Here is a 57,671-nt window from a genome sequence, read left to right as displayed (position 1 = left end):
TGGCTGGAGCAGCATGACTGGTTGCTCGACTGGTTGGCAGTCGGCGGGGAGTATCCACGCTGGGTCTTGCCCGATGCCGCTCGTCCTGAGCTGGCTGTGGTGTCAGTACCGCTGAGTCAGCTTGCCGAGGGGCGGCTGATGGCCGTTCTTGACCTGCGCCGGCTGTTGGAACAGGAAATCCATTCGCTTGCTACGCCGCTTGCACTCTCCGTTCGACGCCAGGGAAGCCTGATGGTGGCCAATCGAGTCTCGGGCGAAGTGGCGACCGAGCTTCAGCAGGGCTTTTTGATACTGCCCGGGGGAGTCACCTTGAGCGTCAAGGTTCAGGGCGATGGTCCCTTCGCGATGTCCAGTCTGGGCGAGGCAATCCCCTTGGGCGTAGGGGTGGCGGGGCTCGTGTTGAGCTACCTGCTAGCATTCAGCCTGGCCATGGCCGATCTGAGCCGCCGCCGTTCACTGGCCCTGGCGCGTACTCAGCGGCACCTGCGGGCTCAACAGCGCGTGCAAACCTTGATTGCCCGCGATCAGCCGTTGGAAGAAACGCTCGGAGCCATTTGCCGCATTGTCGAGGCGCAGGTGCCTGGTGGCATCGTATCGATCATGCTGTGCGACGAGACGCGTCTTCATCTGGATCGAATCTACAGTATCAGCTTGCCTCAAGCATACTGCGACGCGGTCACTGGTACCGCGATAGGACCGAAGAACGGTGCCTGCGGTCGGGCGGCGTATATCCGTGATTTCGTAGTATGTGCCGATATCGCTCATGATCCCAACTGGCGAGGGTTTCATGCCCTTGCCGCCGAGCACGGTCTCAAGGCGTGCTGGTCATATCCCGTGAGGGCCAGCAATTCGGAGGTGTTGGGTACCTTTGCCATCTATTATCGCGAGCCGGGCGAGCCCAGGAAAAGCGACCGGCGCCGCGTGGTCGAGGCCGCCGAGTTGGTATCCCTGGCGGTGGAGCGTGAACGCAACCGTGAGGCGCTGAGGGAGAACGAGCAGCGCTACCGCTCGCTGTTCACCTATCACCCCGATGCGGTGTTCTCGCTCGATCTGGCAGGACACTTTACGTCGGTCAATGCTGCGTGCAGCAAGATCACGGGCTACGCCATGGAGCAGCTCATCGGCTCCCATTATTCGGTGTTGGTGTTGCCCGAGGATCGTTCGCGTATCCAAGCCTTGTTCCGCAATGCGGACCCGGGCGAGGCCTTCCGCTATTCCGCCACCATTTACCATCGCGAGGCGCGGGCCGTCTATCTAGATGTGACCAATTTGCCCATCGTCGTCAATGGTAGCGTGATCGGCTTTTACGGTATTGCCAAGGACATGACCGAGCAGCATCGGCGAGAGACGGAGCTGCGTATTCTCCAGCGCAGTGTCGAGGCCAGTATCAACGGCATCGTCATTGCTGATGCCAGGGCAGAGGGAAAGCCGGTCATTTACGTCAACGAGGCGTTCGAGCGCATCACCGGCTATGGACGCGACGAGGTGCTGGGGCGAAGCTGCAGCTTCCTTCAGGGCAGTGAGACGGATCCGGAAGCGGTGGCATCGATGGGCAAGGCGCTGGCCGAGCGGCGCGAGATCAACGTCACGCTGTGCAATTACCGTAAGGATGGTACGCCTTTCTGGAACAATCTCTACTTGGCCCCGGTGCGAGACGGAGAAGGCACGGTAACGCATTTCGTCGGTATTCAGCATGACATCTCCGAGCGTAAGTCCTATGAGGCGAAGCTCTCCTTCCATACCAGCCACGATGCGCTGACGGGGTTGGCCAATCGCTCTCTGTTCGAAGACCACCTTCTGCATGACGTTCAGCTGGCCAAGCGCCATGGCCGCATCCTGGCGGTGCTGTTCGTCGACTTGGACGATTTCAAGCCGATCAATGACAGCCTCGGTCACGAAGTGGGCGATCAGGTGCTGATTCAGGTTGCCCAGCGCCTGGCGGACGAGCTGGATCCCGGCGATACGCTGGCCCGCTTCGGGGGTGACGAATTCGTCATTCTGCTGCCTGAGCTTGCTCGTGAGGAGAGTGCCATTCGTCTGGTGGAGCGATTGCTCACATGTATTCGACGCCCGTTCCGGGTTGCCGAGCATGAGCTTTACATCGGTGCCAGTGTCGGTATCGCCTTTTTGCAGGATGAGCTGGAGAATCCGGTCGAGCTCATCCAGCAGGCCGATATGGCCATGTATCGGGCCAAGCAGAAGGGGCGAAACGCCTGGGAGTGCTTCACCAGCGATATCAACGATGAGGTCAGCGCGCGGATGGCATTGCGCAACGATCTGCAGGAGGCGATCGAGGCGGAGAACTTCGAACTCCATTACCAGCCCCTGCTCGATGCCCATAGCGGCGATGTGGTCGGAGTCGAGGCGCTGGTGCGCTGGAAGCACCCCGTCAAGGGTTATCTCTCTCCCGGCCTGTTCATCCCCTTAGCCGAGGATACCGGTCAGATCGGTCCTATCAGTGAATGGGTATTGCGTCAGGCCTGTCGGGACATGTGTCGGCTGGCGGCCGAGGGTTACGGCCAGTATCGCGTTTCGGTCAACCTCTCGCCGCTGCAGTTCCGGCGGCCAAATTTTTTGTCCAACCTGCAGCAGGCGTTACTCGAGACCGGGCTTGCGCCGGAATATCTCGAGCTGGAGCTGACCGAGGGTATCCTGATGGCCGACTCGGCCGCTGCCGTCGAAACGCTGCATCGCCTACGTGATATGGGCGTCGAGGTTTCCATCGACGACTTCGGCACGGGTTTCTCCAGCCTGAGCTATCTCAAACAGTTGCCGATCGGCAAGATCAAGATCGACCGCAGTTTCGTACGCGATATCGCCACCAGCCGTCATGATGGCGCGATCGTCCAGGGCATCATCTCCATGGCGCACCATCTGGGGCTTGCCGTGGTGGCGGAAGGCATCGAAGATGCCGAGCAGCGTGACTTCCTGGCGGCGCATGGCTGCGATGTGTTCCAAGGCTTCTTCTTCGCCCGCCCCATGCCGCTGCAAAAGTTGCGTGCTTACCTGGGACAGCCGACCGTCACTAGCGAGGGCGATGCACTACCGGCCAGCAGGTTTTCGTAGACGGAAACGACAATCGTAAGACAAAAAATATCAGTGACCCAAGGGTGGAGAGGCGAGGATGGGGCAGCAAGGGGATGAATTCATTCGGGTGGGGAGTCCGAGCGAGATCGAGGTGTTGCTGGATCAAATGATTCAGCCTGGCGGTGCCTCACTGCTGCTCGACAAGCCAGGCAGTGCCCCCATGCCGGTCGTGGTCATGGAGCAGACGCCACCAGCATCGATGCTTATCGACATCACGGCGGTGCGTGAGATCGTGGGGGAACTGAAGCGGGGTATCGGGTTTCGCCTGTTGGGCCAGGTACACGGGAAGATGATTCGTACGCCTGCACTCAAGGCTCTGCAGGTAGAGGTCCTGCAAGGACGGGTGCAATGTCAGTGCGATTATCCTCACTACCTGGAAGAGCTGCAGCGGCGTGAGGCCTACCGTGCCCGGCTGCGGCTGGGTATGGAAGTGGGAGCCATCCTGCGTGCCAGTGAAGGAGTGAGCGATGCTACGGTCCAGGGGGACCTCAAGGATCTCTCGCAGCAGGGGTGTCAACTGGAGCTGCCCTCTTCGGCTGCCGCTCTGCTGGCCGAAGCGGCTCTGGTGGAGGTCGAGCTGTGCTTTCCCAATGGTAGCCGCTTCATGGTGCAGGCTGCCCCGCGCCATCAGGTGGCGGACAGTGACCGCCAGACCTTGAGAGTGGGGTTTCAGTTCCACGCTTGCAGTGCCGAACAGGAGCGCAAGCTATGGTTCTTCGTGCGTGAGATCGAGCGCGAATCATCACGCTATAGCGACGAATCCGACGTAGGGCGACTGCCCTCGATGCTGTTCCAGAGCCAATCTTCCGGTGCTTCGCCAGCGGTAGGCAGGCGTAACTTGTTGACCTATCCCACTCCCATGGCGCGACGCCTGGCGCGGGTGGCAGGCTATCTGGATGCGCAACTGCTGGAACTGCAGCAGGGCGACGACGTCGATCCGGTACAGCTCTCCCGGCATGCCGACATGCTGCTCCAACTGGCCGAGGAGGATATCGAGGCGCTGCTATTCGCGACGCGCTGCCTGAGCCAGGAGCCGGTATTGGTGCGTCACGGACTGGGAGTGGCCGTGCATATGCTGGCCCTGGCCGGTACGAGTTCGGTGCCGCGGGATGTGCGCAAGGCCGTTGCCGCGAGCGCGATGATTCATGACTTGGGTAAGGGGCTGCTGCCGTCCGGCCTGCTTGCGGCCGGTTCGTTTGGGCCGGATGAGCATACCCAGCTCAAGCAGCATGTCGATCTGCTGATGCAGCGAATGGAGCGCTGCCAATGGCTGTCGGAGAAGGTGCTGCACGCCGTGGTGGTCAGCGCCAACGAGCGACTGGATGGTAGCGGATACCCTAAGCGTCTCATGAGTGAAGGACTTTCCGAGTTGGCGCGCATGAGTGCGGTCGTCGATGTGGTGGATGCCATGCGCCGCAACCGTGCCGACCGACCGGCTTGGCGTATCGATACTGTCTATCGGCACCTGCTCAAGTCTCCTGAGCAGTTCGACCCGCGCTGGGTAAAGCGTTACGTGCAGCGCTTCGGGCTGCGTCCGATCGGCTCCTTGGTGCGTTTCTCCGGCGGTGCGCTGGGCTGGATCCAGCGCCTCGATCAGCAGGGCAAGCCCTTTCAGGTACAGCTGGCCGACGAAGCGGTTCCGCCCGCTGAGACCATGGGTGAGGTGTTGCGCGGTGATGTCGAATCGCGCCTGGGCGAGATGGTCGAGGAGGTGCCTGTTTCGACCTGACGATTCTCCCGTCAGCAGGACTAAAGTTGGCCCATTTTCTGCCGATATAGCGAAATAACCCCTAGGTCGCGGGCTTTTCACCGGAACCCTTGGCGCGAAGCCTGCCAGAATAGCTGCATGGAAAAGGAAGCGTCATGACGACGATAAGCTCACTTGGCATTGGTTCCGGGCTGGATCTCAACGGCTTGCTCGATCAGCTCAATGCGGCCGAGCGCAAGAAACTCGAGCCGATCAAGCTGCAGCAGAAGAACCATCAGGCCAAGATATCGGCCTATGGCAAGCTGCAGAGCGCGCTGACCAAGCTGCAGGAAGCAGCCGCCAAGCTTAACGATCCGAAGTTCTTCCAGAACGTCTCGAGCAATGTCGTCGGCAGCGGCGTAAAGGCGGCGGCCAAATCGGATGCGCCGCCGGGGCGCTACTCGGTCAATGTCGATAAGCTGGCTACCGCCCAGAGTATCGTCGCCAATGGTGTGGAGAGTCGGACGGCCAAGCTTGGCGCAGGGCAGATCACCTTGACGCTTGGTAACGGCACGTCGAAAGAGATCGCCATCGACCCTGCCAAGAGTTCGCTCGAGGATGTTCGTAAGGCAATCAACGACAGCAAGTCGGGTGTCACGGCGACTATCGTCAATGATGGTCAAGACAAGCCTCATCGCCTGGTGATCACGTCCAACAAGACCGGCACCGAGTCGGCGGTCACGGCGGAGTTTTCCGGCGAGTTAGCTGCCCATCTGGGGGCCGGGGCCGAGATCACGGTCCATGCTCAGAACGCGTCGCTCACCGTCAACGGCATCCAGATCACCAGCCAGACCAACCAGGTGGAAGGGGCTATCCAGGGGGTGACGCTGGATCTGGAAGAGAAGACCAAAGAGGACGGTAGTGTCACCGTGGTAGTCGAGCGCAACACTCTGGCGATACGCGAGGGCATCAGTGGTTTCGTCAAGGCTTATAACGATCTGCGCAAGACCGTCAGCGAACTTACCAGTTTCAATGCCGACACCGGTGCGGCTGGTGAGCTGCTCGGTGATGGTGCTCTGCGCACCGTAGAGTCGCGTCTGCGCGGCGTGCTGAGTGGTGGAGTTGAGCAAGGCGAACTGCGCATGCTGTCGGATCTAGGGATCACCCTGCAGCGCGATGGCACGCTTAAGCTCGATGAAGAGAAGATGAGCGGCCTGGTTGCCGGAAACCCTCAGGCGCTGGCCAGTTTCTTTGCTGGTGAGAACAAGGCGGGCGGGTTGTCGGGCAAGCTGGGAGAGACCCTGGACCAAGTGTTGCGCGATCGTGGGCTGCTTGACAATGCCAAGCGTGGGCTCGAGTCACGCATCACCGGCCTCAAGGAGCGCCATGAGCGCATGGAACGTAGCATCGAGCAGACCATACAGCGTTACCGCGTACAGTTCGGTCAGCTCGACGCCATGATCGCCAGCATGAATCAGGTCAGCGATTACCTGTTCCAGCAGTTCGATATCATGAATGCCCAGCTTGGGCGCAAGAGATAAGGGTGCCCTCGGCTGTGCCGAGGCTGACGCCACAATCATTCAAGTCATGCCACCATAGGAGAGTTTCGCCATGACTGTCATGCGAGGAGCCGCCGCTTACGGCCGTGGTGCCGGTGCCTATGCGCGGGTTGGAGTGGAAAGCGGCGTGATGTCGGCCTCGCCCCACCAACTGATCGTGATGCTGTTCGACGGTGCCCTAGGCGCCATTCGCGCGGCGCGTATCCATATGCAAGCCGGCAACACGGCGGAGAAGGGCAAGTCCATCTCCAAGGCGCTGGATATTGTCAACAACGGCCTCCTGGCCGCGCTGGACACCGAGAAGGGGGGCGAGATCGCCGAGCGGCTTGGTTCACTCTACGATTACATCGGCAGGCTGCTGTTGGCGGCCAACCTGCACAACGATCAAGAAAGTCTCGACCAAGCCGAGAAGCTTCTGGATGACATCGCATCGGCTTGGCGCGAGATCGGCAGCGCGGGAGCGCAAGGCTAAATGGCAATGTCCACCCCACGTGCTGTCCTTGACGGCTATACCCGACTCCGGAAGCAGGTTGCTATCATGCTCGAGCTGGCAAGAGCCGGTGAGTGGGACGCCCTCATCGAGCGGCAGTCGGGCTACCTGCAGCTGGCGGACCAGCTCCGGCAGCTTGACAAGGAGGCCGAGCTTAACCAGGCGGAGGTTCAGCTCAAGGCTGATCTGCTCGAGGCGATTCTGGCCGACGACCTGGCCATTCGCGAGCAACTGCTGGCACGCCGCAACGAACTCGGACAGCTGATGGGCACCAGCCGACGGCAGCGTGATCTGCATCGTAGTTATGGCAAGCAGGCAGCCTCGGTCGTCGAAGCGAGAGACAAGTTCGATCCGGAGACGCCGTGAGTGGCATCACGCCCCTGCTGGATACGCTGCTCCACCAGGTGTTGGGCAAGCGTGTCGATACGGCGCCACCACGCGACCTGAACGAGCCCGTACGCCCGGTCGATCCGGGTGAGGGCCCCCGAGCCCTGCATAGCGACTCGCGGCTGGACGGGCGACGGCCTGCCGTGGCGCCACTCCCCGGTGCGACGACTTCCACCCAGCGTGGCGAAGGTCAGACACCGCGAGCCGATGTGCTATCGCCACCCGCTTCCACCCAGACCCACTTCAGCCCCTCGGCCCGAACCATTGCCGATCTTCTGCTGCGCTTTCCCGCCCCACCTTCGGTATTGAGCGCACCTGCTCCACTGATGGGGGCGAACGAGGCGCCGGGCGCCACCACGCTGGCCGACAGGCTGCAGACAGCCATACGCGACAGCGGTCTTTTTTACGAATCGCACCTCTCGCGCTGGTATCGGGGCGATGTGAGCCGCCAACAGCTGGAGCGCGAGCCGCAGATGATGCGTACGCTGCGCTTCACGCTGGCATCGACACCGCTCGGAACCACCGGCTCTGCGCCTGCCGCACCGTTGGCCGGGCAAAAGCCATTCACAGGCATGCCGCCAGGGTCTGGCCAGGCGAGCCCGGGTCAGCCGATACCGGGGCAGGCAATGCAGGGCCAGGCGCTTCCGGGGCAGGCGGCGCAGGCAGCGCAAACCTATATCTCGACAGAATCGTTGTATCCCGCTGCAGCGCGCGGCGAGCGTCCGGGTGGTGAAGCGCAATCTGCCCACCTGGGAGCGGCAAGGGATGTTCCGATGTCCGCCGTGTCCCGTGAGGGTGGGGAGATGTCGGCGCGTGAAGTCGTAGATCCCTCGCTGCGGGCTCGCGGCGAACCTGTGCACGAAAGTCTTCAAGGGGTGGTCCGTCATCAGCTCGAGATGCTGGTAACGCCCATCCTGCGTTGGGAGGGGGATGTCTGGTCGGGCATTTTCCTGGCCTTGATGATCCACATGCCCGCCGGTGCCCGGCGCGATGGGGATGAGGCCGACAGCGGTGAAGAGGACGCCACATCCCAAGCCTGGCACTCCGAGCTCCGGTTGACGGTGCCCAAGTTGGGTGAGATTCGTGTTGCCCTGTGGTTGCAGGAGCACCGGCTCCGGCTTCAGCTGTCGAGCCGGGACCATACTGCGCTGACTGCCTTGCAGGCCGAAGTACCCGAGCTCGAGCGCCGGCTCAGGGCGGCTGGGGTCGAGACGGTATTGATCGATGCTCGTCCGTGGGAGACGGTTGTGGAGAGGGGGGGCTATGACGAAACCCAAGCCTGAGCGTCGCCGTCAGGCGGTGGCGCTGGCCTATCGTGACGGCGATGATGCGCCGCGAGTGCTGGCCAAGGGCTACGGTGACATGGCCGAGCGAATTCTGGCCGAAGCTCAGCGGCAGGGAATTTATGTCCACGATGCACCGGAACTGGTGTCGCTGCTGATGGGGCTGGATCTCGATGAGCGCATCCCGCCGATGCTCTATCAGGTCATCGCCGAACTGCTCGTTTGGGTGTACGAAGTCGCCGACACTCAGGATTTACAAAGAAACGATTAGTGTGTTCATGTAAAAAATTGTAACATGATGTATTTTCCAATCGCTTTGTCAAGTGGGTCGTGTGATTTTTTTTGTGTTGCTGCACAAGGCGTTAACAATCTAACCCTTAAGACTTAGCAGGCTCAGTAGTATGCCTGAATGAGCCTCTGGTGCACTAGTGGTTGGCAGGTTGCAAAACAGTGGTCACAATGCGGATGTAAGCTTTTATAGGATTTCAGTGCGTGTCAGGTATTGCTTTGCCTGCGCGCTCTGAGCTCCGACACAGAATGTAAAAAACTATAAGTACACGTGATTCAACCGCGTGCAGGGAACCTAAAAATGAAGAACACGAATCACCTGGATGAAATCCAGGAGCTCAATCTTGCCTATCTGCTCCTGGCTCAGCGACTGCTCAACGACGACCGTGCGGCGGCCATGTTTCGCCTGAAGATCGATGGTGAAACCGCAGATCTTCTCTCGTCGCTTGGTGTCATTCAGCTGACCCGCCTGGCGCGCACCAATCAGCTGCTCTGCCATTTTGGTTTCGAAGGTGCCGAGCAGCTGCGTCAAGTCATCGATAACCCCCGTGACAATGGATTGTCCCAGTTCCACGCCTCGCTGCTCATGGCAGGCCGTGGAGCGACTTCCATGTCACGGGGGGTGTGAGATGTCACAGAAAAGCCTCGTCGAGGAGATGCAGCAGGTCCAGTTGGCCATCGAGTTGATCGAGCTGGGGGCGCGTCTGCAGGTGCTGGAAACCGAGACCGACCTGAGCCGGGCACGCCTGATTCGGTTGTTCAAGGAGGTGCGTGGCATGTCGCCGCCCAAGGGCATGCTACCGTTCTCCACCGACTGGTTCATTACCTGGCTGCCCAACGTGCATGCCTCGCTGTTTTACAACATCTATCGCAATCTGCTCGAGGAGCAGGGGTGCGAGAGAATGCAGGCTTTCGTCACTGCCTATCGCCTCTACAGTGAGCAGGTCGGCATCGACCAGGCTGAGCCGGTGCTGGCGTTGACCCGTGCCTGGACCTTGGTGCGGTTCTTCGAAAGCGATTTGTTGCAGCTTTCGAAATGTACGCATTGCAGCGGCCACTTCGTCGCTCATGCTCATACGCCGGATCACGATTACGTCTGCGGCATCTGCATGCCGCCCTCACGTGCCGGCAAGACGCGTAAGCGTCGCGAGCGTGAAGCTGCCGAGATCGAGCAAGAGATGGTGCTGACCAAGCGTGTCGGTTGATTAGCTTGCCGTCGAACGCTCGATGAAACCTTTTGAACGCCGCCCCGGCCGGGGCGGCGTTCTGCTGTCTATCCACTCGAATTCACTCTTTTTTTTCTGTGTGGCCTCAAGTGTTGCCGAGTCAGGCCGATAGATTGGGTTAACGACGACTCGCATCCACTAAAGGGTATCGGTTGTGCTGATTCTGCTTGGTTACATCGTAGTCATACTGTGTGTCTTCGGTGGCTTCGTGCTCGCCGGCGGCTTCCTTGGCCCGCTCTACCAGCCCACGGAGCTGTTGATGATCGGTGGTGCCGGCGTGGGAGCGTTCATCGCTGCCAACAACGGCAAGGCGATCAAGGCCACGTTCAAGATATTCCCCAAGCTCAAGCGCACCAAGAAGTACAACAAAGAGATGTACCTGGAGCTGCTCGCAGTCCAGTTCAAGCTGCTGACCAAGGTGCGCCGCGAAGGCATGCTGGGCATCGAGCGCGACATCGACAGTCCGCAGGAGAGCGCACTGTTTCAGGAGCACCCCAAGGTGCTGGCCGATCCGATGATCATGAACTTCCTCACCGATTACCTGCGCTTGATGGTAGCCGGGGGCATGGATCCCATGGAGATCGACGAGCTGATGCTCCATGAGATCGAGACCTTTGAACAGGAGGCGCACATCCCGGCAGATGCCATCGCCAAGGTGGGCGACGCCATGCCGGCATTTGGGATCGTGGCCGCCGTCATGGGCGTAGTGAAGGCCTTGACCTATGCCGATGCCGGGCCGGAGCAGATGGGGGAGATGATCGCCCACGCTCTGGTCGGAACCTTCCTGGGGATTCTGATGGGCTACGGTTTCATCAATCCGGTGGCCAGCAGTATCGAGCGCCAGATCAAGGAGGCGGAGAAGATGCTGCAGTGCATTCGTATCACCCTGCTGGCCAGCCTGCATGGTTACGCACCGCAGTTGGCGGTTGAGTTCGGCCGTAAGGCCCTGCACACCGCCGATCGGCCGGGCTTCACAGAGCTCGAGACCTACGTGCGTAACGCCAAGTCGGGTGCGGCAGCGGAATGAGTGCGGCGGGAGACAAGCGCCCGATCATCATTCGGCGCAAGAAGGTCGTCCACGGCCACCATGGCGGGAGTTGGAAGATCGCCCTGGCCGACTTCATGACGGCCCTGATGGCCCTGTTCCTGGTGATGTGGATTCTGTCGGTGGCCAGTGACGAGCAGCGTCAGGGTGTGGCGGATTACTTCAGTACGCCATTGACCGGCGCGGTCATGGGGGGGGATCGCTCGGGCAGTACCCGTGCCATTCCCGGCGGCGGCCCCGATCCGGCCCATAGCGATGGGGAGCGGGCTCGTATCGATACGCGGGAGTACTCACGGCCCAGCGAGCAGCAGCGTCGCTTCTTCATGGATCTACAGCGGCGTATCGAGGCGGCGATCGATGCCGATCCCGAATTGCGCGAGCTGCGCCAGCAGATGCGCTTCGACCTGACACCCGAGGGGCTGCGTATTCAGCTGCTCGATCATGAACTCCGACCGATGTTCGCCATCGGTAGCGACCGTGTCGAGCCCTATATGCGAAGTCTGCTGCGTACCATTGCACCGTTGCTCAACGACTTGCCCAACTACCTCAGTATCAGCGGTCATACCGACAGCCGCCCCTATGCGGGGGGATATCGTGGCTACAGCAACTGGGAGCTCTCCAGCGACCGGGCCAATGCCTCGCGGCGTGAGCTGGTGGCCGGTGGGCTTGACTCGGATAAGCTGCTTCGCGTCTCGGGCTTCGCGGATCGCGTCATGTTACCGGATACCGACCCGTTCGATGCCGACAACCGTCGCATCGAGCTGTTGGTGCTGCTGCCGGAGGTGGCTGAGTACATTCGTCGGCCGGGTATTCTGGGTGGTCCAGGTGTGCCGAGCCCGATGAGTGCGCGACTGGAGAGCGAGGTTGATCTGGCGCCCGTTGAGCAATTTACCGAAAGTCTGCGCCGCACGCTCAATCCCCAATAACCCCTTTTGACACCAGGTGGTGAAGCGCATGGATATCACGGATTTCTATGACACTTTCTTCGAGGAAGCCGAAGAGCTGCTGGCCGACATGGAGCGCTACCTCTTGGAGCTCGATGTGGACGAGCCTGACAGCGAGCAGCTCAATGCCATCTTCCGCGCCGCCCATTCGATCAAGGGGGGGGCAGGCACGTTCGGCTTCGATGCTCTGCAGAAGACGACTCACCTGTTCGAGAACCTGCTCGACCATACCCGCAAGGGCGAGCTTCGGCTGCGTCGGGATATCGTCGATACCTTTCTGGAAACCAAGGATATGCTCAGCGATCAGCTAGACGCTTATCGCAATGGCGATGAGCCCGATCAGGAAGCTTTCGAGCGAATCTGCCAGACGCTGCAGCGTCTGGCGCTCGAGGAGATCGGTCAGGACCTGGAGAGTGGGGTGCCGGCGGTGGCCAGCCCCCAGCTTGCAGCGAAACCCGAGCCCGAAGCCCCCGTGGAGCAGGGCGCGGCGAGCGACTCCGATCTGCGTGTCGTGGCGCTGCTCAACGTCGGGGAGAAGGACCGCCAGCTTCTCGTCGAAGAGCTGGGGCAACTGGGCGAGGTCGTCGCACAAGGGGGCGACGAGTCGTGCTATGAGGTCACGCTCAGTTCCAGCGTGAGCAACGACGATATCGAAGCGGTGATGTGCTTCATCATCGACACCGATCAAATCAAGATTCGTGGGGCCGATGCGGGCGAGGCGCCCCAAGCCGCAGCCCCGGCAGCGGCGACAGAGGTGGCGGAAGTGCAGTCGGCCCCGGTTCAGGCCGCAGTGGAGCCGACCCCTTCGGCTTCGTCCGCCGCCAGTGTTAAGACCGATAGTGTCAAGACAGACAGTGCCAAGCCCGACAGCGAGAAGCCTGCCAAGGCGAAAGCCAAGGCCAAGGGCGGCGGCGAGTCCACCTCCATTCGGGTGTCCGTCGACAAGGTCGATCAGATCATCAACCTGGTGGGCGAACTGATCATCACCCAGTCGATGCTCGATCAGACCGTCAGCGAGATGGACAACGTCGCCAACAGCGCCCTGCAGAACGGCATGAGCCTGCTGCAGCGCAATGCGCGGGACCTGCAGGAGTCGGTCATGTCGATCCGCATGATCCCCATGGATTTCGTGTTCAGTCGTTTCCCGCGGGTGGTGCGCGAAACGGCCGCCAAGCTGGGTAAGGAGATCGAGCTGGTCACGGAAGGCGAGTCCACCGAGCTCGACAAGAGCCTCACCGAGCGCATCATCGATCCGCTGACGCACCTGGTGCGCAACAGCCTCGACCATGGCATCGAACCGCCCGACGTACGTCAGGCGGCAGGCAAGCCGCGTACCGGCAAGCTGGTGCTCTCGGCCAAACACCAGGGCGGCAACATTATCATCGAGGTGATCGACGACGGTGCCGGGCTCAACCGCGACAGGCTGTTGGCCAAGGCGCGGGAGAACGGTTTGCCGGTTAGCGACACCATGAGCGATGACGAGGTGTGGCAGCTCATCTTTGCGCCGGGGTTCTCCACCGCCAAGGAGGTCACCGACGTTTCCGGGCGCGGGGTGGGCATGGACGTGGTCAAGCGCAACATTCAGGGTATGGGTGGGCACGTGCAGATCATGTCCAAGCCCGGGGAAGGGACCACCATCCGCATCGTCCTGCCGCTGACGCTGGCGATCCTCGACGGTATGTCGATCAAGGTCGGCAACGAGATGTTCATCCTGCCGCTCTCTGCCGTGCTCGAGTCGCTGCAGCCGTCGCGTGAGGATCTCTATGCCATGGCCGGCGACGACGTGGTGCTCAAGGTGCGCGATGAGTACCTGCCCGTGGTGGCTGTACACGAAGCCCTCGACGTGCCCAAGGCCAAGACTGAACTGACCGAGACTATCGCCGTGATCGTACAGGGCGAAGGGCGCCGCTATGCCTTGCTGGTCGACGACCTGGTCGGGCAGCAGCAAGTGGTCGTCAAGAATCTGGAAACCAATTACCGCAAGGTGCCGGGCGTCTCCGCCGCTACCATCCTGGGCGATGGTAGCGTGGCGCTGATTCTCGATATCACCGGCTTGCACCGCCTGAGCCGGGAAAAGAAGGAAAAGCGCCGACCTGTGCGCAAACCGGCACTCGAAGCCCTCACCAATGAAGAGCTGGAGACCTGATCATGAACCAGACGAACGAATCAGCACTGGCCGCGGCCGAAGCCCACAATCGCGAGTTCCTGGTGTTCTCGCTGGGCGAGGAGGAGTACGCCATCGATATCCTCAAGGTGCAGGAAATTCGTGGCTACGAGAACGTAACCCGCATCGCCAACGCCCCGGATTTCATCAAGGGGGTGACCAACCTGCGCGGCGTCATCGTGCCTATCGTAGACCTGCGCATCAAGTTCCACCTCGACAAGGTGGAGTACGGCGGCCAGACCGTGGTGATCGTGGTCAACGTCGAAGATCGTGTCGTCGGCATCGTGGTGGATGGCGTTTCGGACGTCATGACGCTCTCACCGGACCAGATCAAGCCGGCGCCCGAATTCGGCGTCACCCTGTCGTCGGATTTCCTCAGCGGCCTGGGCAGCCTCGACGATCGCATGTTGGTCATCGTCGACATCGACAAACTGCTCACCAGCGATGAGATGGAGCTGGTCGAGCGTGTCGCCGAGTGAGGCTGTCAAGTTTTTGACGAACAAGCCGATATTATCATTACCGGCGACTCGTCAGCGGGGAATTGCCAGGGAGGAAGACGTGAAGCTAATCGATAACCTGACGGTCAGGGCCAGTTGGTTTCTGGTATTGCTCTTTTTCGGCGGCATGATCGTCGTGCTGAGCGGCCTGGGCCTCTATGCCTTGCAGCAGAGCGCCGCCGCCGTCGCGGCCATGGCACCGCATGCCGGAGAGTCGGGCGCCGCTTACCTGGCGGCGTTCGAGACCATGTCCGGCCTGATGCGCCTGGCCATCGTTGCCGTACTGGCCGGGTCTTTGTTGGTCATGGTCATCGTCGTGTGGGGCATCAGCGTCAACGTGCTGAAGCCACTCGCGCGCCTGGTGGGGTATTTCGAAGGGTTGGCCAAGGGCGATCTTTCTCAACCGGTGGAGAGGCGCGGCAACAACGAGATCGGTCGGCTCTTCAACTCGCTCAGGCATATGCAGGATGGGCTTTCTCAGACCGTCGGCACGGTGCGTAGCAGTAGCGAGGGCATCTACGTCGGTGCCCAGGACATTGCTGAGGGCAACGGTGAGCTGTCGTCGCGTACGGAGCAGCAGGCCGCCTCACTGGCCGAGACCGCCTCGAGCATGGAGGAGCTGGCTTCCACCGTGGAGCAGAACGCCGACAATGCGCGGCAGGCAAGCCAGCTGGCAGTCGAAGCCTCGCGTACCGCGGCTCAGGGTGGCGAGGTGGTCGGTGAGGTCGTTGCGACCATGCACGACATCAGCGAGAGCTCGCATCAGATGTCCGACATCATCGGTGTGATCGATAGCATCGCTTTCCAGACCAATATCCTCGCGCTGAATGCCTCGGTGGAGGCTGCCCGCGCCGGAGAGCACGGCCGCGGCTTTGCCGTAGTGGCTCAGGAAGTGCGCAGTCTGGCAGGGCGCAGTGCCTCTGCTGCGGGGGAAATCCGCACGCTGATCGCGGCGTCGCTGGAAAAGGTCGACGTCGGCACAGCCCGTGCAGACAAGGCGGGTCAGACCATGAGCGAGATCGTCGCCGCCGTGCAGCGAGTGAGCGACATCATGGACGAGATCGCCTCGGCCTCGCTGGAGCAGAGCAATGGCATTGGGCAGGTCAATCAGGCCGTGACCCAGATGGATCAGGTCACCCAGCAGAATGCCGCGCTGGTACAGCAGGCGGCGACGGCGGCGACTCAGCTCGAAGCCGAGGCGGCTCGCCTGCGTGAGGCCGTGCTGCGCTTCCGTCTGGCAGGGCAGGCCGGCAAAGCGGAGCAGGAGCGTGCCGTGCGGCCTGTTTCCGGTGGCAGCCAAGTCGCCAGGCTGGAGCACGATCCGCTGCCGGCCAAGCGCCACAATGCCCAGGCAACATCGTCGAATGCTACGCGAAATGAAAAAGAAGAGGAGCAGTGGGCCTCGTTTTGAGGTTTCGATGCTCTCGAGCAGGTGGAGACACGCACGCTGGTACTCCGCTTCCTGATGAAATGCGGTAGTTGGGGGAATAACAAATGCGCAATAACCAACCGGTGACACAGCGGGAGTACAAGCTGAACGATCAGCACCTGCTGATCACGCGGACCGATCTCGATGGCCGCATCACTTACGCCAACGCTGCGTTCGTCGAGGTCAGCGGCTTTGAGCATGTCGAGCTCATCGGGGCCAACCACAACATCATTCGTCATCCCGACATGCCACCCGAAGCCTTTGCCGACCTATGGCAGGCGATCAAGCGCGGCGACTCCTGGCAGGGTGTGGTCAAGAACCGGCGTAAGGATGGCGATCACTACTGGGTCAACGCCACGGTCACGCCGATCGTCGAGAATGGAGAGTGCCTCGGCTACACCTCGGTGCGTACGGCAGTGGAGCCTCATGTTGCCGAGGCGGTAGGGCGTGCCTACGAGCAGCTAAGAGCGGGTCGCTCCGGCCTTGCCATCCGCCAAGGGCAGGTGATTCGTCGCGGGCCCCTGGGGTGGCTGGCACGTACCAACCTGCACAGCATCCGTGCGCGGCTCTCCATGCTGACGTTTTCGGCGCTGCTGCTGCTTACCATCAGCGGAGGTGTCGGGTTGTACGGCCTGCAAGTTTCGGGCGAGCGTCTGGCCGAGCTCAACCGCGACGGTTTGCAGGACGTGATTCGACTGCAGCAGCTCGATCAGGCTATCGCCGATGCGCCGCAGCGGCTCTCCGGCCAGGAACGTATGGCGCTGCTCAACGTACGTCACGATGTCGCCGAGTCCCTGGTGGTCGGCAGTGAGCGTTTGACACAGCTGTGGCAGGAGTATCTTGCGCGGGACGTGAACCGTACGCCGGTTGCCATGGAGTTCGATGCGGCACTGACCCGTTACATGCAAGAAGGTCTGGTTCCCATGGCGGAAGCGCTGGGTGGCCCCGAGGCGTTCGATGCCATGATGGCGTTGAACAACGAAACGGCGGGGCTGCGAGAAAGTGCCGATGCGCTGTCGGACCTGGTCAATCAGCTCGTGGAGCAGCAACGGCTCGCGGCGTTGAGCATGGCGGAAGAGGCCGAGCGTGGCCAACAGCAGATGTTGTTCGGGCAGTTGGCATTCCTGGCGCTGGGCTTCGTGCTGCTGTTGGTCATCAGCGTATGGATCATGCGTGCCATCACGCGACCGGTGCGACGTGCCATCGATTTCAGTCTGCAGATCGCTTCGGGCAACCTGGCGGTACGTTCGCCGAAACAGAGTCGTGATGAAATCGGCGAGCTGCTGGGTTCGCTGGATACCATGCGCAAGAGTCTCTACAGCACGACCGAGAGGGTACAGCAGGGCATCGACGTGGTAACGCCGGCGTCGCGCTCCATCGCTCAGGGCAACGAGGATCTCTCCGCGCGCACCGAGCAGCAGGCCGCCTCGCTGCAGCAGACCGCCTCCAGCATGGAGGAGATGACCACCACGGTGCAGCAGAACACCGACAACGCTCGTCAGGCCAGTGGGCTGGCGCTGGACAATGCCAGCCGCGTGCGCGACACCGGCGAGCTGATGCACGGCGTGGTGCAGACCATGGGGCGCATCACCGCCGGGGCGGAGAAGATGAAGGACATCATCAACGTGATCGACTCCATCGCCTTCCAGACCAACATCCTGGCGTTGAACGCCTCGGTGGAGGCGGCGCGGGCGGGAGAGCAGGGGCGTGGCTTCGCGGTGGTGGCCGGCGAGGTGCGCAATTTGGCCGGTCGCAGCGCGGATGCCGCCAAGGAAATTCGCCAACTGATCGACGGCTCGGCCAGCGAGATCCATGAAGGCGCCAGTCAGGTGCAGCGAGCCGAGCAGGCGATGGCCGAAGTGGTGGCGGCCTCTCAGCGGGTCAACGACATCATGGGTGAGATCACCGCCGCCTCGGAAGAGCAGAGCAGCGGTATCGGCCAGATCAATCAGGCGATCACCGAGATGGACCAGGTCACGCAGCAGAACGCCGAGCGCGTGCAGCAGAGCGCGCGGGCAGCCAGCGACCTGCAGCATCAGGCCGAACAATTGGCACAGACCATCCGTGTCTTCCGCTTGCGGGGGGCCGGGCTCGAAAAGGTGGAGAGCCTCTCGGGTAACAAGGATGCCAACACGCATCATCAAGCCGGCACGCAAAGAAAGCCGGTCCAGACGCCAGCCTTGCAGCATGACCCTCTCCCCAGCAGGCGAGCATCGACCGGAAACCGGCCGGCCGCCGAGGAAGAGTGGGAAACGTTCTAATGGGGATTCTCATGAGGCGGTGAAGGATAATAACTATGCGTGACAATCAACCGGTGACACAGCGGGAACTCAAGCTTGACGATCAGCACCTGCTCATCACGCGCACGGATCTGGAGGGGCGGATCACCTATGCCAACTCCGCATTCGTGGAAGTGAGTGGGTACGCCCACGAGGAGTTGATCGGGTCGCCTCACAATCTGATCCGCCACCCCGACATGCCCAAGGCAGCCTTCGCCGACCTGTGGAAGACCGTGAAGGGCGGTAACACATGGCAGGGAGTGATCCGGAACCGATGCAAGAACGGTGATCACTACTGGGTGCAGGCTGCGGTCACGCCGATCTTCGAAGAAGGCAAGTGCCTGGGCTACACCTCGGTGTGTACACGCGCTGCGGAAAAGGATATCGACAAGGCATCGAAAGCCTATGCCCTGCTGCGGGAAGGGAGGGGCAAGCTGGCATTCAAGCAAGGGCAGCTGGTGCGTCGTGGACCCTTGGCGGTCCTGGCCCGGCTCAACGTGCACACCATTCGTGCCAAGCTGGTAATGCTGACCGTAGTCCCCGTCTTGCTATTGTTGCTCAGCGGTGCCGTGGGGCTCTACGGGCTCAAGGTATCGGGCGACAGGGTTGCTGAACTGAACGGCAATGTGGTGCAGGATATTGCCGATCTGCAGCGCATCGATCAGCTGCTGAGCCAGCTGATGATCGATCTGGAGCGACCGGTGCGCAATCCCAGAGCACTACGGATGGAGCAGATTCAAGAGTTGGCGGGTGAGGCGGAAGGCGTCGTCGAGCGAATCCAGGCCGCCTGGGCGAGCTTCCTCGAAGGAGAGGATACGACCCTCGGCGAAGTGGCTGAGTTGAGCACCCGGCTCGATACTGCCATCGATGGCGGTATCCGTCCGACCCTGAAGGCACTGATCGACGGCAGCGGCTTTGCCGCCTATGAAGCCTACAATGACGTGCTGCGCCCGGAAGTCGACGCCATGGGCAGCAGCATCAACACCCTGGTAGCAGGCAAGCTCGACTATGCTGATCGATTGGCTGCCGAAGCCGAGCGCGGTCAGCAGATGATGCTGACCGGCCAGATCGCAGCGCTGTCGGTGGGGATTCTGTTCCTGGTTCTGCTGGGCATCTGGACCCTGCGTGCGATTACGCGACCGGTTAACCGGGCCGTCGATTTCACTCTGCAGGTGGCCTCGGGCAATCTGGCGGTGCGCTCACCGGACCGGACCCGCGATGAGATCGGCGTGCTGCTCGGGGCACTCAATACCATGCGCAAGAGTCTCTACAGCACGACCGAGAGGGTGCAGCAGGGCATCGACGTGGTAACGCCGGCGTCGCGCTCCATTGCTCAGGGCAACGAGGATCTCTCCGCGCGCACCGAGCAGCAGGCCGCCTCGCTGCAGCAGACCGCCTCCAGCATGGAGGAGATGACCACCACGGTGCAGCAGAACACCGACAACGCTCGTCAGGCCAGTGGGCTGGCACTGGACAATGCCAGCCGCGTGCGTGATACCGGCGAGCTGATGCACGGCGTGGTGCAGACCATGGGGCGCATCACCGCCGGGGCGGAGAAGATGAAGGACATCATCAACGTGATCGACTCCATCGCCTTCCAGACCAACATCCTGGCGTTGAACGCCTCGGTGGAGGCGGCGCGGGCGGGCGAGCAGGGGCGTGGCTTCGCGGTGGTGGCCGGCGAGGTGCGCAATTTGGCCGGTCGCAGCGCGGATGCCGCCAAGGAAATTCGCCAACTGATCGACGGCTCGGCCAGCGAGATCCATGAAGGCGCCAGTCAGGTGCAGCGAGCCGAGCAGGCGATGGCCGAAGTGGTGGCGGCCTCGCAGCGGGTCAACGACATCATGGGTGAGATCACCGCCGCCTCGGAAGAGCAGAGCAGCGGTATCGGCCAGATCAATCAGGCGATCACCGAGATGGACCAGGTCACGCAGCAGAACGCCGAACGCGTGCAGCAGAGCGCGCGGGCAGCCAGCGACCTGCAGCATCAGGCCGAACTGCTGGCTCGTGCCATCCGCGTGTTCCGCCTGCGCGGCGCCGGCCCTGAGCAGGTGCCGAGCCCACAGCAGAAACATTCTTTCGATGCACGGACCGAACGAACGAGTGCCGCCCCCGCGTTGTCGCACGACCCGCTTCCCGTGAAGCGGGCCGCCGTCAAGCCGAGCAAAGTGGCCACCGATGAGGAGTGGGAAACGTTTTGACACAGTTTCGGGCGCCCGGTAGCGAACCGGGGCAATGGTCAGGGCTGGGTCACCTGGAGCGTGACCTGGTGCTGACCGATGAGGACTTTGCCAAGATCCGCCAGCTGATCTATCAGCGGGCCGGAATCGTACTGGCGGAGCACAAGCGTGAGATGGTCTACAGTCGTCTGGCCAAGCGCTTGCGGCATCATGGCCTGACCCGCTTCAGCGACTATCTGGAAAGGCTGGCACGCCAACCCGATGCGCGGGAGTGGGAGGCATTCACCAATGCTTTGACCACCAATCTCACCGCTTTTTTCCGCGAGATGCACCATTTCCCGCTGCTGGCAGAACACGTCAGAAAGGCCACGGGGCCTGTGCGTATCTGGAGCGCGGCGGCCTCCACCGGCGAGGAGCCCTACTCCATCGCCATGACGCTGCACGAGAGCCTGGGTGCACGAGCTACCGAAGCTCGTGTGGTGGCGACCGATATCGATACCGAGGCCTTGGCCCGTGCTCGGGCCGGGGTCTATCCCATCGAGCAGGTGCGCAAGCTCGATGATGAGCGGGTGAGGCGCTTTTTCCAGAAAGGGCGGGGGCAGCAAGAAGGTTTGGCCAGGGTGCGTCCGGAAGTGACGTCCATGGTGGAGTTCCTGCACATGAACCTGCTGGCTCCTCAATGGCCGATCAAGGGGCCTTTCGACGCCATCTTTTGTCGTAACGTGATGATCTATTTCGACAAGCAGACCCAGGCACGCATCCTCGAACGCTTCGCTCCCTTGCTCAAGCCCGATGGCCTGCTATTTGCCGGCCACTCCGAAAATTTCTCGTACATCAGCAAGGTATTTCGCCTGCGTGGGCAAACCGTTTACACCCTGGCCTAGCAAGTGCCCGTGCTCGGCCAGTTTTCGCCTAATGCCTAAAGTTTTTGCCGACCGTGCCGATCAATGAGGCATACCCTTTGCTGCGGGTCGCAAAGACTCCCCTACGTGACAGGAGATTTGCCTTGGGATCGAACAGGATCAAGGTGTTGTGCGTTGACGATTCGGCGCTGATTCGTGATCTGCTCAGCGAGATCATCAACTCGCAGCCGGACATGGAAGTGGTGGCCGTGGCACCGGATCCACTGGTCGCGCGCGATCTCATCAAACAGCACAACCCCGATGTCCTGACGCTCGACGTCGAGATGCCGCGCATGGACGGTCTCGACTTTCTCGAGCGTCTCATGCGTCTGCGTCCGATGCCGGTGCTGATGGTCTCTTCGCTGACCCAGGCCGGTTCGGAAATCACACTGCGTGCCCTGGAGCTGGGAGCGCTCGATTTCGTCGCCAAGCCGTCGCTGGGCATTCGCAGCGGTATGCTGGAGTACGCCAACGACATCGCCGAGAAGATCCGCGCCGCCGCCAAGTCGCGACCGCGACAGGCGCGTCAGGCTCAGGCAGCACCGCGTGAGGCGCTCAAGGCGCCCCTGGTATCGAGTGAGAAACTGATCATCATCGGTGCCTCCACCGGCGGCACGGAAGCGATCCGTGCCGTGCTCGAGCCGCTGCCGGCCAACAGCCCGGCCATTCTGATCACGCAACACATGCCCGGTGGTTTCACCCGCTCTTTCGCCGAACGGCTCAACCGCCTGTGCAACATTACCGTGAAGGAAGCCAGCGACGGCGAGCGTGTGCTACCGGGGCATGCCTATATCGCTCCGGGGGATGCACATCTCAAGTTGGCGCGAAGCGGGGCGAACTACGTTGCCAGACTCGACGACGGCCCGCCGGTCAACCGCCATCGCCCATCGGTGGACGTGCTGTTCCACTCCGCCGCCACCCAGGCCGGGCGCAACGCCATCGGCGTGATACTGACTGGCATGGGCAAGGATGGCGCTGCCGGCCTGCTGGAGATGCGTCAGGCAGGCTCGGCCACCCTGGCACAGGACGAAGCGAGCTGCGTGGTCTTTGGCATGCCGCGGGAAGCCATCTCGCTGGGCGGGGCCGTGGAGGTGGTCGGCCTCGACGAGATTCCGGAACGACTGATGGCACTGGTGGCCGTGTCCGGCCGTGCCCAGCGTGTCTGACTATTTTCTATTTCATCAAGAACAACAACAAGAAACAGGAATTTACCTGTCTTAATCGCGAGGAACGCCGAAATGAGCCGCATTTTACGTAACATCAGCATTCATGCTTCCATGATTGCCGTGCTGGTCTGCTTTGCCGTACTGATCGGTGTGGTGTCGTTGCTCTCGATCATGTCGGACCGGCAGGCCACGCGAATCATGGTCGATCTCGATAGTATCAACGTGCAGCAGCTCAACGAGATCAACCGTGCCGATGCGCTGCTCAACGTGGCACGCGTGAGCCTTGAGATCGCTTCCAACCAGATCATGCTGGGTCGTATGGCAGATGCCAACCAGCAGCTCGATATCGCCGCCAATCGCATGGATCGCGCAGAGGTCAGGCTTAGCAACTTTGCAGCCGTGCCGAAGTCGGCTGAGGCACAGGAGCTGGCGCAGCAGCTCGAGCGGAATTTTCATACCGTGCTGGGCCTCGTTCGTGAGCAGCATATTGCTTTGGACGAACTCAATACACCGGGATTCGGTAATCTTCGTGACCAGTTGATCGAGCCGAGTAACGCGCTGGCTGAGAACATGACCGAGTTCGTTGCCTACGGTTTCAGCAGTGGCCAGGCCATGACCGAAGACTTCCGCGTTCAGTCGGAGCGCTTTGTGTTCATCACCCTGGGCGCGCTGTTGCTGGCGCTGGTGGTACTGGTGCTGGTCTATGTGGGGCTGCGCAGCACGGTGATCCGCCCGCTCAACTCGGCGGTCAAGCATCTGCAGGCCATCGCCAAGGCCGACCTGACGGCCAGAATACCCGAGGGCAGTCGCAACGAGATCGGCAAGCTCTTCAATGCCATGCGCAACATGCAACAGAGCCTGACGCGTATCGTCGGCCAGGTGCGAGACGGCAGCAGCTCGATTCATATCGGTACGCGCGAGATTGCCAGCGGCAATGCCGACCTCTCCTCGCGCACCGAGCAGCAGGCGGCTTCGCTCGAGGAGACGGCCTCCAGCATGGAAGAGCTCACTGCCACGGTGCGCCAGAATGCCGACAACGCGCGTCAGGCCAGCGGGCTGGCCCTGGATGCCTCGACCACGGCAGAACAAGGCGGCGAGGTGGTGGATCGCGTGGTCAAGACCATGGTGGGAATTTCGACCAGCTCGCAGAAGATCAGCGATATCACCAGTGTCATCGATTCCATCGCCTTCCAGACCAACATTCTGGCATTGAACGCCTCGGTGGAGGCGGCGCGGGCCGGTGAACAGGGGCGCGGTTTCGCCGTGGTGGCCGGTGAGGTGCGCAACTTGGCCAGCCGCAGCGCCACGGCGGCCAAGGAGATCAAGGAGCTCATCGATGGTTCGGTGGCTCAGGTCAAGGAAGGGTCGCTGCTGGCCGAGCAGGCCGGCGAGACCATGGACGAGGTGGTCAAGGCCGTGCGTCGGGTCACCGACATCATGGACGAGATCTCCGCAGCGTCCCAGGAGCAGAGCGACGGTATCGAGCAGGTGAGCCAGGCGGTGGGTCAGATGGATCAGGTGACCCAGCAGAATGCCTCGCTGGTGCAGCAGGCAACGGCCGCCGCCGCCTCGCTGGAGGAGCAGGCGAATCGTCTGGAGCAGGCCGTGGCCGTGTTCCGTCTGTCCGGCGACGTGGAGTCCGAGATCAAGACAGATGCTGGCGGCGGGGCTTTGGCGAAGCGCGCCGGCGTGCCTGCCCTGGCCGAGCCGGGCGCCTCGTCGCGCAGCGCGTCGCGCGTACCGGCCGAGATCGACCCCAAGCCCAGCCGCAAGCCCCGTAAAGAGACGGTGGCCGAGGGTGACTGGGAAGAGTTCTGAGTAGTGTAAACGAATCCCGACGGCACTTGGGCGGCCGTCGGTCATGGATCATTGCCTGGATAGAAGAGAGGAATCCCGATGGCCGATAAGAACATGAGCTTTCTGGTGGTAGACGACTTTCCGACCATGCGTCGGATCGTTCGGAGCCTGCTCAAGGAGCTCGGTTACACCAACGTCGAAGAGGCCGAAGATGGCCAGGAGGCGCTGAGCAAGCTGCGCGGCGGTTCGTTCGAGTTCGTGGTGTCCGACTGGAACATGCCGAATCTCGACGGCCTGGAGATGCTCAAGCAGATTCGCGCCGATGCCGCGCTCAAGGACCTGCCCGTGCTGATGGTCACGGCCGAGGCCAAGAAGGAGAACATCATCGCGGCAGCCCAGGCGGGCGCCAGCGGGTACGTGGTGAAACCCTTCACCGCCGCCACGCTGGAAGAGAAACTCAACAAGATATTCGAGAAACTGGGCAAGTGATGGCGGCTGGCCTGTCCTGCTTGCGAAGGAGACGACAAGATGAGCTCAAACGAGTCGCCCGGTGCTGCCGGTGAGGACCTGGTCCAGCGCATCGGCCAGCTGACTCGCATGCTGCGGGAAAGCATGCGTGAGCTGGGGCTGGACAAGGAGATCGAGAAGGCGGCGGAAGCCATCCCCGATGCGAGGGACCGGCTGAACTACGTCGCCACCATGACCGAGCAAGCGGCCGAGCGTGCTCTGAATGCCATCGATCGTGCCCAGCCCCTGCAGGATTCGATCAGCAGCGGCGCCGAGTCGCTAGACAAGCGCTGGGCAGCGTGGTTTGCCGAGCCCAAGGAGCTCGACGAGGCGCGCGAGCTGGTCAAAGAGACCCGCTCCTATCTAGCCGAGGTGCCCGACAAGACCCAGGCGACCCAGAAGGAGCTGCTCGAGATCATGATGGCCCAGGACTTCCAGGACCTGACCGGCCAGGTGATCAAGAAGATGATGGACGTGATCCGTGAGATCGAGCACCAACTGGTTCAGGTGCTGATCGACAACGTACCCGAGGAGCTGGCCCGCGAGAACATGCAGCGCAAGGCCAACGACCAGTGGGAGAACGATGCGCGGCGGCGGGAAGAGGGGCTCAAGAACGGCCCGCAGATCAAGCCCGGCGCCGATGTGGTCACCAATCAGGATCAGGTGGACGATTTGCTCGACCAACTCGGTTTCTGATTGTAGTTTGGCGATTTGCTTAGCCGTCTCTTCCAACTGCACTACCTTCCCTGCGCCGAGGGTCGTGGCCGATAAAGCCACGATCATCGGCGCTTTTTGGCGTATCGCCATGCCCCCGTTGACGCCACAATGGCCACCGTGCGGAAAAGTGTGCGGGAGCCATGGCCGACCAGAGCAGCGATCAGGAAAAGACCGAAGAGGCTACGCCTCGTCGCCTCGAGAAGGCGCGAGAGGAAGGCCAGGTCGCCCGCTCTCGTGAGCTGACCACCTTCATGCTGCTATTGGGTGGTGTGGTCGGCATGTGGTCGATGGGGGCGCTGCTTTACGACCAGTTGGGCCTGGTAATGGAGCAGGCCTTCCTGTTCGAGAGGCGTCAGGCCTTTGAAACCGGTCCCATGCTGAGCAATGTGCTCGACCTGGGAACGCGCACGCTGTTGACCATGCTGCCGCTGTTTCTGTTGTTGACGGTGGTGGCATTGGTGGCACCGGCGCTGCTGGGCGGTTGGCTGATCTCGGCAAAGTCACTCAAGCCTCAGATGTCTAAGCTCAACCCGTTCAAGGGGCTGAAGCGCATGTTCGGCGTCCAGGCCCTGGTCGAGCTGTTCAAGGCGGTGGCCAAGTCGACGCTGATAGGCGGTGTGGGCATGGCATACCTTTACTTCAACCGCGGGGAATACCTGTCGTTGATGGATCAGCCGACCACCCAGGCGTTGGCGCGGGCTTTGATGATGGCTGCCCAGGCCTGTGGGCTTATGGTATTGACGCTGCTGGTGGTGATTCTGATCGACGTGCCTTACCAGCTGTGGAGTCATGCCAAGAAGTTGCGCATGTCCAAAGAGGAGGTCAAGCGCGAACACAAGGAGTCGGAGGGCGACCCGCACGTCAAGGCGCGGATTCGCTCCCAGCAGCAGGCGATGGCGCGCGGTCGTATGATGAGCAAGGTACCGGAGGCCGATGTGATCATCACCAACCCCACCCACTATGCCGTGGCGCTGCAATATGACGAGATGCGCATGGGGGCTCCCCGCGTTGTAGCCAAGGGCGCCGACATGGTGGCGGCACGTATCCGCGAGCTGGGCGAGGAAGCCGGCGTTCCGCTGCTTCAGGCGCCACCGCTGGCCCGGGCGCTGTATCATCACGTCGATCTGGACCGCGAAATTCCGCTGGATCTGTATACCGCCGTGGCGGAAGTGCTGGCCTGGGCCTTCCGTCTCAAGCACGTTACCCAAGAGGGGGGAGAGGTGCCGCCTACACCCGAAGACTTGCCTATCCCAGAGAGCCTGGCCGTGCCGGCTACTGACACGGGCAATGATGCCGCTGATCAGGGGCCGTCCGTGCCCGATGGAGCGCGTCGATGAAATCCCTGAGCCATCTCATTGGGCGTCGCGACTGGATGGGCGACGTGCGCATGAAGCTGCTGGCCGGTCCGATCCTGATCATCATGATCCTCGGCATGATGATCGTGCCGCTGCCGCCTTTTGCACTCGATCTGCTGTTCACCTTCAACATTGCACTGGCCGTGATGGTGCTGCTGGTCAGCATGTTCACCCAGAAGCCGCTGGATTTTGCCGCTTTCCCGGCGGTGCTGCTGTTTACCACGCTGCTGCGACTGTCGCTCAACGTGGCTTCGACCCGGGTCATCCTGATGGAAGGACACCAAGGCGGCGACTCCGCCGGCAAGGTGATCGAAGCCTTCGGGCAGTTCCTGATCGGCGGCAACTTCGCCGTGGGCCTGGTGGTGTTCCTGATCCTCGTCATCATCAACTTCATGGTCATCACCAAGGGCGCAGGGAGGATTGCCGAGGTCGGTGCGCGCTTCATGCTCGACGCCATGCCCGGCAAGCAGATGGCCATCGATGCCGACCTCAACGCCGGCCTGATAGGCGAAGAGGACGCACGCAAGCGGCGTGCCGAAGTCGCCCAGGAGGCCGACTTCTACGGCTCCATGGACGGTGCCAGCAAGTTCGTGCGCGGTGACGCCATGGCCGGCCTGGTGATCATGGTGGTCAATATCATCGGCGGGCTGCTGATCGGCATGCTGCAGCACGGCATGGGCTTCGGCGATGCCGCCAAGACCTACACCCTGATGACCATCGGCGATGGCCTGGTGGCCCAGATTCCCGCCTTGATTATCTCAACCGCTGCCGGCGTAACCGTCTCGCGGGTCAATACCGAGCAGGACGTCGGCCAGCAGATGATCAGCCAGCTGTTCGTCAACCCTCAGGTCATGGTGCTGGCGGCGCTGGTCATGGGGCTGCTGGGGCTGGTACCCGGTATGCCCAACCTGGTGTTCCTGATCTTCACCGGACTGCTGGCTGGCTTGGCCTGGATGCTGACGCGCCAGAAGGAGCAGCAACTGGTCGAGCAGGAGCTCAACACTGAGCCGCTACCGCAGCCTGAGGCGCCCGAGGCCAGCTGGGACGACGTGCAACTGGTGGATACACTGGGCTTGGAGGTCGGCCACAGGCTGATCCCGCTGGTGGATCAGCGCCAGGATGGCGAGCTGCTGGGCCGCATCAAGAGCGTGCGCAAGAAATTCGCTCAGGAGGTCGGGTTCCTGCCGGCTGTGGTGCACATTCGCGACAACCTGGAACTGGGTGCCAACACTTACGTGATCACCCTGAAGGGAGCCGAGATCGGCCGCGCTGAAGCCTTCCCGGGGCAGTGGCTTGCCATCGACCCCGGTCAGGTCACCGGCCAGCTCCAGGGCACGCCGACTGCCGACCCGGCCTTCGGCCTGCCGGCGATCTGGATCGACGCGGGTCAGCGCGAGCACGCCCAGGTGTACGGCTATACCGTGGTCGATGCCGGCACGGTGATCGCTACCCATCTCAACCACTTGCTGCACCGCCATGCGCCCGAGATGCTCGGCCGTCAGGAGGTTCAGAAGCTGCTCGACAAGCTGGGCGAGGAGCAGAAGTCTCTGGTCGAAGATGTCGTGCCCAAGGCCGTCAACCTGACGGCGCTGCAGCGTATCCTGCAGAACCTGTTGGAAGAGGATGTCTCGATTCGCGACATGCGTACCATACTGGATACGCTGGCCGAGTATGCCCCGCATCAGCAGGACACCAACGAGCTGACGGCGCTGGTACGCATTGCTCTTGGGCGGACGATTACGCAGCAATGGTATCCAGGACGCGATACGCTAAATGTGATCGGCCTGGATGCCCAGCTCGAGCAGGTGCTGATGCAGGCCATGAACGGCAACGGAGCACTCGAGCCCGGGCTGGCAGCAACGCTGATGAGTCAGGCCGAGCAGGCAGTCGAGCGGCATGAGGCCAGCGGAGAGCCACCGGTACTGGTGGTCCAGCACAGTCTGAGGCCGCTGGTGGCCAGGTTCCTGCGTCGGCGCATGCGCCACCTGGTGGTCATGTCACAGGCGGAAATTCCCGATGATCGGACACTGCGCGTCACGTCGCTGGTGGGAGGTCGATAATCAATGAGTGTCATGCGGTTCCTGGGAGCCAACAGTCGCGAAGCCATGCGTCAGGTGCGTGCGGCGCTTGGCGATGAAGCCCTGATTCTGGCCAACCGACATACCGAGCAGGGGGTCGAGATCCTGGCGATGGCCGAGTCGACAGCACCGGCTTCCAGCGAGGGGACTTCCCATAAGCAGCCCGAGCCCGAGGGTGCTGCGGCCCGAGCGGTGCCGACAAGCGCAGACCCGGCTCAGTCGCAGGTGCAGGCCTTCGAGGCCATGAGCGCCAGACTGCTCGAGGAGATGCGTGATATGCGCGCCCTGCTGGCACGCGAGAGAAGCCGGCCGGAGGCGGGTGGTACGGTCGGCGAGCAGTTCGTGCGGGCAATGCTCGAAGCGGGCTTCAGCCCGGCGCTGGCCGAAGAGGTCGTGGCGTCGTTGCCGGAAGAGCTGGCTGAGGTCGAAGCGCTGGACGAGCGTGCCATGGCCTGGCTCGTGCGCCAGCTATCCAAGCGACTCGAAGGCCTGGACGACGAAGCCGCCTTCATGGACCGTGCCGGTATCGTGGCGCTGATCGGTCCTACCGGAGTAGGCAAGACCACCACCACGGCCAAGCTGACGGCACGCTACGTCATGCGCCACGGCACCCGGCCGGTGGCGCTGGTGACCACCGACAGCTTCCGTATCGGCGCCCATGAGCAACTGCGCATCTATTCGCGGCTGCTCGACGTTCCCATGTACGCTCTCAACGCCGACCAGCCGGTATCGGATCTGCTCGAGCGCATGAAAGGCAAGTCATGCGTGATCATCGATACGGTAGGCATGAGCCAGCGCGATCAACGCGTGATTGAACAGATCGGTCACCTGCGCGGCGGCGACACCTCGGTGCGTCTGGTGCTGCTGCTCAATTCTGCCAGTCAGCCGGAGACCCTGGAGGAGGTGGTGGTGCGCTATCGTCAGGCGGCCCAGGCAGCCGGCGGCGAGATTACCGACTGCATCATCACCAAGCTGGACGAGGCGGGCAGGTTGGCCCCTGTGCTGGACATCATCATGCGCCACGGGCTGCGGCTGCTGTTCGTCTCTCACGGCCAGCGGGTGCCGGAGGACATGGCCCTGGCCGAGCCCGTCTCGCTCATCGAGCAGTGTCTGGCCAATCGTGTGCCCCTGGCTCGTTCCACCGCCTCGCCGACGGCCCCAGACATCTCCTCGCGCGGTGCCGGCAATCTGCTGGGGCAGGGGCGCCGACTGGCTACGGTGCTGCAGGCGTTGCGCCAGCGCTTGCCGGCCTTCGACGGGCTGGAATCCGTATGGAACTTGCTGGGTTTGCCGGCTTCCGTGCAGCAGCAGCGTCTCGATGCGCTGCTGGCGGATCATCCCCGGCCTGGCCAGGCCCACGGCATGCTTTGGAGCGAGCGGCGACGGGTTCCGGGCGAACACTGGGCGATGCCTGATGTGGCACTGAATGCAGAGGGAACCTGGCTGGCGCTGCCGCTGTTGCAGCATCGCCAGGTGGCGGGCCAACAGGCGCGTCTCGAAAACGCGTTGCAGCACCACGATGCCGGTGTGCATCTGATGAATGGGCTACCCGATGCCGAGGCCGGCGACTGGCTGGAGCGCCAGGGCGTGTCCTGGTGCAGCCAGGTTCGGGGCAGTCTGCGGGTCGCCCATGCGGGCGAGCGTCACAGCTTGGCGGCGCTGGAGTCGATGGCCGAGGCCACCGGCCAGGCTAGCTGCCGCTTCCGCGGCGCTTCGGCACGCCTCATGCTCGCGACGCTGCCGGTAGAGGTGAGCTTCAAGGGCAGCCGCCGTGAACGGTCGGGCTTCGACGCGCAGGCCTGGTTTGGTGAGGTTCGCGATGCGGAGAGCGGCAAGGCCTTGGCCAGACGCTATTGGATCGTTCCCGCCGAGCTGAGCCACGATCCCCAGCCGCTGCTGCTCGCGCTGCTGCAAGCCGATGTGCTGCCGCAACTCGCTCGCCGCGCCTGGCAGCGCCTCGAGCATGCTGAAGCTGGCGATCTGCGTGCCGATGTCCGCTTGCTCATGGCCAGCGGACTGGCCACGGTGGCAGCCCACCTCGACCTTGCCGAAGACGAGGCCGCCATGGATCTCAGAGCCGAGCTGTTGGGCCTCGGCGGTGGGCGTCGCCGACGCCGAGACGTGGCGCTGCTCGAGTCTCTACTACAACTTTTCCTGGTGCGCGATGCCATTCGCCACCTTGGCCTCGGTGAACGGGAGACAGGCTAGATGGGATGGGACCAGGCCGCGGGCTTGCGCCAATGGGCAAATGGAACGACGCAGGATGAGTGCCCGACACACGTGGCCGAGATGCTGGTCGAGCTGGCCACAGGAAACAAGGCGGAGAATGTCCGACCCAAGCGGTCCAGTGCTCAGCCTGCCGGCACCAAGGCGGCGGTGGAGCGACCGAGGCCGCCGCGCAGTGAGGGGGAGCGGACGCTGATGGTGCTGGGCCTGCCGGGCACTGCCGAGCGACACACTGCACGAGTCACCGAGCTGCTTGAAAGCTGGGCGCAGGAAGGGCGGCGCTGGGTAGGCGATCCCGGCAGCTGGCGTATCGTGGCGCTACCGATCTCCAGCCCGCATCTGTCGCTGCTGGCAGCGCAGCAGTCGCAGTGGGCGCTGTGGATAGACGACGATCTGGAGGCGTTCCGCCGCGGTTATCGCATGCTCAAGCAGATCGCCGAGCAGGGTGGCCCGCGTCGCTTGATTGCCGTGCACCCGTCGGGCGTGGGGCGCCAGGGCCTGTTGAGCAATCTCCAGTACGTTGCGGAAGCGTATTTCGATATCGAACTGTTGGTATTGGCGCGATGAAACCGACCAGGTTGGGGCAACTCTGTTTGCTGACCCTTGGCGGGCTGTGGGCGGGCATGGCTCAGGCGGCCGGCAGTTGGGTGGCCACGGCGCCTGCCGTGCACGTCGTCATGGCCGAGCGACCCGCCATGTCCGCTGCCTTGTTGCCGCCATCTCCCGAACTGGCACACGGGCAGGTGATGGGCCGCGTGGTCTGGCAGTTTCAGCCGCCAGCCGGCAGGGAGGTGAACGCCTGGCTCTGCCATCCGGGGGCCTGCATTCGCCTGCCCGGGCCGCGAGGGCAGACCGAGGCACTGGCCGGTGTGCCGGCGGATACGCCACTGAACTTTCAGTTTTCCCTACAGGAGCGTGGGCAGCGTGCCGCAACCCTGCAGGGGCTGCAAGTGATCGTGAATCACGACGACCTGCAGTGATTCTGACCCGTCGAGCGCCGATCGGCATCGCTCGAGGGAACCGTCAGCCGCGAGAGCAAGAGCATGTACACAGCACGAGGCAAGATCGAACAGGCAGACCTGCTGGAGGAGTACCTGCCGCTGGTGAGGCGCCAGGCGCTGTCGATGCAGGTTCGACTGCCGGCAAGTATCGAGCTCGATGATCTGATCCAGGCCGGCACCGTGGGGTTGCTCGAGGCGATGGGTCGCTTCGATGCCACTCAGGGGGCGAGTTTCGCTACCTTTGCCAGCCAGCGTATCCGTGGCGCCATGCTGGACGAGCTGCGCAGCCGCGACTGGCTGCCTCGCAGCGTGAGGCGTAATGCCCGGGCGGTCGATGAGGCCGTGCGCAGTCTGGAACAGAAGCTCGGCCGGGCGGCAGACGAGCTTGAGATAGCCGCCGAGCTCGACATGGAGCTCGAGGAGTATCGCCAGCTGCTCAGTGATACCAACAGTGGCCATCTGCTGCCCTTCGAGGTGCTCGTCTCGGAAGGCGCCGAACCCGGCATCGAGGACGCTTCGCTCGATACGCCTTATCACATGCTCATCGACGAGGAGCGGCGTCGGCAACTGGTCGATGGCATCGAGGCACTGCCCGAGCGCGAAAAGCTGCTGATGGCGCTCTATTACCAGGAAGAGCTCAACCTGAAGGAGATCGGCGCCGTGCTCGGTGTCACCGAGTCACGCGTGTGCCAACTGCATAGCCAGGCGGTAAGCCGGTTACGGGCACGCCTGGCGGACAACGACGTCTAGGTTTTCCCAAGCGTAAGGCTTTCTCCAAGCACCCGGCGCGGTTAGGCAGCTCTCGCATGCCTACAGGTTATCCATCAACGCCTTGGTGCTGGCCAGTGCGTTCATGTAGCAGCCATGCAGTCGGTCAGCGGGAACTTCATCGATAGCTTCTTCGACCTGGCGCTCGTGGTTCTCGCACAGGACGAGCACGGCACCGAGAGGTCCGCTGCGATACTTCAATGCCTTGATGATCGGTTCGCCCAAAGGCAGGTGGTCGAGCAAGGTATTGCGATCCTCTTCGAGCAGGGCATCCATCATCGAGAACAGCCCGGTGGTGAAGGCATCCTCGGGATCGAGAGTAGGGAAGGGGGCCGCCAGATGACGGCACATGAAGGCGCGGATCAGCGCCATACGCAGCACGATGCGGGATGAGGGCTGCAGACTTGCCAGGGTCAGGGTCAGGATCAGCCGACGCAGTTCTATCAACCCCAGGATCTGTACCCCACGCTGCAGATCGACCGCCTTGCCGCCAGGATTGAAATAGGTAGAGTTGGCGCGGCGCAGAATCGCCACATGCAGATGAGGCACCTGCACCACCAGCTCGTGCAGTCGGTTGAGGTCACTGCTGTCTTCCTCATAGAGGGCGCGAATCAGGCGAATCTGGGCGGCGCGGTTGCCGTGGCGTCCACGGGGCGGCGAGGAAATGAAGCTGGGGCGTGCCAGATAGTCGCCGTCATAGTAATCGCAGCCCATCATCTGGTAACGCTCCAGGGCATCGCGGCTGTCGAGATTGCCGACCAGTAGCTTGATATTGCGAGCCGGGAGCTTTTCCAGCGTCTTTTCGTCCAGTTCGTTGGGTGAGCTCAGCTGTATGATGTCACAGCGGCCAAGCAACGCCTCGGGATCCTGCTTGAACAGCCGAGAAGGCACGATGACCCGATAGCCTCGCTCACGAATGTCATCCAGGCGCCCGAGCAGCTCGCTATCCAGCGTACTGGCTTCGGCAACGCCAAGCGCTAGCCGCGGTGCCGGGGTGGGCAGCAGTTCGGGGCGATCGAGCCACTCCAGGGGCAGGTCGACGAACAGCGTCCTGTCGCCTAGCAGCCCAGCATCGCCAAGCTCGTAGACGGCGCTGGCCAGGGCCCGGGCGGTAGCGGACATGAGGTCCTCGGCCTCATCCTCGGCGTCGCTGCGCCGGGTGTAGACGAGACGATCCGCCACGTGATGGTGGCTGGCATCGTGAACCGGATGGAGAGCGATGGTGAAAGGCTCTGGACCCCTTTGGTCGGGCATGTGGCTTGGCTCCCTGCTGAGTGTTGCAACACCCAGGTATGTTCTCATGTTTCCAGATATGACGGCGGCTCCGGTGCCGCTTGTCCTGCGCTTGCAGCATCTACAATGCCTGGCGCAGCGCCGCGAGGCCCGGTTCGAGATCCGGTGCGAGGCTCTCGAGGGCGGGGCGCGCATGAAAGAAGCCCTGCTGCTTCGGAATGCCGTGACGCCCCAGCCACAGTGCCTCGTCGCGGGTCTCCACGCCCTCGGCAATCAGGTCGATACCGAGCTCCCCGGCAAGGCTGACGAGGGCTCTGAGAATCGCCTGTCGGCGAACGTCGTCATCGCAACCCATCACCAGGGCGCGGTCTATCTTGAGCCGGTCCGGGTGCAGTATCGTCAACAGATCGAGATTGGCGAAGCCGTTGCCGAAGTCATCCAGGGCAGTGGTGAATCCCATGCTGCGATAGGCTTCGATGATGTTGCGCAAGTGCTCTTGGTCCTGCACCTTTTCGCTTTCGGTAACCTCGAACACCAACCGCTCCGTCGGCCACCCAACCTTCTGGGAAATGGCCAGCGTCGCCTGAATGCACGCCTGGGGTTCGTAAACGGCATTGGGCAGAAAATTGATCGACAGGCTCTCGCGCATGCCGAGCCGGCTGGCAAGCTCGATGGCGCGGATGCGGCAGGCCTGATCGAAGCGGTAGAGCAGGCGGGGCGTCACCTTGGCCAGGATGCTGCCTGCAGATTCGCCGGCGGGCCCTCTCACCAAAGCCTCGTAGGTGATGATTCTGGCCGAGCCCAGATCGACGATCGGCTGGAAGGCCATGGTGAAGTCGAAAGGAAGTTCGCCTTCGCAGCGTTCGCAGTGTCCCTCCTTCTCGGCGCATCGATGCATGGCAACTCCTTCCCGGGCCTGTTCGGTATCGTCTGCGTGTTTGAGCAGTGCAGTGCACTCACCGTCTCGTCTAATCGTCACCGGTCAAGCCCACTTGACCATCCTATCGGCGGTGCTGGTAAAAACTTTAGTCGCTCAGTGAAAATTGATCTGTATCAATTGTTCATAAGCAATCTCGGTATCGAATTAAAGCGCTCGCTATCGCTGCCGATAATTTTCGTTAGACTCGATGCCCGCGCATCACAGGAGCATGAATGAATCCCTCGACTATCATCGGCATGTTTGCCAGTGTCGTGCTGCTCGTCAGCGTCTTGTTCTTCACTGCCGAATCGCCCCAGAGCTTTCTCAATCTGCCGGGGCTGGCCATCGTGCTGGCGGGCACCATGGCGGCGACCTTCATCAGCTATCCGCTCAAGGAAGTCGTCAGGGTGGTGCGTCTGGTGGGGCTGGTGTTTCGGCGCGAGAACACCTACATAAGGGACGACATCAAGGAGCTGGTCGACATCTCGCGACTGTGGTTCAAGGGCGACGTCAGGGCCGTCGAGGCGGCACTGGAGAAGGCGCGCAACCCCTTCCTGCGTACCGGCATTCACTTGGTCATTGCCAACACCAAGGAAGAAGAGATCTTCGATCTGCTGCGCTGGCGCATTGCCCGCCTCAAGGCCCGCGAGCACGCCGAGGCGCAGATATTTCGCACCATGGCAACCTATGCACCGGCCTTCGGCATGATCGGTACCCTGGTGGGGTTGGTCAACATGCTCGAGGTGATGGAGTCCGGTGACCTACACGTGATCGGACCGCGCATGGCGGTGGCCTTGCTGACTACCTTCTACGGCATCCTGCTGGCCAACCTGGTGTTCAAGCCGATCGCCGTGAAGCTGGAGCGGCGCACCGAAGAGCGTCTGATCGCCATGAACATGGTGCTCGAGGGCATCTCGCTCATCACCAAGCGGCGTCTGCCGTCGTTCATCGAGGAGACCCTCAACTCCTTCGTTGCCAACTATCACGATGAAATCCGCGATCCCAGCGTGGCCAAGCGCGACGCTATCGACGATCAGGTGCAGAATGCTGGACCGTAGCACCCGCAACGTGCTGCATCCCCCGGCTTCTGGAGAGGGGGATGAAGAAAGCTGGCTGGTCAGCTACCTGGACGTATTGACGTTGCTGATCACACTGTTCGTGCTACTGCTCTCGCTGGCCGGGAACGGCCTGGCCGTGCAAGGCAGTCGTCATGGCGGCGAGGTGGCCACGGCGATCACTCCTCAGGCCGAGGCGGCGGCACGGATGGTGGCGGGAGCGGGGCTCAAGCCGCAGCACGAGGGGTTGCAGCCGCGCTTGCAGAGTCTGAACATCGAGGGCGTCAGCGTCGCCGAAGGGCAGCGTGGCATCACCCTGCGTATCGATGACAACCTGCTGTTCAGCAGTGGCCAGGCCACCCTGACGGCGCAGGGGCGCGAGGTCCTGAGTGGCTTGCGCGAAACGCTGGAAAGATTCGACGGGGACATTTCGGTCGAAGGGCACACCGACGACATTCCCATCGCCACCGCCCAGTTTCCCTCCAACTGGGAGCTCTCTTCAGCGCGTGCGATCGCCGTGCTGCGCTATCTCTCCGAGCTTGGGGTGTCTTCCCAGCGGCTGCGGGCGGTGGGCTATGCCGACACACGCCCCATGGAGAGCAACGACTCCATCCAGGGGCGTGCCGCCAACCGCCGCGTGGAGCTGCTGTTGCATCAGGAGTTGCGGGATAGCTAGGGGGCGTTAGCCCCCTCAGTGATCGACCCGGCCCAGTAGCAGAAACTCGATCAGCGCCTTCTGGGCATGCAGGCGGTTGCCGGCTTCCTGCCATACCACGGCGCGCGGATCGTCGAGCAGCGTCTCGCTGATCTCCTCGCCGCGGTGGGCCGGCAGGCAGTGCAGGAAGAGCACGTCCGGCTTGGCCAGGTCGAGCAGCGCCTCGCTGACCTGGAAGCCGGCGAAGTCGGCTTCGCGCTTGGCCTGTTCCTCTTCCTGGCCCATCGAGGCCCACACGTCGGTGGTGACCAGATCGGCACCGGCCACGGCTTCGGCGGGGTCGCGCAACAGAGTGACCCGGTCGCCGGCGGCAGCGAGAATGTCCTGGCGCGGCTCGTAGCCCTCGGGGCAGCACACCCGCAGTTGGAAATCGAACTGGCGCGCGGCGTTGATCCACGAGTGGCACATGTTGTTGCCGTCGCCGATCCATACCGCCGTGCGTCCGCGTACGCTGCCGCGCAGTTCGGTCCAGGTCATCACGTCGGCCAGCAGCTGGCAGGGGTGATAATCGTCGGAGAGCGCATTGATCACCGGTACCGAGCTTGCCGCGGCATAGGTCTCGAGGCCGGCATGGGAGAAGGTACGAATCATGACGATGTCGACCATCTCCGCGAGCACCCTGGCGGTGTCCTCGATCGGCTCACCGCGGCCGAGCTGCGTGTCGCGCGGCGAGAGGAACAGCGCGTGGCCACCGAAGTGCGCCATGGCGGTTTCGAACGAGACCCGGGTGCGCGTCGACGACTTCTCGAAGATCATCGCCAGCGTGCGATTGGTGAACGGCGCGTAGACAGGCCCTTGCGCGCGCAGGCGATTCTTGATCGTGATGGCGCGCTGGATCAGGTAGTGCAGCTCGTCGGGACTCAGGTCCAACAGGGTCAGGAAATGGCGTGTCGCCATGGCGATCTCTCCGCGCGAAAAAACCACCATCCTATCCAGCCGGCGGGGGATGCGCAATTCGCTCGTCATCAGTAGAATGGGGCCATGAGTAAAAGACTGAGCGTTGCACTAGGGTATTTTTCCTCTGCATCCTCAGCCACCACATCTTCCAACAGGGAGCGCACATGAGCACTACCATCGAGAACATCCAGCGCCAGATCAGCGAAAACCCCATCCTGATCTACATGAAGGGCACACCCCAGCTGCCGCAGTGCGGCTTTTCCGCCCAGACCGTGCAGGCTCTGATGTCCTGTGGCGAGCGCTTCGCTTTCGTCAACGTGCTGGACAACCCCGACATCCGCGCCGAACTGCCCAAGTATGCCAACTGGCCAACCTTCCCCCAGCTGTGGGTCGACGGCGAGCTGGTGGGCGGCTGCGACATCGTCACCGAGATGTATCAAAGCGGTGAGCTGGAAAAACTGATCAAGGACGCGGCGGCCCGGGCCAACGCCAACGAGGAAGGCGGTAACGCCTGATCCCGTTTCCCCGCAGGGTTCGACAAGGCCCACGAGCTTCGGCTCGTGGGCCTTGTCACTGTTGGGCCGGTACTTGCTCACTTACCTCGGGTTACCAAAACCCAGAACAGAGTCGATTGAAATCCTTCGGTCCCGCTACCACGCTGAACGGGACAAGGCCCGAAATGGATTCAGGCAGCAGGTGGCTTCGAACGCAAGGCGAATACCGCCGGGAACGTCGTTCGCCGCCTCCTGAAACGACAGGGAGGAAGCATGCAAACGCCTTTGGAAATCACCTACCAGCATGTCTCGCGCTCGGCGTGGATCGATGAGTACGTACGCTCCCGCGTGGCCAAGCTTGAGAATTTCAGCAAGGATATCGTCTCCTGCCGCGTCACCATCGAGCAGACCCAGAATCCCCACAAGACAGGCAACCCCTATCGAGCCCAGGTCGAAGTGACCTTACCGGCCAAGGGTGAACTCGTGGCCGAGAAGAGCGACAAGGTAACCGACCCCCAGGTCCAGCTTCGCCCCATCATTCGCAGCGCCTTCGAAGCGATGGAGAAGCAGCTCAAGAAGCAGACCGCCAAGCGTGACGGCAAGGTCAAGCAGCACAACGACGAGCCATTGCCGCCGGTGGCGACGGTAGTGCGCATGTTCGAGAAGGATGGCTACGGCTTTCTCAAGAGCATCAGCGGCCAGGAATATTACTTTCACCGCAATGCGGTGCTGCACGGCGACTTCGACCGCTTGACCGTGGGTACCCGGGTGCGTTTCGAGCCTAACGAAGGCGACGAAGGACTACAGGCCAGCTCCATACAGATCATCGACAAGCCCGGCGTGGGCGGCGCGGCGGATGGTGAGGACGACCTCGACATGCCCGCCGGCTGGGAGCAGGAGCCCCGTCACTGAGAGCCTGTAGTACTGAGAGAGCCCTGTACTGAGAGAGCCCTGTACTGAGAGCCCTGGAGCAGAGCGTCAGAGTTCCTCGAGGCCCTGCTCACGCTGCGCCAGCGCCCAGCCGCCGAGGTCCTTGTAGCGGTTGACGATGGCGCAGAACAGCTCGGCGGTGCGCTCGGTGTCGTAGCGTGCCGAGTGCGCTTCCTGGTTGTCGAAGGGGATGCCCGCCGCACGACAGGCCCGAGCCAGTACCGTCTGGCCGTAGACCAGCCCCGAAAGGCTGGCGGTGTCGAAGCTGGAAAAGGGATGGAAGGGGTTGCGCTTGATGCCGCAGCGGTTGACCGCGGCATTGAGAAAGCCATGATCGAATGCGGCGTTGTGGCCCACCAGCACGGCGCGGGTGCAGCCGTGGGACTTGATCGCCTTGCGCACCGGGCGAAAGATCTCACCCAGGGCTTCGGCCTCGGAAAGCGCGACCTTCTGGCGCAGCGGGTCGTCGAGCTTGATCCCGGTGAAGTCGAGCGCCGACTGTTCCACGTTGGCGCCGGAGAAGGGCTGCACATGGTAGGCGTAGGTGGCGTCGGGCATCAGGTTGCCTTCCGGGTCCATCGTCAGCGTCACCGCGGCGATTTCGAGAATGGCGTCGCGTTCGGCGTTGAAACCGCCGGTTTCTAGATCGACCACCACCGGCAGGAAACTGCGAAACCGCTGGGCCATCAACTCGCGGGTGATCGCCTCGCTCATGCGCCTCTCCTCATCACTTCCCTCTCGCTGCCTGTCGCTGTCGTCGTATCGCCGTGGTACTGGCCAGCCATGGCCAGGCCGCTGCGTTTGGAGCAAAAGTCTATCAGCTTGGCTGCGATACGTCCTGTCGCCGGTATTCGCCAGCCGGCAGCCACGCTATACTGCTCGCTCTGTGACGTTTACCTGAGAGGAGCCCCCGAATGTCCGATGTCAAGAAGGTCGTGCTTGCCTATTCCGGCGGCCTGGACACGTCCGTCATCGTCAAGTGGTTGCAGGAAACCTACAACTGCGAAGTCGTGACCTTTACCGCCGACATCGGTCAGGGCGAGGAAGTCGAGCCGGCGCGTACCAAGGCCCAGGCGCTGGGTGTGAAGGAAATTTACATCGAGGACCTGCGTGAAGAGTTCGTGCGCGACTACGTCTATCCGATGTTCCGTGCCAACACGATTTACGAAGGCGAGTACCTGCTGGGTACCTCCATCGCGCGTCCGCTGATCGCCAAGCGCCTGATCGAGATCGCCAACGAGACCGGTGCCGATGCCATCTCCCACGGCGCCACCGGCAAGGGCAACGACCAGGTACGCTTCGAGATGGGTGCCTACGCGCTCAAGCCCGGCGTCAAGGTGATCGCGCCGTGGCGCGAGTGGGACCTCACTTCCCGCGAAAAGCTGATGGCCTACTGCGAGCAGCACGACATTCCCGTCGACTTCTCCAAGAGCAAGAAGAAGTCGCCGTACTCCATGGACGCCAACCTGCTGCACATCTCCTACGAGGGCGGCATCCTCGAGGATCCGTGGGCCGAGGCCGAGGAGGACATGTGGCGCTGGAGCGTGTCGCCCGAGGCCGCGCCGGATGAGCCCACCTACGTCGAGCTCACCTATGACAAGGGTGACGTCGTCGCCATCGACGGCAAGCCGATGAAGCCCCACGAAGTGCTCGAGAGGCTCAACAAGCTGGGCGGCGACAACGGTATCGGCCGTCTCGACATCGTCGAGAACCGCTATGTCGGCATGAAGTCCCGCGGCTGCTATGAAACACCGGGTGGCACCATCATGCTGCGCGCCCACCGCGCCATCGAATCGATCACCCTCGACCGTGAGGAAGCGCACCTCAAGGACGAGCTGATGCCCAAGTACGCCAAGGTGATCTACAACGGCTACTGGTGGAGTCCGGAGCGTCGCATGCTCCAGGCTGCCATCGACGAGACACAGAAGAACGTCTGCGGCGTGGTGCGCATGAAGCTCTACAAGGGCAATGCCACCGTGGTCGGTCGCAAGTCCGAGCAGTCGCTGTTCGACGAGTCCATCGCCACCTTCGAGGACGATGCCGGCGCCTACAATCAGAAGGATGCCGAGGGCTTCATCAAGCTCAACGCCCTGCGTCTGCGGATAGCGGCCGGCAAGGGCCGCCAACAGGCCTGATTTGCCCGTTTCGCTGCGATGATGCGCCGGCCCCAGGGCCGGCGCTGTCGTCTGTAAGGCACGTAGAGAAGAATTCGTAGGGAAAAACGGTAGTGGAGAGAACGATGCTGAAGAAATTACTGGGTGGGCTGTTCGGCAGCGGTGACGCCAAGCCGGGCACGGCCAAGGCCGCCGAGCCGGTGGAGTACAACGGCTACCAGATCGTCTCGGAGCCGGTCGAGCAGGGCGGCCAGTACCGCGTCAGCGGCTGGATTCGCAAGCCGGGTGCCGACGGTGAGGTGCTCGAGCATCGCTTCGAGCGCTCCGATCTGGTGCCGGGCCGTGAGGCTTGCGACCAGTTGATGGTGAGCAAGGCGCAGCGCTACATCGATCAGGTCGGCGACGGCATGTTCGAGCCGCGCTGAGCGCCGGTCGTAGCGGAGGATCGCGCCGCTTTCTCATCCCTTGGCCCAAGTGTGTGGCGGTGGTCGTCTCGATACACTACTCCTAACGCATATTAGCGATGGGAGACGGTATGCAACTACTCCATCGGGCCTCGCCCTGGCGTGAACTCTTCGCAGGCGATATGCCACCAGCGTCGGCAACCTTGCTGGCGCCGCTGTGCGAAGCGCTGGACGAACTGGAGCTGGCGACCGATCTACCTGCCGCCCATGCCTGGCAGCCGCGGCTGGTCGAGGCGCTCGAGCGGCTCGACCTGCCCGCCTGGCGTATCAGCCAACTGATCAGCGATCACAACGAATTGCTATACCGGCGTGCCATTCTGCTCTCGCTCAACGAGATGCAGGGACAGGGCTGGGGCAAGCCCCCGGTGGAATTCTGCGTACTGACGCTGGGTTCTGCCGGGCGTCACGAAAGCCTGTTGGGGCCCGATCAGGACAACGCCATGATCGTGGCCGACTACCCGGACGCCCGTCATACCGAGATCGACGGCTTCTTCCAGGCGTTGGGCGAACGCTTCACCGCGCGCCTCGACGAGGCGGGCATACCGCTGTGCAATGGCCATGTGATGGCACGCTGGCCGATGTGGCGCAAGCGCCTCTCCGAGTGGTGCGAACAGCTAACTCTGTGGACCCAGGACCGGCGGGTCAAGCGCGTACAACAGAGCAACATCCTGCTCGATTTTCATCCGGCCTTCGGCGATGCTGCGCTTGCCGACGCCCTGGCCGAACATGTTCGTCTCATCATGCCCAGGGCCAGCCTGTTCCTCGACGAGATGGCGCAGCTGCTCGATGAACTGCCGGTGGCACTGGACCGCTTCGGGCGGCTGGCTGGAGACGGCGACGGAGCGCCCCACGAGAATGCCCTGAACCTCAAGCGTCAGGGGCTGTTGCCGCTGGTCAATGCCGTGCGCCTGTTGGCGCTGCGCCATGGCGTAAGTGTGCCAGATACGCGCCTGCGGCTGCCGGCGCTGGTACTCAAGGGGGCTCTGACGGCGCAGCAGGCCAGGGCGGGCATCGCGGCGTTTGACCGCCTGCAGGAGCTGCTGCTGCAGGCGCAACTGGTGAGCCTGAAGGCGGGTGGGGCGCCGGACGGCTGGGTCGACGCGACCCGGCTGGAAGAGGACCAGCGTCTGCTGCTGCGTCACGATATGCAGGTCATCCGCCGCCTGGTGCGAATGGCACAGAGCGGCCGCAGATAGCGGCTGGCACCGAGGTGGCGAATCTCTGGCTCACCTCACCGCGGCGAGTGTGGCAAGCAGCTCGAAAGCGGTGTTATGGGCGTGGCAATATAACGTCATCAGCTGATCCTTTTCACCGGAGAGCCCTGATTCACGCATGGCAAAGTGGCGCTCCGTCGCTTCGATGCGCTGCAAGACGCTCCCATAGTCTCCCTTGCGATGCAGAATGGCCTCGGTCGTTGCGGCATCCAGCTCGAGGCATTCGAGAAACTCTTCCCGGGAAACACCGAGCAATAGCTCTGCCGTGGATATCAGGCCGATGAAATAGGCATCCTGTTCTCGCAGTGCATCCTGTTTCGCCAGCATTTCGCACGCTTTAGCTCGCGTCAGCGCCAACTCGGCATGTTCCGACTTTGCATCACCGAGTAATCCGAACAAGGCGACCCAACTGGTCAACTGACGTAAGCCCAGGTGCGTAACGACACCATGCAATGAATTGATAGGAGCACGAGGGCGATAGAAGGCACTGTTGGCCACCCGGGTCAATTTGAGAGCCAACTCCGGGTCGGCCTCTATCAGTGCGATGATTTCATCGATGCCGGGTTCCGGTTGGTGCAGGACGTGAAGCAAGGCGGTCGCGTGGAGCGAGGCGGTAGGAATTTTCTTGCCATATACCGGAGTGGGGCGCGCATAGTAATACCCTTGAAAGAGATCGAAACCCAACTGTAGGTAGATATCCCGCTCTTTCAGGGTCTCGATGCGTTCTGCCACCCATTTGAGATTCAGGTGGGAAAGTCTCTCTTTATGTCGCTTTACTTCTGCTGGCGCTACGGACGAGATATCGACCTTGATGTAGGAGGCCATGCTGATCAGGGGCTCCCAGCTGGGTTTGAAGGCAAAATCGTCCAGTGCGAACCGATACCCTCGAGCATGGAGACACTGTACGGCTTCGATCAACTCCTGGGTGGGCTGCAGGCGCTCTACCAGCTCGACCACGATATGGTCGGGCGTTAGAGGCAGGAAATGTGGCGACAATAGAATCTCAGCGGATACGTTGACGAAGGCAGGCACCTTGAACGCATTGACTCTCTGCGTGATGGCGGTGCAGAGCTGATACACAACTTCTGCAGTTGCGACATCCTCGCCGACATCCGCCACGCTAAGCCCGGTTTCGCTGCGGTACAAGAGTTCGACTGCATTTATCTTGCCGTGCCGGTCGAAGATCGGCTGTGAGGCCAACAGAAGGCTAGTTGCACTACCGGTTCCCTGTGTCATACCCATGCTCTCGGATTGCCGCTCCTCCTGATGAGATCGGCTGAAATGAATTTTTCTTTAACTCAGGTTAAGAAAATATGACCCTTTGTGAAAAGCTGGTTAGGCCAGCGTGGCAGCCAAGTCTGCGGGAAACGGGCGGCAGGTCTAACTGCGACGACCTGCCGTCCGGCAGGTGCTAGAAGGTTGCCCACTCCTCTTCGGATTCCTTCTCACGCTTCCGGGGCTGTGGCTTCGGATCCGCCGGCCGTGACATGGCGGAGGAAGGGGCCGGAAGTGCGCTGCGTGATGGGGCACGAGGCGTCGCAGTGCTGTAGGCAGGCGCATCTCCCAGGACGAAAGTGGACATCAGCTCGTCGAGCAGGCGTGCATTCTCGTGCATGGTGGCTGCCAGGCTGGCACTCTGATTGACCATGGCGGCGTTCTGCTGCGTCATGGTGTCCATCTCGGCCACTGCCGTATTCACCTGGTCGATGCCCGCGGTCTGCTCCCGCGCGCCAGCAGTGATCTCGCTGATCACGGTCTGGGTGAGAGAGGCCGAAGCCACTCTACACGGACGCTATCGGCTAAAGCCTAAGTAACTTTAGGGATCGGTAAGAAAACTGTCATGAAAATCCAAGAAGCCTCTTGGACTGCTGACGAACAAGGCGCTGGCCCCTGAGGCAATTCAGTCGCAGCCTTGCACTTCTCCGGGCTTGGCTTCCGCAGCTGCTATGGGCAGCTCCATGACCAGGCAGGCGCCCTTCAGCGTGGTGGCGTCGTCGACCCATAGCTGGCCACCAAGATGGCTGATGATGCCGCGGCTGATCGGCAGACCCAGCCCGCTGCCGCGCGGGCGGCCGCGGGCCTTGCCGCTGGCACCGCCATAGCGCTTGATCTGATGGAACTTCTCGAACACCCGCTCGCGCTCCTCGGGACCGATGCCCGGTCCGTTGTCCTCCACGCTCATGCGGAAGCACTGGTCGTGGCGGGTCAGGTTAAGGCGCACTCTGGGGGTGTCGTCGTCGGCGAACTTGCCGGCGTTGTCGAGCAGATTGATGATCACCTGCTCCAGGCGGTCGGGGTCGCCGATGATGGGGGCCTCTTCGAGTTCCAGGTCGACCTCGAGGGAAACGCCGCGGTCCTCCTGCAGCCGGTGCACGGCATCCACGCTATGGCGTATCAATGCCACCAGGTCGAGACGCTGGGGGCTCAGCGTCAACCGTCCGCTCTCCAGACGTGCCAGATCGAGGATCTCCTCGATCAAGCGCGACAGGCGCTGACTCTCCAGCACCACCACCTCGAGAAAATGCACGCGCTTCTCTTCGGGAAGATCCTTGCCGTCGCGCAGGATCTCGGCGAAGGCGCGTATCGACGTGAGCGGGGTGCGCAGTTCATGGCTGACCATGGCCACGAATTCGTCTTTCAGCCGATCCAGTTCCCGCAGGCGCTCGTTGGCGGCGCGTAGCTCCTCGCCGATCCGTGCCAGTTCGTGGGACTTCTGCTCCAGGCGACGGTTGTACTCCAGAGTCTGGGAGGTGGTATCGAGAATGCTGAGAATGGACTCCAGGTCCAGCGCCTCGCCGCGTACCACCGAGTTGATCAATACCCGTGCGGAGGCGCTGCCCAGCGCCCCCGAAAGGGCCTGCTCAGCGCGGGCGATCAGGGCCGGAGGGGCAGGAGCATCGTCGGCGAGGTTGCCGTGCTGGTCGGCCAGGATTCTGCCCGTGGCGCTGGCACCCAGGTAGCGGCTGAGCAGGCTCTGCAGCTCGCCGCGTGTGGTCTGGCCGCGCCACAGCGAAGTGTGCTGCAGCCCCGGATTCATCGCCTCGGTAAACAGCGCCGCCTGGGTCTGTTCCACCGGGCTCTGACGGGTGAACAGTGAAACCCCTACCAGCAACCCTACGTTGGCCAGCAGGCTCCACATCAGCGAGTGGCTGTAGATGTCGAAACCCTCCAGGCCGAACAGCGCATAGGGGCGCAGCCACGCCTGACCCAGCAGGCCCTGTTCCAGGAAGGTAGCATCCAGCCATCCCGACTGGGCGAAGCCCGGCAGCAGCAGGGTGTAGAACCAGATGATGAAGCCGGCCAGCAGGCCCAGCGTGGCTCCGGCGCGGGTCGCTCCGCGCCAGTACATGCCGATCAGCATGGCCGGGGCGAACTGGGCGGCGCCGACGAACGAGACCAGGCCGATGGTCACCAGGCTGTAGGAGTCGCCGATCAGCGCGTGATAGAGATAGCCCATTAGCAGAATCAGCACGATGGCCACCCGGCGAATGCCGAGCAGCCAGCCGGCGAGCTCTCCCTGAGAGCTCAGATGCAGCCGCTTGGAGCGCAGCAGCAGCGGCATCATCAGCTGATTGCTGACCATGGTGGAGAGCGCGATGGTTTCCACGATTACCATGCCGGTGGCGGCTGAAAGCCCGCCGATGAATACCAGCAGAGGGATACCTTCGATGCCCGCCGAGAGCGGCAGCGTGAGCACAAAGCTGTCTGGGTCGCTGTTACCCACCGGCAGCAGCAGTCCCGCCATGGCAATGGGAATGACGAAGATATTGATCGCCACCAAGTAGAGAGGAAACAGCCAACTGGCGCGTTCCAGGTGGCGCTCGTCGACGTTCTCCACCACCAGCACCTGAAACTGGCGGGGCAGGGTGAGGAAGGCGAGAAAGGCGAGCACCAGCGTGCCCACCCAGCCAATGGCGCCACCGGGCACGGCATCGAGCCCCAGTACCCCGGATAGCTCGGGGCTGTCCGCAACCTGGCGGAACAGATCGCCCGGGCCGTTGAACAGCACGAAGACCACGAACACCCCTACCGTGAGGAAGGCAACGAGCTTGATCAGCGACTCGAAGGCGATGGCGGCCACCATACCCTCGTGGCGCTCGCTGGCGTCCAGGTGCCGGGTGCCGAACAGAATGATGAAGACCGCCAGCACCAGCGCCACCCAGAACGATTTGTCGACCCAGAAACTCTCATCGGTAAGGCGGAATTCAGCGGCATCGGGGTAGTTGACCAGCACCGCATGGCTGAGGGTGATCGCCTTGAGCTGCAAGGCGATGTAAGGCGTGATGCCGATCAGGGCGATGATGGCCACCAGTGCACCCAGGCCGGAGCTCTTGCCATAGCGGGCGCTGATGAAGTCGGCGATGGAGGTGATGCGCTGGGTGCTGGCGATTCTGACCATCTTGCGGATCAGCATCGGCGCCATCAGCATGGCCAGGGTCGGTCCCAGGTAGATCAGCAGGAAACTCGGGCCGAATTCCGCTGCCCGCCCTACGCTGCCGTAGAAGGTCCAGGCGGTGCAGTAGACGGCGATCGACAGGGCATAGACGGTGGGCGAGCCGATGATGGAACGGCCCTGCTCGGCGCGCCGGTCGCCCCAGGCGGCGATCACGAACAGCAGTGCCAGGTAGCCGAAGGCGACCGTCAGCACCGTCGGATCGGTTCTCATCGTGTCAGTCGTCCTCCCGGCGATGCTCCATCAGCCAGGCAGCCAGGGCAATCACCAGCAGCCAGGCCACGAAGATATAGAGAGGCAGCCACGATAGGGTGGCGGCAGGAGAACGGTCGAAGATCAGCACCAGCGGCGGCGAGAAGAGCAGCAGCGCCAGTCCGATCAGCGCCATCAGCCGGGCCCGCGGGGTGGAGGAGTCTATGTGCATGCGTCCTCCTTGTCGAAGGCGGTGGCCTGCAGTGCCAGTACTTGCTCCAGGGTATCGATGCCACGCGCCTCCAGCCGCGGCAGCAGCGCAAGCCACAGCTCGGCCGTCACGCGAGCATCACCGAGGGCCGTATGGCGCGTGCCCGGCGGGAAGCTAAGGTCGTAGCGTTCGGCCAGGGTGTCCAGGTCGTGCCCGTCCAGGCTTTCGTCCAGCGCCCGCGAGAGCAGCAGGGTATCGAGCACCGGCATCTCGAGCGCGGCACCGCTGCCTGGCGATTGCAGGGCCAGCAGATCGAAGGCGGCATTGTGGGCCAGAATCACGGCATCGCCGATGTAGTCGCGAAAGCGGGGCAGTACGACCGGCAGCGGCGGAGCGCCCGCCACGTCGTCGTCGGTGATGCCGTGTATTGCCGTACTGGCGGGTGGGATCGGCTTGCCGGGGTCGACGCGTACGTCGAAGATGTCGCTGGCCAGCAGTCGCGCGTTGACGATGCGGCAGGCGCCGATGCTGATCACGGTGTCGCCCCGGCGCAGCTCGAGGCCGGTGGTTTCGGTATCGAAGGCGACGATTTCAAGCGTGCGCAGAGTGCGGCGTGCCAGTTCGGCATCTGGCGGCGGCAGGTCGGCAATACCAAAGTCATGGAACTCCGGCCGCGGCGGCAACTGGCTGGGTGGGGCGCCGACGCGCTCCATCGCCGGCAGTGGCAGCCGTAGCCGGGCATGCTTGCCGTCAGGGTCCGCCAGGCTCCAGGCATCGCTGGCGTGCTGGCGCAGCAGGTCGCCGACCCTCGGCGAGAGCGGCAGCGTCTCCAGGCGCTGAGAGCACCAGACCGACAGCTCGCGCTGCGACAGCGGGCGTCCGGGCCAGATCAGGTCGAGATAGACACGACGGTTGCCGAGCAGCATTTCGGCTTCGAAGTCGGTGGTACCGGTATGCTCGCTCAAGCGCTCCAGCAGGGACTCGAGCATGACCAGCAGCGCCGGGGCGTCGCCCTTGAACCAGGCCGGCATACCGATGGGCAGCACTTCGATGGGATTGTCGCCGAGCCGCTCGTTGAGCGATTGCCACAAATCGTTGGACCACAGCGGTACCAGGCGCTCTCCCTGTTGCTGCATGTCGTCGATCAGGCGGCCGAGGTTCTCGATCTCCTGGCCGAGGGCGAGGCTCTCTTCCTCGATGACCGCTTCGAGGCGCTGACGCAGTGTCTCGTCGATGTGCCTGGCATGACGCACACTGCTCAGCGCTTCGGCGGCACTGGCCAGGCTGGCGCCGTGGCGGCGCAGCGGTGCCATGTGCTCCGCCAGGCCGGCACGGACACCCATTTCACTGGTCCAGGCAGCGGTGGCATCGGTGAGAGTCAGCAGCGTCTCGCCGTTGCTCTGCGGGACGCGGCGCATGGCGACATGCAGCCAGCGCTCGCTGCACGGCATCAGCAGTTCCCGCGGCGAGCCGTCGTCGGGTAGCTGGGCGAGAGAATCCTGCAGGCTCGACACCGGCAGCAGCGCATCGAGCCGCTTGCCCAGGCCAAGTCCGGGGTGCCCTGCGAACAAGGCCTCGGCCGCCTGGTTGAAGAGCAGCAGGCGACGATGGTGATCGCACAGCAGCAGGGGGGTGTCGAGCACCTGCAGCAGCGTTTCCAACTCCTGACGTATACGAGCGGCGCTGCGTGCGCCTTCGGCATGGGCCGTGGCGAGACGCGTCCGGTCGCTGCGCCAGGCTTCGCGCACCCGCATCAGGTCGGGCCCCAGGCCGCGCAGCCAGCCTTCCGGCGGGTAGTCCTCGCGGGCGTCCGGGTTGGCTACCAGGCGCGCCAGTTGGACCTGCAGATGGCGCAGCGGGGTGAACAGCATGCGCTCCAACAGCAGCCCCACCAGGAAGATGGTGCCACCGCCGGAGAAGCAGCCCAGCCACAGCACCAGCCGGGCCAGTCCCTCAGGCTGAAACAGACTATCCAGCCAGGCGGCGAAGATGGCCCCACCCAGCAGGCTGATGCCGCTGAGCAACAGCCACAGGCCGATCAGGCGCTGACGCTTGGGCAGCTTGCCGCCCTTCATCAGGCATCCTCGGCCAGCAGGGATTTGACTTTCTCCACCAGGGCCTGGGTCGAGAAGGGCTTGGTGACGTAGTCGTCGGCGCCCAGCGCCAGCCCCTTTTCCCGCTCCACCTCACGGCCGTGAGCGGTGAGCATGATGATGGGAAGCCTGGCGTGGCGAGCGTCCTGGCGCAGCTGTTCCAGCACGTCGAAGCCGCTGATGCCGGGCAGGCTGATATCGAGAAGAATCAGGTCGGGTGGCGACTCCTCGACCTTGGCCAGGGCACCTTCGCCATCCTCAGCCGTGTCCACGTCGAAACCGGCCTGCTGCATGAGGAACTCCAGCGACAGGACGATGTTGGGCTCATCGTCCACCACCAGTACCTTGGCCATTCATCACTCCTTGGAACGTATTTATGTCTTGTTAATCACCAGTCTAGTGCGCATACCGAGGGCAGCAAAGACGACCTTGGCAGAAGGCGTTCGGTATTGCCGGGAAAGGGATGTCAGGCAGCCGGGCAGGAGCGAGGGCGAGCCTCTTCAGCGGGGCTCGTCGCTATCCTTTCCGAGATGACGGAATTTCGGTCCCAGGGGGCCGAGCCACAGCCACACCTGCACCAGCACCAGCACCGGCAGCAGCCAGGGCGGGGCGCCGGTGGTGCGGGTCAGGACATGGAAGATCAGGTAGGCGGTGATGCCAGCAACCAGCCCCACCAGGGAGAAAGTGAAGGCGCGCGCCTGACCAGGACGGCGGGTGACCCGAAACAGCAGACCGATGAAGGCACCGAAGGCACCGGCCATGGCGAGTTGGAGCAGGCTTTCTGACATGGGTCTCATCGCTTTACGTCGGGACTTTCCTGGCAGCGTAACGCGCACCATCGCATGAAGCTGTACGACCTTGGATCAAGTTGATGATCCCGGCTTACGGTCATGTCCGCTGCGCCCGTTTGCTACGACTTTAGGGTAAGAAAATGGACTGATTCAGGCCTGAAAGTGGACTTGTCGGCTCGCTCTGCTCATCCTTATCCATTCAGCGCACATGTGCTGAACTGTTTCATGAATCGCGAAACATGCGAGGCAACAAGAAAGAAAAAGAACCTTCCTCAAAAAGGAGCCGATCGGAATGAGTGCTATCGTTCTGCTGATCCTGGGTCTAGGCGGAATGGCAGCGGGGTACTTCCTCTACTCACGCTTCATTGCCACCAAGATCTATCGTCTCGATCCCGACTTCAAGACGCCTGCTCACGAATACGAAGACGGGGTGGATTTCGTCCCCACCAATCGATTCATCCTCTGGGGTCATCATTTCACCTCGGTGGCCGGTGCCGCGCCCATCGTCGGGCCTGCGATTGCGGTCATCTGGGGCTGGCTGCCGGCCTTTCTGTGGGTCGTGCTGGGCACCATCTTCTTTGCCGGGGTGCACGATTTCGGCGCGATCTGGGCCAGCGTGCGCAACAAGGCCAAATCCGTCGGCGCCCTGACCGGCGATGTGGTCGGCAAGCGCGCCCGCAGCATCTTCATGATCGTCATCTTCCTCGTATTGCTGATGGTGAACGCGGTATTCGCTGTGGTCATCGCCGGCTTGATGATGAATTTCTCCACGGCAGTGGTACCGGTATGGGGCGCGATCCTGGTGGCGCTGATCATCGGTCAGCTGATCTATCGGCGCATCCTCAGTCTGCCGGTCGTCTCCATACTCGGGGTCGTTGCGCTCTACGTGCTGATCTTCATCGGCCCTGCGGTGCCGGTACAGATGCCTGCCGAGGTGGGGGCGCTTTCCGGTAACGCCGTATGGATCCTGATCCTGTTCGGCTACGCGGCGATTGCCTCGCTGTTGCCGGTGTGGGTTCTGCTCCAGCCCCGCGACTACATCAACGGCTTGCAGCTCTTCATCGGTCTGATCGTGCTCTATGGCGCGATTCTGTTCCTCAATCCGACCCTGGTGGCGCCCGCTATCAACCCGGACGTGCCGGCGGGAACACCTTCGATGATACCGCTGCTGTTCGTCACCATCGCCTGTGGCGCCATATCGGGTTTCCATGGCCTGGTCTCTTCCGGCACCACATCCAAGCAGCTCAACAAGGAAACCGACGCCCGTTTCGTCGGCTACTTCGGTGCCGTGGGCGAGGGCATGCTGGCGCTGGCCGCCATTCTTGCCGCTACCGCCGGTTTCGCCACCTTCGCCGATTGGCAGGCCATGTATACCGCCTTCGGCCAAGGCGGTGTCAATGCCTTCGTCGAGGGCGGCGCCTACATGATTCACAACGGGCTGGGCCTCAACGAAGTGACTGCGGCCACGCTGCTAACGGTCATGGCGGCACTGTTTGCCGGTACCACCATGGACACCGGCCTGCGTCTGCAGCGCTATATCTTCCAGGAGTGGGGCGACATCTATAACCAGCCGTGGATGAAGAAGAGCGCCCCGGCGACGTTGCTGGCGGTGGGTAGCTGTCTGCTGCTGGCCTTCGGTGCGGGCGGGGCGGACGGTACCGGAGGCATGATCATCTGGCCGCTGTTCGGTACCACCAACCAACTGCTGGCCGGCCTGACGCTGCTGGTCATCACGGTGATGCTGGTTCGCCTGCGGCGTCCCATGTGGTACACCCTGGTGCCGCTGTGCTTCCTGCTGGTGATGACCATTGCCGCACTGCTGATTCAGCTGCGCGCCTTCTTCGCACAGGGCAACTACTTCCTGCTGATCCTCGACATCGTGGTGCTGATTGCGGCGATCCTGGTCGCCATGGAGTGCGCCTCGGCGCTCAAGCGCTCCAGGGCGGAGATGGCCGAGCAGCAGGAGTGAACCGCGGAGGACGACATGCACGACGATCATGACGATTCGCATGATCCTCGTCTCGAAAGGATTCGGGCCTGGCTCAGCCAGGCCCGTTTCTTCGCCGAGGAGGTCTACTCCTCGCGCTATCGCGGGGCCATCGCCCGGGCCCGCCGTGACGAGGACGATCTGTTCATGCTGCTGGTCTTCTCGGAAATGATGGGCGTGCCCAACCCGGCCGCCTATTACACCCTCGAGCTGCAGCCGCTGCTGCTGGAGCGCTTCCATGACTGGCACAAGCGTATGGGCATGGAAAGGTCGCCATTAGATCACTTCAAATGCTGTTGAGAATCCTGGCAGGACACTCGACACGTAGGATTCTGTATGAAGGATTTACTTGATAAACGCCTGCTCTGGGTAGGCGGCAAAGGGGGCGTGGGCAAGACCACCGTGGCCGCATCGCTGGCGGTACTGGCGGCGCGACGGGAGCGGCGCGTGCTGGTGGTTTCCACCGATCCGGCCCATAGTCTGGGCGACGTCTTCGACCGTGAGCTGGGCGACGTGCCGCGGCGCCTGCTGCCCAACCTCGATGCCATGGAGATCGACCCGGATGCCGAGGTGGAGGCGCATCTGGCGCGGGTCACCGAGCAGATGCGTCGCTTCGCGGCACCGCAGATGATGGCGGAGCTGGAGCGCCAGATGCGGCTGACCCGCCAGTCGCCCGGGACCCAGGAGGCGGCGTTGCTGGAGCGGCTCTCGCGGCTCATCACCGCCGAGGATCCCGAGCACGACCTGATCATTTTCGACACGGCCCCTACCGGCCATACACTGCGCCTGCTCAGCCTGCCCGAGGCAATGGCGGCCTGGACCGATGGCCTGCTGGCACATAATCGCAAGTCCGAAGAGTTGGGCAAGGTGCTGTCACATCTGACCCCCAAGCGCGGTCGCGACGTTGCCACCCCCTTCGACGATCCCCAGGAGGATCCGCTCAGCGAGCTCGACGAGCGCACCCGGGACGTGGCACGTACCCTGATCGAACGGCGCCGGCTCTTCCACCAGGCGCGGCGTCGGGTGGAGGATCCCGAGCGCACTGGCTTTCTCTTCGTGCTGACCCCGGAGCGGCTGCCGATCCTCGAGACCGCCCGCGCCGTGGCGGCACTCGAGGCGGTTAAGATCCCGGTGGCCGGCACGCTGGTCAACCGGGTGATCCCCGATGAGGCCGATGGCGACTTCCTGCGTGCTCGCCGTACACAGGAGGCCAGTTATCTGGCGCGTATCGACGCCGAGCTGGGCCATCTTCCGCGCCCCCGGCTGCCCTGGCTGCCCACCGACGTACAGGGCCTGGCCACCCTCGAGGAACTGGCCGATCGGCTGGAAGCGATCGGGTTCTGAAGAGGGCTACTTCTGAAAAGAGGGGGGCTGTTTCTGGGCAGGGGGCCTGAGAACCTTTCGATTACTGTCGTGGAGCAATAGTCTCGTGTCGGGCACGTGGTGTTCCGAAAGCGCCACTCTGGCTACACTGGCGCCTTTCGAACCACCGGTGATTTGCAGGAGAGACCATGTCCGACAGCGTGCAACTGATTCAGCAATACTACGCGGCCTTCAACCGCGGCGACTGGGAGGCAATGCTGGCCTGCCTCGACGAGGCGGTGGTGCATGATCTCAACCAGGGTGAGCGGGAGTGCGGTCGCGAGACCTTCCGTGCCTTCCTGGCGCGCATGGACCGCAGCTATGTGGAACGCCTCGAAGATGTCGTCGTCATGGCCACGGCCGACGGCGCGCGGGCGGCCGCTGAATACGTTGTGCACGGCGAGTACCGCGCCACCGATGAAGGGCTGCCGCCGGCTCAGGGCCAGCGCTACGTGCTGCCGGGCGGTGCCTTCTTCGAGGTACGCGACGGCAAGATCACTCGGGTTACCAATTACTACAACCTGCAGGAGTGGCTGCGCCAGGTGGGAGCCGAGGCGTAATGCGGGTAGCGGTAGCCAAGTATCCGATCGGCATGCCAGCGGACTTCGACGCCTTCGCCCGTCGCCAGGCGGCCTGTCTGGCCGAGGCCAAGGCGCTGGGTGCCCACATCGCGGTGCTTCCCGAGTACCTGAGCCTGGAGCTCGCTGCCGGTTTCGCCACCGAGGTGCGCAGCGACCTGCACGCCTCCCTGGCAGCGCTACAGCCGCTGCGTCAGGCCTGGTGCGACCTCTACCGCCGCCTGGCACGAGAGCTCGATCTCTATATTGTGCCGGGCAGCTTCCTGCTTGAGGTGAGTGAAGGCCGCTACCGTAACCGCGCCGACTGGTTTGCCCCGGACGGCCTGCACGGCTGGCAGGACAAGCTGCAGCTCACCGGCTACGAGAAGTCCAGTGGCGTGATCGAGCCGGGCGATGCGCTGCACGGGTTCGACTGCAATGGTCACCGGGTGGGGATCGCGGTCTGCTATGACGTGGAGTTTCCGCTGCCGGTGCGGGCCCAGTACGAGGCCGGAGTGCGCCTGCTGTTGGTGCCGAGCTGCACCGACACCGCGGCCGGTGCGACCCGGGTGCGGGTGGGTTGTCTGGCCCGGGCGCTGGAGAACCGTTTCTTCGTGGCCCAGGCGGTCACGGCGGGCGAGGCGGCCTGGAGCCCGGCGCTGGACGTCAACACTGGCGAGGCGACCCTCTACGCACCCATGGATCACGGTTTCCCCGCCGATGGGGTACTGGCCGCCACCCACGGCGAGACGCTCTGGGCCTGCCACGAACTCGATCTGTCGGCCCTGGAACGTAGCCGCGAAAGCGCCCAGGTGGCCAACGATCGCGACTGGCCCGCTCAGCTTGCCGCCCCTCTGCGCCCGTGGGAGGAGGCGATGCCCCGGCCCCTGGCCGATGGCATGCCGGAGTTAGACCAAGTACCGGAGACGGCCTGAGCCGATAGGGCCCTCAGCGCCGCAGCAGCTGCCTGCGCACTGCCTGTTCGCCGCGCCCCAGCCACTCGTGCAGCGCCCGGGTACTCTGATTGAGGTGGTAGGCTCGGGGCAGCCAGGCGACAAGCCCCTCGGGCGGGGGGCTGGTGAACTCGGTGGGCGCCGGTACTACGCTCAGGTCCTGGGCCTCGAATTCCGCCACGGCACGGGGCAGGTGCCAGGCCTGTGAGACCAGCGCCACCCGGGCGATGCCATCGGCGCGCAGCATCTCGGCGCTCAAGCGCGCATTCTCGGCGGTGTTGCGGCTGGCGCCCTCCAGCCAGCGCACAGGCACATCGAACACGTCGCGCAGGGCGGCCGCCATCAGGCTTGCTTCGGCGCTGTGTTCGCCATGCACGCGACCGCCACTGACCAGAATCGGCAGTTCGCTCTGGCGATGCAGGTGAGCACCGTAGGCCAGGCGGCGCCAGGTGGGGTTGGCCGGCGCATCGCCCCAGCCGAATTCGGGGGCATCGTAGTCGCGCCCACCGCCCAGAATGACGATGGCCTCGACAGTTTCCAGTTGGCTTGGCGAAGGCGGCGAATAGGGCTCGAGCCCCTGGCGCAGGGCATGGCTAGCCATGGGCGTGGCCAGCAGCAGCAGGCTGGCCAGCCCCAGCGTGAACAGCAGAGCGCCAGACAAGCGCCGAATGCCGAGCATCAGGCCCAGCAGGATGAGCAGCGCGTTGAGCGTCGGGGGCAGCAGTAGAATCTTGAGCTCGCTCATGCGATCACGCCTGTGTCAGGAGTTCCAGTCGGCGGCTCGGCCAGTGCACCACGGCGGTTCGCGACAGCATGCTGGCGGCCAGCCGCGGATGTTCCCGGGAAATGACCCGAGCGGCGAACTCCGACAGGAAGCGCGACTTTAGCTCGGCGCGGGCACGATCCACGCCGATCGCCTCGTAGGGCGTCGAAGCCAGCAGCAGGAAGCCATCGTCGGGGATGCGTCCGGCCTTCATGTTGGCATCGATGATGGCGGCAGCCGTCGCGATGGGTTCGGAAAGGTCGGGGCTGTAGGGGCCGACGATCAGAGCGGTATTGGGCAGGTGCAGGAAGTCGAACCCACGCCCGATGCAGATGACCCACTCGCGATGTTCGATATCCAGCTCGCGGGCGGTACCGCGCAGGGAGTCGACGTGCTGCAGGTTGCCCTGCAGCAGCGGCAGCAGGTCGCGGCGGATGTCGCCGGGCATGTCTGGGCACACCTGGGCCACGCGCTGGTCGAGTTCGGCGCCTTCGGCAAGCGACAACTCGCCGATGTCGAGGGTGGCGCCATCGCTGCCGTGGACGATGAGAGAGTCGGTATCGGTCTCGAAGCCGCACACCAGCGGGTAGACGTTGCGATGATCGCGACCGAAGACCTGCTCGGCCTGACGGCGTATCTCGTTGGCGTGAGCCAGGGCGGCCTCGGCGTCACAGGCGAAGCCGGCACAGCCGCGAGCAAGATCGCCACGAGAGAAGTGATAGCTGATGATCAGCAGCACACCGTTGCCGCCATGAATGGCCGCGTGCACGGCATCGGTGAGCATCTCGCCGAGATAGGGCCAGCCCAGGTGGAAGATCCCCCCCAGGTTGCGGAAGGGGGTGATGATGCCCAACGGAGTGCGGGTGGCATGGGGCAGATGTATCCGTCCATCCATGCACTTCATGGCCAGAATCCGTGTGGGGTGCTTGGCCAGATAGCGCTCGCGGGCCAGCCATGCCGAGGGGCTGCAGAACGTATCGGCATGCTCGCGCGAAAGGGCGAGCAGTGCCTCGATGCGCTCACCGATGGGGCGGTCGTGTAGTGGCATGATTCGGCCCGGCTTATTGTTGTCGTTTCCGCTTTATCGTCCCTGAGTGTGCAGCATTATGCAAAACCCTCATTCGTCTAAGGCGGAGGGCTACCGCGCAACGCAGCGGTTCGCACGCGTAGGAATTTTTGCAGTGTTTCCCGGATGTGACGACACTCAAATAT

The 57,671-nt window shown here is 62.9% G+C and carries 52 protein-coding genes (1 of these 52 running past the window's edge); 39 read left to right on the top strand and 13 right to left on the bottom strand.

What is annotated here, in order from left to right; translation table 11 throughout:
* The 27 genes from B8115_RS16310 to B8115_RS16180 all read left to right on the top strand — a co-directional run.
* A protein-coding gene (locus B8115_RS16310; RefSeq protein WP_010628900.1) for an EAL domain-containing protein crosses the window boundary here: on the top strand, positions 1–3,066 show its 3' portion. The gene continues 921 nt to the left of window position 1, outside the view; the window shows 3,066 of its 3,987 coding nt (coding positions 922–3,987); its start codon lies beyond the left edge, outside the window; the stop codon is at positions 3,064–3,066.
* 58 nt (positions 3,067–3,124) lie between these two features.
* Positions 3,125–4,816 carry an HD domain-containing phosphohydrolase gene (locus B8115_RS16305; protein ID WP_010628899.1) on the top strand — a complete coding sequence of 564 codons (1,692 nt, stop codon included), beginning with the start codon at positions 3,125–3,127 and terminating at the stop codon, positions 4,814–4,816.
* Positions 4,817–4,950: 134 nt separating this feature from the next.
* Complete coding sequence (fliD, locus tag B8115_RS16300) at positions 4,951–6,315, top strand: flagellar filament capping protein FliD (protein ID WP_010628898.1); 1,365 nt, start codon at positions 4,951–4,953, stop codon at positions 6,313–6,315.
* Between the two features lie 70 nt (positions 6,316–6,385).
* Complete coding sequence (gene fliS / locus B8115_RS16295; RefSeq protein ID WP_010628897.1) at positions 6,386–6,805, top strand: flagellar export chaperone FliS; 420 nt, start codon at positions 6,386–6,388, stop codon at positions 6,803–6,805.
* Between the two features lie 66 nt (positions 6,806–6,871).
* Positions 6,872–7,189, top strand: a complete 318-nt coding sequence (locus B8115_RS16290; protein ID WP_010628896.1) for a flagellar protein FliT — start codon at positions 6,872–6,874, stop codon at positions 7,187–7,189.
* Positions 7,186–8,493 (top strand): flagellar hook-length control protein FliK, encoded by a 1,308-nt coding sequence (locus B8115_RS16285; protein ID WP_141638632.1) that lies wholly within the window; start codon positions 7,186–7,188, stop codon positions 8,491–8,493. Before B8115_RS16290 ends, B8115_RS16285 begins: the two co-directional genes overlap by 4 nt.
* On the top strand, positions 8,474–8,764 hold the full coding sequence (locus B8115_RS16280; protein WP_010628894.1) for an EscU/YscU/HrcU family type III secretion system export apparatus switch protein: 291 nt from the start codon (positions 8,474–8,476) through the stop codon (positions 8,762–8,764). The genes B8115_RS16285 and B8115_RS16280 overlap by 20 nt, the downstream gene beginning before the upstream one ends.
* A 318-nt stretch (positions 8,765–9,082) precedes the next feature.
* On the top strand, positions 9,083–9,409 hold the full coding sequence (gene flhD / locus B8115_RS16275) for a flagellar transcriptional regulator FlhD (RefSeq protein ID WP_010628893.1): 327 nt from the start codon (positions 9,083–9,085) through the stop codon (positions 9,407–9,409).
* Position 9,410: 1 nt separating this feature from the next.
* Positions 9,411–9,986 carry a flagellar transcriptional regulator FlhC gene (gene flhC / locus B8115_RS16270; RefSeq protein WP_010628892.1) on the top strand — a complete coding sequence of 192 codons (576 nt, stop codon included), beginning with the start codon at positions 9,411–9,413 and terminating at the stop codon, positions 9,984–9,986.
* Positions 9,987–10,161: 175 nt separating this feature from the next.
* On the top strand, positions 10,162–11,034 hold the full coding sequence (gene motA / locus B8115_RS16265) for a flagellar motor stator protein MotA (protein WP_010628891.1): 873 nt from the start codon (positions 10,162–10,164) through the stop codon (positions 11,032–11,034).
* Entirely contained in the window at positions 11,031–11,978 is a 948-nt protein-coding gene (gene motB, locus B8115_RS16260) for a flagellar motor protein MotB (protein ID WP_010628890.1), read from the top strand. Before motA ends, motB begins: the two co-directional genes overlap by 4 nt.
* A gap of 28 nt (positions 11,979–12,006) precedes the next feature.
* On the top strand, positions 12,007–14,142 hold the full coding sequence (gene cheA, locus B8115_RS16255) for a chemotaxis protein CheA (protein ID WP_010628889.1): 2,136 nt from the start codon (positions 12,007–12,009) through the stop codon (positions 14,140–14,142).
* A gap of 2 nt (positions 14,143–14,144) precedes the next feature.
* Complete coding sequence (locus tag B8115_RS16250) at positions 14,145–14,639, top strand: chemotaxis protein CheW (protein WP_010628888.1); 495 nt, start codon at positions 14,145–14,147, stop codon at positions 14,637–14,639.
* 79 nt (positions 14,640–14,718) lie between these two features.
* Positions 14,719–16,068 carry a methyl-accepting chemotaxis protein gene (locus B8115_RS16245; protein ID WP_010628887.1) on the top strand — a complete coding sequence of 450 codons (1,350 nt, stop codon included), beginning with the start codon at positions 14,719–14,721 and terminating at the stop codon, positions 16,066–16,068.
* A gap of 83 nt (positions 16,069–16,151) precedes the next feature.
* Complete coding sequence (locus tag B8115_RS16240; protein ID WP_010628886.1) at positions 16,152–18,347, top strand: methyl-accepting chemotaxis protein; 2,196 nt, start codon at positions 16,152–16,154, stop codon at positions 18,345–18,347.
* A gap of 35 nt (positions 18,348–18,382) precedes the next feature.
* On the top strand, positions 18,383–20,566 hold the full coding sequence (locus tag B8115_RS16235) for a methyl-accepting chemotaxis protein (protein WP_010628885.1): 2,184 nt from the start codon (positions 18,383–18,385) through the stop codon (positions 20,564–20,566).
* Positions 20,563–21,429 carry a CheR family methyltransferase gene (locus B8115_RS16230; RefSeq protein WP_010628884.1) on the top strand — a complete coding sequence of 289 codons (867 nt, stop codon included), beginning with the start codon at positions 20,563–20,565 and terminating at the stop codon, positions 21,427–21,429. Before B8115_RS16235 ends, B8115_RS16230 begins: the two co-directional genes overlap by 4 nt.
* Before the next feature lie 122 nt (positions 21,430–21,551).
* Positions 21,552–22,613, top strand: coding sequence for a chemotaxis response regulator protein-glutamate methylesterase (locus tag B8115_RS16225; RefSeq protein ID WP_010628883.1), 1,062 nt, complete (start codon positions 21,552–21,554; stop codon positions 22,611–22,613).
* A gap of 72 nt (positions 22,614–22,685) precedes the next feature.
* On the top strand, positions 22,686–24,431 hold the full coding sequence (locus B8115_RS16220) for a methyl-accepting chemotaxis protein (protein ID WP_010628882.1): 1,746 nt from the start codon (positions 22,686–22,688) through the stop codon (positions 24,429–24,431).
* 78 nt (positions 24,432–24,509) lie between these two features.
* On the top strand, positions 24,510–24,899 hold the full coding sequence (cheY, locus tag B8115_RS16215) for a chemotaxis response regulator CheY (RefSeq protein WP_010628881.1): 390 nt from the start codon (positions 24,510–24,512) through the stop codon (positions 24,897–24,899).
* A gap of 39 nt (positions 24,900–24,938) precedes the next feature.
* Complete coding sequence (gene cheZ / locus B8115_RS16210; RefSeq protein ID WP_010628880.1) at positions 24,939–25,613, top strand: protein phosphatase CheZ; 675 nt, start codon at positions 24,939–24,941, stop codon at positions 25,611–25,613.
* Positions 25,614–25,774: 161 nt separating this feature from the next.
* Positions 25,775–26,971 (top strand): flagellar biosynthesis protein FlhB, encoded by a 1,197-nt coding sequence (gene flhB, locus B8115_RS16205; protein WP_010628879.1) that lies wholly within the window; start codon positions 25,775–25,777, stop codon positions 26,969–26,971.
* Entirely contained in the window at positions 26,968–29,049 is a 2,082-nt protein-coding gene (gene flhA / locus B8115_RS16200) for a flagellar biosynthesis protein FlhA (RefSeq protein WP_010628878.1), read from the top strand. The genes flhB and flhA overlap by 4 nt, the downstream gene beginning before the upstream one ends.
* A 3-nt stretch (positions 29,050–29,052) precedes the next feature.
* On the top strand, positions 29,053–31,275 hold the full coding sequence (gene flhF / locus B8115_RS16195) for a flagellar biosynthesis protein FlhF (RefSeq protein WP_026038174.1): 2,223 nt from the start codon (positions 29,053–29,055) through the stop codon (positions 31,273–31,275).
* Between the two features lie 81 nt (positions 31,276–31,356).
* On the top strand, positions 31,357–31,860 hold the full coding sequence (locus B8115_RS16190; protein WP_370542923.1) for a hypothetical protein: 504 nt from the start codon (positions 31,357–31,359) through the stop codon (positions 31,858–31,860).
* Positions 31,857–32,273: a flagellar protein FlhE gene (locus tag B8115_RS16185; protein WP_035591396.1), complete on the top strand. Its 417-nt coding sequence runs from the start codon at positions 31,857–31,859 to the stop codon at positions 32,271–32,273. The genes B8115_RS16190 and B8115_RS16185 overlap by 4 nt, the downstream gene beginning before the upstream one ends.
* A 63-nt stretch (positions 32,274–32,336) precedes the next feature.
* Positions 32,337–33,044, top strand: a complete 708-nt coding sequence (locus B8115_RS16180) for an RNA polymerase sigma factor FliA (RefSeq protein ID WP_010628874.1) — start codon at positions 32,337–32,339, stop codon at positions 33,042–33,044.
* A 60-nt stretch (positions 33,045–33,104) separates the two neighbouring features.
* Here B8115_RS16180 and B8115_RS16175 read toward each other — a convergent pair whose 3' ends face one another.
* Together B8115_RS16175 and B8115_RS16170 are read right to left on the bottom strand one after the other, a co-directional pair.
* Positions 33,105–34,316 carry an EAL and HDOD domain-containing protein gene (locus B8115_RS16175; RefSeq protein ID WP_010628873.1) on the bottom strand — a complete coding sequence of 404 codons (1,212 nt, stop codon included), beginning with the start codon at positions 34,314–34,316 and terminating at the stop codon, positions 33,105–33,107.
* 100 nt (positions 34,317–34,416) lie between these two features.
* A complete protein-coding gene (locus tag B8115_RS16170; protein WP_010628872.1) occupies positions 34,417–35,193 on the bottom strand; it encodes an EAL domain-containing protein in 777 nt (258 codons plus the stop codon).
* Positions 35,194–35,447: 254 nt separating this feature from the next.
* Between B8115_RS16170 and B8115_RS16165 the strand changes: the two genes are divergently transcribed.
* Positions 35,448–36,272 carry a motility protein A gene (locus tag B8115_RS16165; protein ID WP_010628871.1) on the top strand — a complete coding sequence of 275 codons (825 nt, stop codon included), beginning with the start codon at positions 35,448–35,450 and terminating at the stop codon, positions 36,270–36,272.
* Positions 36,259–36,945 (top strand): OmpA family protein, encoded by a 687-nt coding sequence (locus B8115_RS16160; RefSeq protein WP_010628870.1) that lies wholly within the window; start codon positions 36,259–36,261, stop codon positions 36,943–36,945. Before B8115_RS16165 ends, B8115_RS16160 begins: the two co-directional genes overlap by 14 nt.
* A 15-nt stretch (positions 36,946–36,960) precedes the next feature.
* On the opposite strand, the gene argF is transcribed toward B8115_RS16160, so the two are convergent.
* Entirely contained in the window at positions 36,961–37,881 is a 921-nt protein-coding gene (argF, locus tag B8115_RS16155) for an ornithine carbamoyltransferase (RefSeq protein WP_010628869.1), read from the bottom strand.
* 164 nt (positions 37,882–38,045) lie between these two features.
* Between argF and B8115_RS16150 the strand changes: the two genes are divergently transcribed.
* A complete protein-coding gene (locus B8115_RS16150; protein WP_010628868.1) occupies positions 38,046–38,396 on the top strand; it encodes a Grx4 family monothiol glutaredoxin in 351 nt (116 codons plus the stop codon).
* 252 nt (positions 38,397–38,648) lie between these two features.
* A complete protein-coding gene (locus B8115_RS16145) occupies positions 38,649–39,287 on the top strand; it encodes an HPF/RaiA family ribosome-associated protein (RefSeq protein WP_026038172.1) in 639 nt (212 codons plus the stop codon).
* Between the two features lie 66 nt (positions 39,288–39,353).
* Here B8115_RS16145 and rnt read toward each other — a convergent pair whose 3' ends face one another.
* Positions 39,354–40,019: a ribonuclease T gene (gene rnt / locus B8115_RS16140; protein WP_010628866.1), complete on the bottom strand. Its 666-nt coding sequence runs from the start codon at positions 40,017–40,019 to the stop codon at positions 39,354–39,356.
* A 200-nt stretch (positions 40,020–40,219) separates the two neighbouring features.
* Between rnt and B8115_RS16135 the strand changes: the two genes are divergently transcribed.
* From B8115_RS16135 to B8115_RS16125, 3 genes are all read left to right on the top strand, one after another.
* Positions 40,220–41,440: an argininosuccinate synthase gene (locus tag B8115_RS16135; protein WP_010628865.1), complete on the top strand. Its 1,221-nt coding sequence runs from the start codon at positions 40,220–40,222 to the stop codon at positions 41,438–41,440.
* A gap of 104 nt (positions 41,441–41,544) precedes the next feature.
* Positions 41,545–41,844, top strand: a complete 300-nt coding sequence (locus tag B8115_RS16130; protein ID WP_010628864.1) for an HlyU family transcriptional regulator — start codon at positions 41,545–41,547, stop codon at positions 41,842–41,844.
* A 110-nt stretch (positions 41,845–41,954) separates the two neighbouring features.
* Positions 41,955–43,079 carry a DUF294 nucleotidyltransferase-like domain-containing protein gene (locus tag B8115_RS16125; protein ID WP_010628863.1) on the top strand — a complete coding sequence of 375 codons (1,125 nt, stop codon included), beginning with the start codon at positions 41,955–41,957 and terminating at the stop codon, positions 43,077–43,079.
* Positions 43,080–43,109: 30 nt separating this feature from the next.
* Here B8115_RS16125 and B8115_RS16120 read toward each other — a convergent pair whose 3' ends face one another.
* The 7 genes from B8115_RS16120 to B8115_RS16090 all read right to left on the bottom strand — a co-directional run bounded on the left by B8115_RS16120 (position 43,110) and on the right by B8115_RS16090 (position 50,834).
* Positions 43,110–44,333: an EAL and HDOD domain-containing protein gene (locus B8115_RS16120; RefSeq protein ID WP_051004658.1), complete on the bottom strand. Its 1,224-nt coding sequence runs from the start codon at positions 44,331–44,333 to the stop codon at positions 43,110–43,112.
* A 175-nt stretch (positions 44,334–44,508) separates the two neighbouring features.
* Complete coding sequence (locus tag B8115_RS23760; protein WP_010628861.1) at positions 44,509–44,877, bottom strand: methyl-accepting chemotaxis sensory transducer; 369 nt, start codon at positions 44,875–44,877, stop codon at positions 44,509–44,511.
* A 120-nt stretch (positions 44,878–44,997) separates the two neighbouring features.
* The gene (locus tag B8115_RS16110; RefSeq protein WP_010628860.1) at positions 44,998–47,763 is read right to left on the bottom strand and encodes a sensor histidine kinase; all 2,766 of its coding nucleotides are present in this window, start codon (positions 47,761–47,763) and stop codon (positions 44,998–45,000) included.
* A gap of 4 nt (positions 47,764–47,767) precedes the next feature.
* Positions 47,768–47,974, bottom strand: a complete 207-nt coding sequence (locus B8115_RS16105; RefSeq protein WP_010628859.1) for a hypothetical protein — start codon at positions 47,972–47,974, stop codon at positions 47,768–47,770.
* Positions 47,965–50,028: a 3'-5' exonuclease gene (locus tag B8115_RS16100; protein WP_010628858.1), complete on the bottom strand. Its 2,064-nt coding sequence runs from the start codon at positions 50,026–50,028 to the stop codon at positions 47,965–47,967. Before B8115_RS16100 ends, B8115_RS16105 begins: the two co-directional genes overlap by 10 nt.
* A complete protein-coding gene (locus tag B8115_RS16095) occupies positions 50,028–50,399 on the bottom strand; it encodes a response regulator transcription factor (protein WP_010628857.1) in 372 nt (123 codons plus the stop codon). Before B8115_RS16095 ends, B8115_RS16100 begins: the two co-directional genes overlap by 1 nt.
* A 147-nt stretch (positions 50,400–50,546) precedes the next feature.
* Positions 50,547–50,834, bottom strand: a complete 288-nt coding sequence (locus B8115_RS16090) for a hypothetical protein (protein ID WP_010628856.1) — start codon at positions 50,832–50,834, stop codon at positions 50,547–50,549.
* A gap of 295 nt (positions 50,835–51,129) precedes the next feature.
* Here B8115_RS16090 and B8115_RS16085 point away from each other — a divergent pair, with 295 nt between their 5' ends.
* From B8115_RS16085 to B8115_RS16065, 5 genes are all read left to right on the top strand, one after another.
* Complete coding sequence (locus B8115_RS16085; RefSeq protein WP_010628855.1) at positions 51,130–52,806, top strand: carbon starvation protein A; 1,677 nt, start codon at positions 51,130–51,132, stop codon at positions 52,804–52,806.
* Between the two features lie 15 nt (positions 52,807–52,821).
* Positions 52,822–53,124: a cory-CC-star protein gene (locus tag B8115_RS16080; protein WP_010628854.1), complete on the top strand. Its 303-nt coding sequence runs from the start codon at positions 52,822–52,824 to the stop codon at positions 53,122–53,124.
* Positions 53,125–53,160: 36 nt separating this feature from the next.
* The gene (locus B8115_RS16075) at positions 53,161–54,168 is read left to right on the top strand and encodes an ArsA family ATPase (protein WP_010628853.1); all 1,008 of its coding nucleotides are present in this window, start codon (positions 53,161–53,163) and stop codon (positions 54,166–54,168) included.
* A gap of 167 nt (positions 54,169–54,335) precedes the next feature.
* On the top strand, positions 54,336–54,746 hold the full coding sequence (locus B8115_RS16070) for a ketosteroid isomerase-related protein (protein WP_010628852.1): 411 nt from the start codon (positions 54,336–54,338) through the stop codon (positions 54,744–54,746).
* Positions 54,746–55,678 carry a carbon-nitrogen hydrolase family protein gene (locus B8115_RS16065; RefSeq protein WP_010628851.1) on the top strand — a complete coding sequence of 311 codons (933 nt, stop codon included), beginning with the start codon at positions 54,746–54,748 and terminating at the stop codon, positions 55,676–55,678. Before B8115_RS16070 ends, B8115_RS16065 begins: the two co-directional genes overlap by 1 nt.
* A 13-nt stretch (positions 55,679–55,691) precedes the next feature.
* Here B8115_RS16065 and B8115_RS16060 read toward each other — a convergent pair whose 3' ends face one another.
* Together B8115_RS16060 and B8115_RS16055 are read right to left on the bottom strand one after the other, a co-directional pair.
* A complete protein-coding gene (locus tag B8115_RS16060; RefSeq protein WP_010628850.1) occupies positions 55,692–56,441 on the bottom strand; it encodes a YdcF family protein in 750 nt (249 codons plus the stop codon).
* A 4-nt stretch (positions 56,442–56,445) separates the two neighbouring features.
* Complete coding sequence (locus tag B8115_RS16055) at positions 56,446–57,507, bottom strand: hypothetical protein (RefSeq protein ID WP_010628849.1); 1,062 nt, start codon at positions 57,505–57,507, stop codon at positions 56,446–56,448.
* Positions 57,508–57,671: the final 164 nt, after the last annotated feature.

This window comes from Halomonas sp. KM-1, from assembly GCF_000246875.1.
GTDB lineage: Bacteria > Pseudomonadota > Gammaproteobacteria > Pseudomonadales > Halomonadaceae > Halomonas > Halomonas aerodenitrificans.
This window is presented reverse-complemented; position numbering and strand designations above follow the sequence as displayed.

Coding starts and splice junctions, on each gene's coding strand:
- B8115_RS16305 (WP_010628899.1), top strand. CDS start 3,125: ATGGGGCAGCAAGGGGATGAATTCATTCGGGTGGGGAGTCCGAGCGAG.
- fliD (WP_010628898.1), top strand. CDS start 4,951: ATGACGACGATAAGCTCACTTGGCATTGGTTCCGGGCTGGATCTCAAC.
- fliS (WP_010628897.1), top strand. CDS start 6,386: ATGACTGTCATGCGAGGAGCCGCCGCTTACGGCCGTGGTGCCGGTGCC.
- B8115_RS16290 (WP_010628896.1), top strand. CDS start 6,872: ATGCTCGAGCTGGCAAGAGCCGGTGAGTGGGACGCCCTCATCGAGCGG.
- B8115_RS16280 (WP_010628894.1), top strand. CDS start 8,474: ATGACGAAACCCAAGCCTGAGCGTCGCCGTCAGGCGGTGGCGCTGGCC.
- flhD (WP_010628893.1), top strand. CDS start 9,083: ATGAAGAACACGAATCACCTGGATGAAATCCAGGAGCTCAATCTTGCC.
- flhC (WP_010628892.1), top strand. CDS start 9,411: ATGTCACAGAAAAGCCTCGTCGAGGAGATGCAGCAGGTCCAGTTGGCC.
- motB (WP_010628890.1), top strand. CDS start 11,031: ATGAGTGCGGCGGGAGACAAGCGCCCGATCATCATTCGGCGCAAGAAG.
- cheA (WP_010628889.1), top strand. CDS start 12,007: ATGGATATCACGGATTTCTATGACACTTTCTTCGAGGAAGCCGAAGAG.
- B8115_RS16250 (WP_010628888.1), top strand. CDS start 14,145: ATGAACCAGACGAACGAATCAGCACTGGCCGCGGCCGAAGCCCACAAT.
- B8115_RS16240 (WP_010628886.1), top strand. CDS start 16,152: ATGCGCAATAACCAACCGGTGACACAGCGGGAGTACAAGCTGAACGAT.
- B8115_RS16235 (WP_010628885.1), top strand. CDS start 18,383: ATGCGTGACAATCAACCGGTGACACAGCGGGAACTCAAGCTTGACGAT.
- B8115_RS16220 (WP_010628882.1), top strand. CDS start 22,686: ATGAGCCGCATTTTACGTAACATCAGCATTCATGCTTCCATGATTGCC.
- cheY (WP_010628881.1), top strand. CDS start 24,510: ATGGCCGATAAGAACATGAGCTTTCTGGTGGTAGACGACTTTCCGACC.
- cheZ (WP_010628880.1), top strand. CDS start 24,939: ATGAGCTCAAACGAGTCGCCCGGTGCTGCCGGTGAGGACCTGGTCCAG.
- flhB (WP_010628879.1), top strand. CDS start 25,775: ATGGCCGACCAGAGCAGCGATCAGGAAAAGACCGAAGAGGCTACGCCT.
- flhA (WP_010628878.1), top strand. CDS start 26,968: ATGAAATCCCTGAGCCATCTCATTGGGCGTCGCGACTGGATGGGCGAC.
- flhF (WP_026038174.1), top strand. CDS start 29,053: ATGAGTGTCATGCGGTTCCTGGGAGCCAACAGTCGCGAAGCCATGCGT.
- B8115_RS16190 (WP_370542923.1), top strand. CDS start 31,357: ATGCTGGTCGAGCTGGCCACAGGAAACAAGGCGGAGAATGTCCGACCC.
- B8115_RS16185 (WP_035591396.1), top strand. CDS start 31,857: ATGAAACCGACCAGGTTGGGGCAACTCTGTTTGCTGACCCTTGGCGGG.
- B8115_RS16180 (WP_010628874.1), top strand. CDS start 32,337: ATGTACACAGCACGAGGCAAGATCGAACAGGCAGACCTGCTGGAGGAG.
- B8115_RS16175 (WP_010628873.1), bottom strand. CDS start 34,316: ATGCCCGACCAAAGGGGTCCAGAGCCTTTCACCATCGCTCTCCATCCG.
- B8115_RS16170 (WP_010628872.1), bottom strand. CDS start 35,193: ATGCATCGATGCGCCGAGAAGGAGGGACACTGCGAACGCTGCGAAGGC.
- B8115_RS16165 (WP_010628871.1), top strand. CDS start 35,448: ATGAATCCCTCGACTATCATCGGCATGTTTGCCAGTGTCGTGCTGCTC.
- B8115_RS16160 (WP_010628870.1), top strand. CDS start 36,259: ATGCTGGACCGTAGCACCCGCAACGTGCTGCATCCCCCGGCTTCTGGA.
- argF (WP_010628869.1), bottom strand. CDS start 37,881: ATGGCGACACGCCATTTCCTGACCCTGTTGGACCTGAGTCCCGACGAG.
- B8115_RS16150 (WP_010628868.1), top strand. CDS start 38,046: ATGAGCACTACCATCGAGAACATCCAGCGCCAGATCAGCGAAAACCCC.
- B8115_RS16145 (WP_026038172.1), top strand. CDS start 38,649: ATGCAAACGCCTTTGGAAATCACCTACCAGCATGTCTCGCGCTCGGCG.
- rnt (WP_010628866.1), bottom strand. CDS start 40,019: ATGAGCGAGGCGATCACCCGCGAGTTGATGGCCCAGCGGTTTCGCAGT.
- B8115_RS16135 (WP_010628865.1), top strand. CDS start 40,220: ATGTCCGATGTCAAGAAGGTCGTGCTTGCCTATTCCGGCGGCCTGGAC.
- B8115_RS16130 (WP_010628864.1), top strand. CDS start 41,545: ATGCTGAAGAAATTACTGGGTGGGCTGTTCGGCAGCGGTGACGCCAAG.
- B8115_RS16125 (WP_010628863.1), top strand. CDS start 41,955: ATGCAACTACTCCATCGGGCCTCGCCCTGGCGTGAACTCTTCGCAGGC.
- B8115_RS16120 (WP_051004658.1), bottom strand. CDS start 44,333: ATGACACAGGGAACCGGTAGTGCAACTAGCCTTCTGTTGGCCTCACAG.
- B8115_RS16110 (WP_010628860.1), bottom strand. CDS start 47,763: ATGAGAACCGATCCGACGGTGCTGACGGTCGCCTTCGGCTACCTGGCA.
- B8115_RS16105 (WP_010628859.1), bottom strand. CDS start 47,974: ATGCACATAGACTCCTCCACCCCGCGGGCCCGGCTGATGGCGCTGATC.
- B8115_RS16100 (WP_010628858.1), bottom strand. CDS start 50,028: ATGAAGGGCGGCAAGCTGCCCAAGCGTCAGCGCCTGATCGGCCTGTGG.
- B8115_RS16095 (WP_010628857.1), bottom strand. CDS start 50,399: ATGGCCAAGGTACTGGTGGTGGACGATGAGCCCAACATCGTCCTGTCG.
- B8115_RS16090 (WP_010628856.1), bottom strand. CDS start 50,834: ATGTCAGAAAGCCTGCTCCAACTCGCCATGGCCGGTGCCTTCGGTGCC.
- B8115_RS16085 (WP_010628855.1), top strand. CDS start 51,130: ATGAGTGCTATCGTTCTGCTGATCCTGGGTCTAGGCGGAATGGCAGCG.
- B8115_RS16080 (WP_010628854.1), top strand. CDS start 52,822: ATGCACGACGATCATGACGATTCGCATGATCCTCGTCTCGAAAGGATT.
- B8115_RS16075 (WP_010628853.1), top strand. CDS start 53,161: ATGAAGGATTTACTTGATAAACGCCTGCTCTGGGTAGGCGGCAAAGGG.
- B8115_RS16070 (WP_010628852.1), top strand. CDS start 54,336: ATGTCCGACAGCGTGCAACTGATTCAGCAATACTACGCGGCCTTCAAC.
- B8115_RS16065 (WP_010628851.1), top strand. CDS start 54,746: ATGCGGGTAGCGGTAGCCAAGTATCCGATCGGCATGCCAGCGGACTTC.
- B8115_RS16060 (WP_010628850.1), bottom strand. CDS start 56,441: ATGAGCGAGCTCAAGATTCTACTGCTGCCCCCGACGCTCAACGCGCTG.
- B8115_RS16055 (WP_010628849.1), bottom strand. CDS start 57,507: ATGCCACTACACGACCGCCCCATCGGTGAGCGCATCGAGGCACTGCTC.